Annotated in this window: 44 protein-coding genes, 2 tRNA genes and 1 pseudogene (2 of these 47 cut by a window edge); 41 read left to right on the forward strand and 6 right to left on the reverse strand. The window is 72.0% G+C overall.

All coding sequences use genetic code 11. The features are described 5' to 3' along the window. Positions 1–2,403 carry the 3' portion of a valine--tRNA ligase gene (locus ACIQWR_RS05995; protein ID WP_404005410.1) on the forward strand. It extends 219 nt beyond the left edge of the window, so the window shows 2,403 of its 2,622 coding nt (coding positions 220–2,622); the start codon falls outside the window, past its left edge; its stop codon occupies positions 2,401–2,403. A gap of 77 nt (positions 2,404–2,480) precedes the next feature. Here the strand turns inward: ACIQWR_RS05995 and ACIQWR_RS06000 are convergent, their stop codons facing one another. Both ACIQWR_RS06000 and ACIQWR_RS06005 read right to left on the reverse strand, forming a co-directional pair. Beyond that, a complete protein-coding gene (locus tag ACIQWR_RS06000) occupies positions 2,481–5,096 on the reverse strand; it encodes a YfhO family protein (protein ID WP_404005411.1) in 2,616 nt (871 codons plus the stop codon). Between the two features lie 76 nt (positions 5,097–5,172). Then, entirely contained in the window at positions 5,173–5,739 is a 567-nt protein-coding gene (locus tag ACIQWR_RS06005; protein WP_404005412.1) for a vitamin K epoxide reductase family protein, read from the reverse strand. Positions 5,740–5,879: 140 nt separating this feature from the next. Here ACIQWR_RS06005 and ACIQWR_RS06010 point away from each other — a divergent pair, with 140 nt between their 5' ends. Next, entirely contained in the window at positions 5,880–7,028 is a 1,149-nt protein-coding gene (locus ACIQWR_RS06010) for a sensor histidine kinase (RefSeq protein ID WP_404005413.1), read from the forward strand. A 34-nt stretch (positions 7,029–7,062) separates the two neighbouring features. Here ACIQWR_RS06010 and ACIQWR_RS06015 read toward each other — a convergent pair whose 3' ends face one another. Next, positions 7,063–8,109 carry a rod shape-determining protein gene (locus ACIQWR_RS06015; RefSeq protein WP_404005414.1) on the reverse strand — a complete coding sequence of 349 codons (1,047 nt, stop codon included), beginning with the start codon at positions 8,107–8,109 and terminating at the stop codon, positions 7,063–7,065. Between the two features lie 117 nt (positions 8,110–8,226). On the opposite strand from ACIQWR_RS06015, the gene ACIQWR_RS06020 reads away from it, so the two are divergent. From ACIQWR_RS06020 to galE, 19 genes are all read left to right on the forward strand, one after another. Beyond that, entirely contained in the window at positions 8,227–9,738 is a 1,512-nt protein-coding gene (locus ACIQWR_RS06020) for a bifunctional folylpolyglutamate synthase/dihydrofolate synthase (RefSeq protein WP_404005415.1), read from the forward strand. A 4-nt stretch (positions 9,739–9,742) separates the two neighbouring features. After that, positions 9,743–10,099, forward strand: a complete 357-nt coding sequence (locus tag ACIQWR_RS06025) for a DUF4233 domain-containing protein (RefSeq protein WP_399267101.1) — start codon at positions 9,743–9,745, stop codon at positions 10,097–10,099. A gap of 64 nt (positions 10,100–10,163) precedes the next feature. Then, complete coding sequence (gene ndk / locus ACIQWR_RS06030) at positions 10,164–10,574, forward strand: nucleoside-diphosphate kinase (protein ID WP_404005417.1); 411 nt, start codon at positions 10,164–10,166, stop codon at positions 10,572–10,574. A 295-nt stretch (positions 10,575–10,869) separates the two neighbouring features. Further along, complete coding sequence (locus tag ACIQWR_RS06035) at positions 10,870–11,889, forward strand: rod shape-determining protein (RefSeq protein WP_008738981.1); 1,020 nt, start codon at positions 10,870–10,872, stop codon at positions 11,887–11,889. A 156-nt stretch (positions 11,890–12,045) separates the two neighbouring features. Next, the gene (gene mreC, locus ACIQWR_RS06040) at positions 12,046–12,987 is read left to right on the forward strand and encodes a rod shape-determining protein MreC (RefSeq protein ID WP_399267102.1); all 942 of its coding nucleotides are present in this window, start codon (positions 12,046–12,048) and stop codon (positions 12,985–12,987) included. A 12-nt stretch (positions 12,988–12,999) separates the two neighbouring features. Beyond that, entirely contained in the window at positions 13,000–13,713 is a 714-nt protein-coding gene (gene mreD, locus ACIQWR_RS06045) for a rod shape-determining protein MreD (RefSeq protein ID WP_404005418.1), read from the forward strand. A 13-nt stretch (positions 13,714–13,726) separates the two neighbouring features. Beyond that, positions 13,727–15,904: a penicillin-binding protein 2 gene (mrdA, locus tag ACIQWR_RS06050; RefSeq protein ID WP_404005419.1), complete on the forward strand. Its 2,178-nt coding sequence runs from the start codon at positions 13,727–13,729 to the stop codon at positions 15,902–15,904. Then, on the forward strand, positions 15,904–17,103 hold the full coding sequence (gene rodA / locus ACIQWR_RS06055) for a rod shape-determining protein RodA (protein WP_404005420.1): 1,200 nt from the start codon (positions 15,904–15,906) through the stop codon (positions 17,101–17,103). Before mrdA ends, rodA begins: the two co-directional genes overlap by 1 nt. Before the next feature lie 124 nt (positions 17,104–17,227). Then, complete coding sequence (locus ACIQWR_RS06060) at positions 17,228–18,751, forward strand: CHAD domain-containing protein (protein WP_404005421.1); 1,524 nt, start codon at positions 17,228–17,230, stop codon at positions 18,749–18,751. Between the two features lie 80 nt (positions 18,752–18,831). Then, positions 18,832–20,757 (forward strand): TIGR03960 family B12-binding radical SAM protein, encoded by a 1,926-nt coding sequence (locus ACIQWR_RS06065; RefSeq protein WP_404005423.1) that lies wholly within the window; start codon positions 18,832–18,834, stop codon positions 20,755–20,757. Positions 20,758–20,906: 149 nt separating this feature from the next. Then, a complete protein-coding gene (locus ACIQWR_RS06070; RefSeq protein WP_404005424.1) occupies positions 20,907–21,170 on the forward strand; it encodes a hypothetical protein in 264 nt (87 codons plus the stop codon). Further along, positions 21,146–21,571: a PIN domain-containing protein gene (locus tag ACIQWR_RS06075; RefSeq protein WP_404005425.1), complete on the forward strand. Its 426-nt coding sequence runs from the start codon at positions 21,146–21,148 to the stop codon at positions 21,569–21,571. The genes ACIQWR_RS06070 and ACIQWR_RS06075 overlap by 25 nt, the downstream gene beginning before the upstream one ends. A 192-nt stretch (positions 21,572–21,763) precedes the next feature. Continuing rightward, complete coding sequence (locus ACIQWR_RS06080) at positions 21,764–22,594, forward strand: TIGR03936 family radical SAM-associated protein (protein ID WP_404005774.1); 831 nt, start codon at positions 21,764–21,766, stop codon at positions 22,592–22,594. Positions 22,595–22,829: 235 nt separating this feature from the next. Beyond that, a complete protein-coding gene (locus ACIQWR_RS06085) occupies positions 22,830–26,990 on the forward strand; it encodes a ribonuclease E/G (RefSeq protein WP_404005427.1) in 4,161 nt (1,386 codons plus the stop codon). A gap of 261 nt (positions 26,991–27,251) precedes the next feature. Next, positions 27,252–27,572 carry a 50S ribosomal protein L21 gene (rplU, locus tag ACIQWR_RS06090; protein ID WP_404005428.1) on the forward strand — a complete coding sequence of 107 codons (321 nt, stop codon included), beginning with the start codon at positions 27,252–27,254 and terminating at the stop codon, positions 27,570–27,572. A gap of 13 nt (positions 27,573–27,585) precedes the next feature. Continuing rightward, positions 27,586–27,840 (forward strand): 50S ribosomal protein L27, encoded by a 255-nt coding sequence (gene rpmA, locus ACIQWR_RS06095; protein ID WP_283458361.1) that lies wholly within the window; start codon positions 27,586–27,588, stop codon positions 27,838–27,840. A gap of 168 nt (positions 27,841–28,008) precedes the next feature. Then, positions 28,009–29,466 carry a GTPase ObgE gene (gene obgE, locus ACIQWR_RS06100; RefSeq protein WP_404005429.1) on the forward strand — a complete coding sequence of 486 codons (1,458 nt, stop codon included), beginning with the start codon at positions 28,009–28,011 and terminating at the stop codon, positions 29,464–29,466. A 121-nt stretch (positions 29,467–29,587) separates the two neighbouring features. Beyond that, positions 29,588–31,207 (forward strand): glycosyltransferase family 2 protein, encoded by a 1,620-nt coding sequence (locus ACIQWR_RS06105; RefSeq protein ID WP_404005430.1) that lies wholly within the window; start codon positions 29,588–29,590, stop codon positions 31,205–31,207. Positions 31,208–31,223: 16 nt separating this feature from the next. Next, entirely contained in the window at positions 31,224–32,204 is a 981-nt protein-coding gene (gene galE / locus ACIQWR_RS06110; RefSeq protein WP_404005431.1) for a UDP-glucose 4-epimerase GalE, read from the forward strand. Between the two features lie 82 nt (positions 32,205–32,286). On the opposite strand, the gene ACIQWR_RS06115 is transcribed toward galE, so the two are convergent. Both ACIQWR_RS06115 and ACIQWR_RS06120 read right to left on the reverse strand, forming a co-directional pair. Beyond that, on the reverse strand, positions 32,287–33,468 hold the full coding sequence (locus ACIQWR_RS06115) for a glycosyltransferase (protein ID WP_404005433.1): 1,182 nt from the start codon (positions 33,466–33,468) through the stop codon (positions 32,287–32,289). Then, on the reverse strand, positions 33,465–36,335 hold the full coding sequence (locus tag ACIQWR_RS06120) for a CDP-glycerol glycerophosphotransferase family protein (RefSeq protein WP_404005434.1): 2,871 nt from the start codon (positions 36,333–36,335) through the stop codon (positions 33,465–33,467). Before ACIQWR_RS06120 ends, ACIQWR_RS06115 begins: the two co-directional genes overlap by 4 nt. Positions 36,336–36,517: 182 nt before the next feature. On the opposite strand from ACIQWR_RS06120, the gene ACIQWR_RS06125 reads away from it, so the two are divergent. The 7 genes from ACIQWR_RS06125 to ACIQWR_RS06155 all read left to right on the forward strand — a co-directional run bounded on the left by ACIQWR_RS06125 (position 36,518) and on the right by ACIQWR_RS06155 (position 43,227). Beyond that, entirely contained in the window at positions 36,518–37,564 is a 1,047-nt protein-coding gene (locus ACIQWR_RS06125) for a glycosyltransferase family 2 protein (protein ID WP_404005436.1), read from the forward strand. Continuing rightward, entirely contained in the window at positions 37,561–38,007 is a 447-nt protein-coding gene (locus ACIQWR_RS06130; protein ID WP_404005437.1) for a GtrA family protein, read from the forward strand. Before ACIQWR_RS06125 ends, ACIQWR_RS06130 begins: the two co-directional genes overlap by 4 nt. Positions 38,008–38,081: 74 nt before the next feature. Continuing rightward, a complete protein-coding gene (proB, locus tag ACIQWR_RS06135) occupies positions 38,082–39,209 on the forward strand; it encodes a glutamate 5-kinase (RefSeq protein WP_404005438.1) in 1,128 nt (375 codons plus the stop codon). A gap of 13 nt (positions 39,210–39,222) precedes the next feature. After that, a complete protein-coding gene (locus ACIQWR_RS06140; RefSeq protein ID WP_404005440.1) occupies positions 39,223–39,726 on the forward strand; it encodes a hypothetical protein in 504 nt (167 codons plus the stop codon). A 267-nt stretch (positions 39,727–39,993) separates the two neighbouring features. Continuing rightward, positions 39,994–41,286: a glutamate-5-semialdehyde dehydrogenase gene (locus ACIQWR_RS06145; protein ID WP_404005442.1), complete on the forward strand. Its 1,293-nt coding sequence runs from the start codon at positions 39,994–39,996 to the stop codon at positions 41,284–41,286. Positions 41,287–41,363: 77 nt separating this feature from the next. Beyond that, the gene (locus ACIQWR_RS06150) at positions 41,364–41,942 is read left to right on the forward strand and encodes a hypothetical protein (protein ID WP_399267120.1); all 579 of its coding nucleotides are present in this window, start codon (positions 41,364–41,366) and stop codon (positions 41,940–41,942) included. An 85-nt stretch (positions 41,943–42,027) separates the two neighbouring features. Then, the gene (locus tag ACIQWR_RS06155) at positions 42,028–43,227 is read left to right on the forward strand and encodes a hypothetical protein (RefSeq protein ID WP_404005443.1); all 1,200 of its coding nucleotides are present in this window, start codon (positions 42,028–42,030) and stop codon (positions 43,225–43,227) included. On the opposite strand, the gene ACIQWR_RS06160 is transcribed toward ACIQWR_RS06155, so the two are convergent. Further along, on the reverse strand, positions 43,211–44,344 hold the full coding sequence (locus tag ACIQWR_RS06160) for a M48 family metallopeptidase (protein WP_404005444.1): 1,134 nt from the start codon (positions 44,342–44,344) through the stop codon (positions 43,211–43,213). The genes ACIQWR_RS06155 and ACIQWR_RS06160 overlap by 17 nt on opposite strands. A gap of 140 nt (positions 44,345–44,484) precedes the next feature. Here ACIQWR_RS06160 and ACIQWR_RS06165 point away from each other — a divergent pair, with 140 nt between their 5' ends. The 13 genes and pseudogenes from ACIQWR_RS06165 to ACIQWR_RS06225 form a co-directional block, all read left to right on the forward strand. Then, positions 44,485–44,652 (forward strand): hypothetical protein, encoded by a 168-nt coding sequence (locus ACIQWR_RS06165; protein WP_354380222.1) that lies wholly within the window; start codon positions 44,485–44,487, stop codon positions 44,650–44,652. 85 nt (positions 44,653–44,737) lie between these two features. Next, on the forward strand, positions 44,738–45,355 hold the full coding sequence (gene nadD / locus ACIQWR_RS06170) for a nicotinate-nucleotide adenylyltransferase (RefSeq protein WP_404005445.1): 618 nt from the start codon (positions 44,738–44,740) through the stop codon (positions 45,353–45,355). Positions 45,356–45,385: 30 nt separating this feature from the next. Next, the gene (locus ACIQWR_RS06175) at positions 45,386–47,071 is read left to right on the forward strand and encodes an LCP family protein (RefSeq protein ID WP_404005447.1); all 1,686 of its coding nucleotides are present in this window, start codon (positions 45,386–45,388) and stop codon (positions 47,069–47,071) included. A gap of 131 nt (positions 47,072–47,202) precedes the next feature. Then, positions 47,203–47,649, forward strand: coding sequence for a ribosome silencing factor (gene rsfS / locus ACIQWR_RS06180; protein ID WP_404005449.1), 447 nt, complete (start codon positions 47,203–47,205; stop codon positions 47,647–47,649). Between the two features lie 95 nt (positions 47,650–47,744). Further along, entirely contained in the window at positions 47,745–48,365 is a 621-nt protein-coding gene (locus ACIQWR_RS06185) for a histidine phosphatase family protein (RefSeq protein WP_399267165.1), read from the forward strand. A gap of 122 nt (positions 48,366–48,487) precedes the next feature. Continuing rightward, positions 48,488–48,560, forward strand: a tRNA-Ala gene (locus ACIQWR_RS06190). Positions 48,561–48,693: 133 nt separating this feature from the next. Next, entirely contained in the window at positions 48,694–48,927 is a 234-nt protein-coding gene (locus ACIQWR_RS06195; RefSeq protein ID WP_008738908.1) for a hypothetical protein, read from the forward strand. Between the two features lie 200 nt (positions 48,928–49,127). Then, a tRNA-Ala gene (locus tag ACIQWR_RS06200) sits at positions 49,128–49,200 on the forward strand. A 257-nt stretch (positions 49,201–49,457) separates the two neighbouring features. Beyond that, positions 49,458–52,328, forward strand: coding sequence for a leucine--tRNA ligase (gene leuS / locus ACIQWR_RS06205; protein ID WP_404005451.1), 2,871 nt, complete (start codon positions 49,458–49,460; stop codon positions 52,326–52,328). Between the two features lie 134 nt (positions 52,329–52,462). Continuing rightward, on the forward strand, positions 52,463–53,179 hold the full coding sequence (locus ACIQWR_RS06210) for a hypothetical protein (protein ID WP_404005453.1): 717 nt from the start codon (positions 52,463–52,465) through the stop codon (positions 53,177–53,179). A 688-nt stretch (positions 53,180–53,867) separates the two neighbouring features. Further along, positions 53,868–54,713, forward strand: coding sequence for a DegV family protein (locus ACIQWR_RS06215; protein ID WP_404005455.1), 846 nt, complete (start codon positions 53,868–53,870; stop codon positions 54,711–54,713). A 101-nt stretch (positions 54,714–54,814) separates the two neighbouring features. Continuing rightward, the gene (locus ACIQWR_RS06220; RefSeq protein ID WP_404005457.1) at positions 54,815–55,819 is read left to right on the forward strand and encodes a helix-hairpin-helix domain-containing protein; all 1,005 of its coding nucleotides are present in this window, start codon (positions 54,815–54,817) and stop codon (positions 55,817–55,819) included. Continuing rightward, a pseudogene (locus ACIQWR_RS06225) lies at positions 55,816–57,671 on the forward strand (ComEC/Rec2 family competence protein); its annotated part runs 529 nt beyond the window's last position; the annotation flags it as partial. The gene ACIQWR_RS06220 and the pseudogene ACIQWR_RS06225, both read left to right, overlap by 4 nt.

Below are 57,671 nucleotides of genomic sequence, written 5' to 3' on the forward strand. Positions count from 1 at the left end.
GACGCCCTCACCCGCCGCAAGCGGATGCAGGGCTACGAGTCGCTGTGGCTGCCCGGCATGGACCACGCCGGCATCGCGACCCAGAACAAGGTCGAGCAGCAGCTCGCCGAGGAGGGCAAGTCCCGCCACGACCTGGGCCGCGAGGACTTCGTCGAGCGCGTCTGGCAGTGGAAGGAAGAGTACGGCGGCAAGATCCTCGGCCAGATGCGCCGGCTCGGCGACGGCGTCGACTGGAGCCGTGAGCGCTTCACCATGGACGAGGGCCTCTCCAAGGCCGTCCAGACGATCTTCAAGAAGCTCTACGACGACGAGCTGATCTACCGCGCCGAGCGCATCATCAACTGGTGCCCCCGCTGCCTCACCGCGATCTCCGACATCGAGGTGGAGTACCAGGACGACGCGGGCGAGCTCGTCTCGATCATGTACGGCGAGGGCGAGAACACCCTCGTCGTCGCGACCACGCGCGCCGAGACGATGCTCGGTGACACCGCCGTCGCCGTCCACCCCGACGACGAGCGCTACCAGCACCTGATCGGCACCCGGATCAAGCTGCCGCTGACGGACCGGACCATCCCGATCGTCGCCGACACCCACGTCGACCCCGAGTTCGGCACCGGCTGCGTCAAGGTGACCCCCGCGCACGACCCGAACGACTTCGCCATCGGCCAGCGGCACGGCCTGGAGTCCATGACGATCATGGACGAGCGCGGCATCATCACGGTCCACGGCCCCTTCCTGGGCCTGGACCGCTTCGAGGCCCGCTCCGCGGTCGTCGGCGCCCTGCGCGAGCAGGGTCGGATCGTCGCCGAGAAGCGTCCGTACCAGCACTCCGTGGGCCACTGCTCGCGCTGCCGCACCACGATCGAGCCGCGCCTGTCGCTCCAGTGGTGGGTCAAGGTCGAGACGCTGGCCAAGGCCGCCGGTGACGCGGTCCGCGACGGCCGGGTCGCGATCCACCCCGAGGAGATGTCGAAGCGCTACTTCGACTGGGTCGACAACCTCAACGACTGGTGCATCTCGCGCCAGCTGTGGTGGGGCCACCGCATCCCGGTCTGGTACGGCCCCGAGGGCGAGGTCGTCTGCGTCGGACCGGACGACGAGGCGCCCACCGGCGAGGGGTGGACGCAGGACACCGACGTCCTCGACACCTGGTTCTCGTCCGGCCTGTGGCCGTTCTCCACGCTCGGCTGGCCGGAGCAGACCCCGGACCTGAAGAAGTTCTACTCGACCGACGTGCTGCTCACGGGCCACGACATCATCTTCTTCTGGGTCGCCCGGATGATGATGTTCGGCCTGTACGCCATGGACGGCGTGGCCCCCTTCAAGACGATCGCGCTGACCGGCCTGGTCCGCGACGAGCGCGGCAAGAAGATGTCGAAGTCCTTCGGCAACGTCGTCGACCCGCTGGACTGGATGGACAAGTACGGCTCCGACGCCGTCCGCTTCACCCTGGCCAAGGGGGCCAACCCCGGCACGGACGTCCCGATCGGCGAGGACTGGGTCCAGGCGTCCAGCAAGTTCGCCAACAAGATCTGGAACGCCACGCGCTTCGCGCTGATGAACGGCGCGACGATCGAGGGCGAGCTGCCGCCGGTCGAGCAGATGTCGGCGACCGACCGCTGGATCCTGTCCCGCCTCAACAAGACGGTCGCGCAGGTCGACGCGTACTACGACGACTTCCAGTTCGCGAAGCTCAGCGAGGCCCTCTACCACTTCGCGTGGGACGAGGTCTTCGACTGGTACGTCGAGCTGTCGAAGACCACGTTCTTCGCGGGCGGCGAGCAGGCCAAGGTCTCCAGCCGGGTGCTGGGCGAGGTCATCGACGTCATGCTGCGGCTGCTGCACCCGGTGGTCCCCTTCGTCACCGAGACGCTGTGGACCACGCTGACCGGGCGCGAGTCCCTGGTCATCGCGGAGTGGCCGAACGACAGCGGCTTCCGCGACGAGGCCGCCGAGGCCGAGATCGGCAGCGTCCAGGCCGTGGTCACCGAGGTCCGCCGCTTCCGCAAGGAGCAGGGTCTGCAGGACGGCCAGAAGGTCCCGGCCCGCCTGGACCTGGCCGGTACGCCGCTGGCCGCGCACGAGGCCGCCATCCGGCAGCTGCTGCGCCTCCAGCCGGAGGGCGACGCCTTCAGCGCCACCGCCACCCTCCCGGTCGCGGGCGCCAGCGTCTCCCTCGACCTGTCGGGCACCATCGACGTGGCCGCCGAGCGCAAGCGCCTGACCAAGGACCTCGGCGCCGCCGAGAAGGAGAAGCAGCAGGCGGAGGCGAAGCTCGGGAACGAGGCGTTCATCGCCAAGGCCCCCGACAACGTCGTGGACAAGATCAAGGGCCGCCTCGCCAAGGCCGGGGCGGACATCGCCCGGATCCAGGCGCAGCTGGACTCGCTCCCGCAGGGCTAGCGGCCAGCAGCTCGATACGACGAAGGCCCCGCACCGTGGATCGTTCACGGTGCGGGGCCTTCGTCGTATGGCGGTGGTCACCCGCTCCGGCGTCCGCTGCTCCGGCGTCCGCGCAGCCGCGCCGCGACGGCCATGCCGAGGAGCGCCAGCGCGCCGGCGCCGGTCCCGGCGAGGCCGGCGGACAGGCCCGGTGGCGTGTAGGCGCACTCGATCCGGTCCGCGCCGCCCTTCCCGAGCGGTACGCCGAGCAGCCCCTGGTAGGACACCGGTGGCCGGGCCGGGCCCCCGTCGACCGAGCAGGTCCAGCCCGGGGGAGCGGTGGTGGCGACCACGGCGGTGCCGGTGGAGCCCTTCGGGAGGCGGGCGGTCAGGGAGTGCCCGCCGGCCTCGACGGCCGCGCCGCCGGTCTCCCGCAGGGTCCGCACCGCCTGCTCGAAGGCCGGGACGTCCAGACAGCCGAGCGCGTCGGCCGGGAGCGACTGGCCGTCCTCGCCGGTGCGGACGGTGAAGACGAAGCGGCCGTCGGCCGGGACGGTGCCCAGCTCCTTCAGCGGCGCCAGCCGCTGCGGCGGGTCGCCGTAGAAGCCCTCGGAGGCGCCGCCGGCCGCCGCGACGTCGGCGCGCAGCGCGGGCGCGTGGAGGAAGGCGCGCGCCCCGGGCGTGCACTGGGCGGTGAAGGTGTTCCCTGCGGGAACGGCCCGGGCGTCCGCCGGGTCCGCCGTGTCGGGGCTCAGCCGCAGGCCGCGCCGCGGGTCCTGGGCGGTGAGCGCGGGCACCTCGTACACCCGCGCGCCCAGCGCGGCCTGGCGCCGGGCCCACACCGAGTCCGCGGGGGCGCCGTACGCGCGGTCGCTGCCCGGCGGCCGGACGGCGACCAGCGGCAGCGCGGTCGTGTCGCGGGCCCGGGCCCCGTCGGTGTCGATGACGTCGACGGTGGCGCCGATGCCGAGCAGGGCCTGGAGGACGGGGTCCCGGACGGGCCACAGGTGGCGGCCGCCCATGGCCTCGCCGAGGCCGAGCCCGGCCAGCGCGTCGGCGGTCTCCTTGGTGATGTAACTGCTGTAGTACGAGCCGCCCCCGGTGCCGAGCAGCATGGCGTCGTTGTTGGTGACGAAGACCCCGGGCCCGGGGTCCGTGCGCGTGGCGGGCCAGTCCTCGTGCGGGGCGAGCACCCGACGGACGTTCAGCCCGAGCTCCGTCATGGTCTGGGCGCGGGCGGGGCCGCGCTTGGCGGGGTCGAGGAGGTCGGTGAGCCCGTAGACGGAGTACGTGGCCCCCGCGAGGACGGTGACGGCGAGCAGGGCGACGACGGCGCCGCGGGCCCGGCGCCGGCGCCCGCGCGCGTAGAGCAGCAGCAGGCCGGTTACGGCGGCGCCGCCCACGAGGCTGCCGGTCAGCGCGTGGCCGCCGACGGGCTGGGCGTCGTAGGTCAGGGCGAGCAGGAGGGAGAGCAGCGCGGCCCCGCCGAGCAGGGCCCGCGGCCGGGGCATCCGGGCCAGGCAGACCCAGGCGGCCATGGCCAGGAAGCCGCTGAGGACGAAGGACTCGCGGAAGGGGGCGCCGTGCGGGAGGGCGAGGCCCTGCCAGAGCTTCGCGGTGGGCGTGTACACGAAGGAGAGCGCGGTGAGGACGATCAGCGCCGCCCAGGCGATCCGCTCGCGGACCGGGACCCGGGACTGGAAGGGCAGTGCGAGGACCAGCAGGAGGACGAGGGAGCCGGTGAACACGTTGGGCGCCGAGGGGCTCGCGATGCTGCCGGGCAGGAACATCGCCAGGTAGCCGAGGGCGGGGGTGGCCACGCTGACGACGTACTTGTCGGTGGGCTGGGCCTGGGCGTTGGCGAGGGCGCACACCACGATGGCGGGGGCGGCGAGCAGCATGCCGGTGGCGGTCATGGTGGCGGCCCGCCACAGGACCCGCAGCCGGGTGGGCCGGTCGGTGTCGGCGGTCGCCAGCCGCAGCAGCAGGACGAGCGCGGCGGCCAGGGTGGCCATGGCGGCGGTGTAGAAGTTCGCGTACCAGCACAGGGCGACGAGGAGGCTGCCGAGGACCCGGCGGCGGCCGGTCAGGCACCAGTCGGCGGCTATCGCGAGCAGCGGGAGCGCGACCAGGCCCCACATCCACATGGGGACGATGGCGCCCTCGGCCAGGTTCCAGCCGCACAGGGCGTAGCCGACGGATATCAGGGCGCGCAGCCAGGGCGAGCCGGGGCGCAGCCGGCCGAGGAAGACGGTCATGGCGGCGGCGGCCAGGCCCATGCTGAACAGGCTGACCAGGAAGACGGGGAATTCGCTCTGGTCGCGGGGGAAGAGCCCGACGAGCCAGGAGAAGGGGTTGGCCAGGTAGGTGAAGAAGTCGCCGAGGAAGCCGACGCCGTAGCCGCTCTGCCAGTTGTAGAGGAGGTCGCCGTGCGCCGCGCCGTGCTGGAGGTCCCACAGCTGGGTGTGGAAGGGCACGTACTGGTGGCGCAGGTCGTTGTCGGCGCGCGGGGACGGGCCGAAGGGGTAGGTGCCGTGGGCGGCGAGGCCCGCGCAGTACGCCGTCATGGACATGAGCGCGGAGACCAGGGCGGCGAGGGCGCCGGGGCGGCGCCGGCGCGCGGGCGTGCCGGGTGCACCGGGTGCGCCGGGTCTGTATCGGCCGTCCGTGGTGCGGGGCAGGACGGGGGCAGAGCTGGTCGGGACGTGACTCATCGGAAAGCGGGCCTCGGGTCGGGTCGGGCGTGCTGCCGGGCCGGAGGGCCGCAGGGAACCGATCCTAGGTAAATAGTCAGAAAATTCGAACACCGAATACGGACAGGATGAGCGCCAGCACCAGGACGTAGAGGAACGTCGGGACGAGCCAGTGCGGCAGGGCCCGCAGCGGGGACCCGGGCCGGGCCAGGTGTCGGGTGACGTACCAGAAGAGCGGGATCATGACCGCCCACACGACCATGCACCAGGGGCAGAGCGCGCCGATCACGAACAGGCACTGGCCGATCAGCCACACCGTGAAGACGAAGCCCGCCGCGACCCCGGCCCACACCCCCCGCCACAGCCAGCGCGGGAAGACCGCCCCGGCGACCAGCGCCAGGCCCAGCGCGGCCAGCGCCGCGAAGCCCGCGATGCCCAGGATCATGTTGGGGAAGCCCAGCAGGTTGCCCTGCCAGGTGGTCATCACGTCGCCGCAGCTCAGGACGGCGTTCATGTTGCAGCCGGGGCTGAAGAGCGGGTCTTCCAGGGTGCGGATGCGGTCGTAGGTCAGCACGCAGGAGGAGAGCGTGCCGATCACGCCGCCGAGCAGCATCAGGAGGGGGAGGCCGCGCCGCCGGGCGCCGACCGAGTACTCGGGGGTCATCTTTTCGAGGTTACGAAGGCGGGCCGGGCGGGGGCAGGGCCGTCCGGCCCTGATCCACATCCAGACGGAGTGTGGCATATCACCTTTTCCGGACGCCCGGAAGATTCGATCGTCCTCGCCGAGCACGGATGATGGAGGGCATGCACGTCAAGCCCGTCGCCTCGGCGCTCCAGTGGGTCCTGGCCACGGGCCGGCGACTCCCCGAGAGCTGGGCCGGGTCGCCCCGCGCGCTCGACGTCCTCACCTCCCTCGGCTGCCTCGCCCTGATGGCGCTCGACCTGCCGGGACTGGCCTCCGAGGACAACTCGCTCAACGCCCCGCAGGCCGCCGTGGTGCTCACCCTGGGGGCCGCCACCCTGCTGGTGCGGCGCCGGGCGCCGTGGCTCGCGTACCTCACCGCGCTGCTCTTCATCGGCTGGCTGCACGAACTGACCCTGATCCAGTTCGCGCTCTACTCGGTCGGTCGCTACCGCGGGCGGCGGTCCGGGATCCTCGCCACCGCCGGGTACGTCCTCTTCGCCTTCGCCCTCTTCAACCTGCCCGGGTGGCCCGAGGAGCGGGCGGACACCCTGAGCGGCTTCCTCAGTCTGGTCATCCCCATCGGCGTGCTGGCCGCCGCCGTCGGCATCGCCGCCTACCGCCACGACCTGGTCAGCGAGCTGGCCGTCCGGCGCGGCGAGGCGGCCGTCTACCAGGCCGTGGAGCAGGAGCGCCGCTCGGTCGCGCGGGACGTGCACGACTTCGTCGGGCGCGAGCTGACCCTGCTGACGGTGCGCTCCGAGGTGCTCTCGATGCGCACGCGCGAGTCGGCGTACGCCAAGGACTTCGAGGAGCTGGCCGACACCGCGCGCCGGGCCCACCTCGTGCTCAACGAGATCATCGTGCAGCGCGGCGAGCGGGCCTCCACCCCGGGCGTGGACGGGCTGCCCGAGCTCGCCGACGAGAGCGGCCGGGCCGGATCGCCCGTCCGGCTCGTCATGGACCCGCAGGCGCGCTCCCTCTCGCCGCTGCGCCAGGCCGCCGTGTACCGGGTGGTCCAGGAGTGCCTGACGAACGCCGCCAAGCACGCGCGCGGCGAGACGATCGAGGTGTCCATCGGGGTCGACGGCCCGCAGCTGCGGATCGCGGTCGGCAACGGCCTGCCGGTGCGCGGCCCGGTGCGCGCCCCCGTCTCGGCCGGCTCGGGCACGGCGAGCATGGCCGAGCGCGTCCGCAGCCTGGGCGGCACCCTGACCACGACGCGCACGGACGACACCTACCTCGTCGTGGCCACCCTGCCGCGCGGCTGACCGCACCCGCGCGGGTGCGGTCGAGCCCGCGCCGCTAATTCGCCGGGGACAGCAGTGAGTTGAGCGTGTCCATGTCCTCCACGCACTTGCCGGAGCCCAGGGCCACGCAGTCCAGCGGGTTCTCCGCGACGAAGACCGGGATGCCGGTCGCCGCGGCGAGGCGCAGCTCCAGTCCCGGCAGCAGGGCGCCGCCGCCGGTGAGCACGATCCCGTACTCCATCACGTCGCCGGACAGCTCCGGCGGGCACTCCTCCAGGGTGGTGCGCACGGCCGCGATGATCGCCTCGACCGGCTCGTCGAGGGCCGAGCGGACGTCGTAGGCCGTCAGCTCCAGGGTCTTGGGCATTCCCGCGACCTTCTCGCGGCCGCGCACGGTGAAGGTGCGCTCCTCCAGCTCCGGGCAGCCGGGGACGGGCCAGGCCGAGCCGATGGCGCACTTGACGTCCTCGGCGGTCCGCTCGCCGATGAGCAGCGAGTGCTCCTTGCGCACGTAGTCGATGATCGCCGCGTCGAGCCGGTCCCCGCCGACCCGCAGCGACTGCGAGGTGACGATCCCGCCGAGCGAGATCACGGCGACCTCGGTGGTGCCCCCGCCGATGTCCACCACCATCGAGCCGCGCGGCTCCGAGACCGGTAGCCCGGCGCCGATCGCCGCCGCCATCGGTTCCTCGATCAGGTGGACGGTCTTGGCCCCCGCCCGGGTCGAGGCGTGGACGATGGCCCGCCGCTCGACCGGGGTGACCCCGGACGGCACGCAGACCACCATGCGGGTGCGCGGCCTGCGGCCCGGCACGGCCTTGCGCACGAAATGCCGGATCATCTCCTCCGCGGCCTCGTAGTCGCAGATCACGCCCCCCTGGAGCGGGCGGATCGCGGTGATGGAGCCGGGGGTGCGGCCGATGGTCTCCTTGGCTTCCGTACCCACGGCCACAGCCGCCGTGGTCCCCGCCCGGACCGCCACCACGGACGGCTCATTGAGCACGATGCCGTGCCCCCGTGCGTAGACGAGGGTGTTCGCGGTCCCCAGGTCTATTCCTATGTCGCGGCTGGATCCTGTCTTATTGCTGCTGGCCTGCGGCATTTGTTCCCCAATCTCCTGCCGCAAGACTCGCATAACGATCTGGTCGCCCTTTGCGCCCAAGGTCCCGAAACGCCCGGGCCGAAAGTCCTTCCGCTCCCCGTCCGTAGACTGGGGCCCGTGAGTGAGCAGCAGCCTGAGAGCGACGACCGGCCCGACGAGTTCGACCAGATCGTGGCCGAAGAGACCGACCGCGACCCCGACCTGGCGGTGATCGAGGCCGGCAGCCGCACCCTGCGCGCCCATGGCGGGGCGCCGCAGGGCGACCAGGCCCCCTCCCGCCCCGAGGACCCGGAGGTGGAGCGGGCCCTGCGCGAGGTGGAGCAGGAGCTCGCCGGCCGCTGGGGGGAGACCAAGCTGGAGCCGTCCGTCACGCGCATCGAGGCGCTGATGGACGTCCTGGGGTCGCCGCAGCGCGCGTACCCCTCCATCCATGTCACCGGCACCAACGGCAAGACCAGCACCGCCCGCATGGTCGAGGCCCTGCTGGTGGCCTTCGAGCTGCGCACCGGGCGCTACACCAGCCCGCACGTGCAGTCGATCACCGAGCGGATCAGCCTCGACGGGCTGCCGATCAGCCACGAGCGGTTCGTGGAGACCTACCACGACGTCAAGCCGTACGTGGAGATGGTCGACGCGGCCGAGGAGTACCGGCTGTCCTTCTTCGAGGTGCTCACCGGGATGGCCTACGCGGCCTTCGCGGACGCCCCCGTCGACGCGGCCGTGATCGAGGTCGGCATGGGCGGCAGCTGGGACGCCACCAACGTGATCGACGGCTCGGTCGCGGTGATCACCCCGATCAGCCTGGACCACACGGACCGGCTCGGCTCCACTCCCGGCGAGATCGCGCAGGAGAAGGGCGGGATCATCAAGCAGGGCGCCGCCGTGATCCTCGCGCAGCAGCCGGTGGACGCGGCGCAGGTGCTGCTGAAGAAGGCCGTGGAGGTGGACGCGACCGTGGCCCGCGAGGGCATGGAGTTCGGCGTGGTCGCCCGCGAGGTCGCGGTCGGCGGCCAGCACCTGACCCTGCGCGGGCTGGGCGGCGAGTACGAGGGCATCTTCCTGCCGCTGTACGGCGCCCACATGGCCCACAACGCGGCGGTGGCCCTGGCGGCCGTCGAGGCGTTCTTCGGGATCGGCGCCGAGCACGCGCGTCCGCTGGACGTGGACACCGTGCGCAAGGCCTTCGCCTCCGTGTCCTCCCCGGGCCGGATGGAGGTCGTCCGGCGCAGCCCCACGGTGGTGCTGGACGCCGCGCACAACCCGGCGGGCGCCCTGGCCACGGCCGCGGCGGTCACCGAGTCCTTCGGCTTCAGCCGGCTCATCGGCGTGGTCGCCGCGAGCGAGGGCAAGGACGTCAGGGGCGTCCTGGAGGCCTTCGAGCCGATCTTCGCCGAGGTCGTGATCACCGAGAACAGCAGCCACCGGGCGATGGGCGCGGACGAGCTGGCCACCGTCGCCGTGGAGGTCTTCGGCGCCGAGCGGGTGCAGGTGGAGCCCCGTTTGGACGATGCGCTGGAGGCGGCCATCACCCTGGCGGAGGAAGAGGCCGAATTCGGAGGGGCCGGGGTCCTGGTGACCGGCTCCGTCATCACGGTGGGCGAGGCACGCCTGCTGTTCAAGAGGGGCTGAGGACATGCGCACGCTCTGTGCCAGCACGCTGATCGGCGAGTTCTTCGTGATCGGCTTCGCCGGTCTGGTCGCGATGAAGAACCCGGACCTGACGCAGGCCGCGGTCTGGACGGTCTGCGGGGTCACCATGCTGCTGTCGGTGCTGCTGTGCGGGATGCTCTCGCGCCCCGGTGCCGTCCAGATCGGGTGGGCGCTGCAGATCGGGCTGGTCCTGAGCGGGTTCGTCGTTCCGACGATGTTCATCCTCGGTGCGGTGTTCGCGGGCCTGTGGTGGTGTTCCGTGCACTACGGGCGGAAGATCGACGTCATCAAGGCCCGCTGGGCCGCGCAGGCGGAGGCGGCCGCTCCTGACGCTGCGTGACGGGGCCCCGTACGGCCCCTGTAGCCTCGACGCACCGCACCCGTATGCCGCAAGGAGTTAGAACATGACCCAGCGCACTCTCGTCCTGCTCAAGCCCGACGCCGTCCGTCGTGGTCTGATCGGCGAGGTCATCGGCCGGATCGAGCGCAAGGCCGGCTGGACCATCCCCGCGCTGGAGCTGCGGACGCTGGACCAGGAGACCCTGGAGGCGCACTACGGGGAGCACAAGGGCAAGCCGTTCTACGAGCCCCTCATGGGCTTCATGTCCTCCGGCCCGATCGTCGCCCTGGTGGTCGAAGGGGAACGCGTGATCGAGGGTGTCCGCCAGCTGGCCGGACCCACTGACCCGATCGCCGCGGCGCCGGGGTCCATCCGGGGTGACTTCGGCACCGTCACCCGGGAGAACCTGATCCACGCGTCGGATTCCGAGGAGTCCGCCGAGCGCGAGCTGAAGCTGTTCTTCCCGGCTCTCTGATGACTCTTTCCTGACGGAACATCAGCCGAATAGCGCTCATGACCTGGGGCGACCGAATTAATTTCGGTCGCCCTTCGGTATTAACGGGTGATCACGGGAACGTATGCGCAGGACGCGACGTCACCACTAGGGGGCGGGTTTCCGTTCCGGCGGGATTGCCGGAGTCCCGTCGCGCGGTGCCCGTACTTGCGGCATTACGATGGGGCCTCCACCCACACACCCACCTCGCCGACCTGACAGCAGCCGCTATCAACTGGAAGGCCAGACGCTCCTCATGGGGAACAAGGGGAACACTATGTCGTTCATCGGCCGTGACATGGCGATCGACCTCGGGACCGCCAACACGCTGGTGTACGTGAGGGGCCGGGGTATCGTCCTGAACGAGCCGTCCGTGGTCGCCATCAACACGAACACCGGTGGCATTCTGGCGGTCGGTTCCGAAGCGAAGAAGATGATCGGGCGCACGCCCGGCAACATCGTCGCCGTACGCCCGCTCAAGGACGGCGTCATCGCCGACTTCGAGATCACCGAGCGCATGCTCCGGTACTTCATCCTCAAGATCCACAAGCGCCGCTACCTGGCCCGTCCGCGCGTCGTGGTCTGCGTACCCTCCGGCATCACGGGAGTGGAGCGACGCGCCGTCATCGAGGCGTCCACGCAGGCCGGCGCCCGCCAGGTGCACATCATCGAAGAGCCCATGGCCGCCGCCATCGGCTCGGGCCTGCCCGTCCACGAGGCCACCGGCAACATGGTCGTGGACATCGGCGGCGGCACCACCGAGGTCGCCGTCATCTCGCTCGGCGGAATCGTCACGGCGCAGTCCATCCGGGTGGCCGGTGACGAGCTGGACAACGCGATCATCCAGCACATCAAGAAGGAGTACTCGCTCCTCCTCGGCGAGCGCACCGCCGAGCAGATCAAGATCACCATCGGGTCGGCCTACGACCTCGACAAGGACGAGCACACCGAGATCCGCGGCCGCGACCTCGTCTCGGGCCTGCCCAAGACCGTGGTCATCTCCGCGGCCGAGGTGCGCAAGGCCATCGAGGAGCCCGTCAACGCCATCGTCGACGCGGTCAAGACGACCCTGGACAAGTGCCCGCCGGAGCTGTCCGGCGACATCATGGACCGCGGCATCGTCCTCACCGGCGGCGGCGCCCTGCTGCGCGGCCTCGACGAGCGGCTGCGCCGCGAGACCGGCATGCCGATCCACATCGCCGAGGACCCCCTCGACTCGGTCGCGCTCGGCTCCGGCAAGTGCGTGGAGGAGTTCGAGGCGCTCCAGCAGGTCCTGGACGCGCAGCCCCGCCGCTGACCCGCCCCGCCGCGCGCCCCCCTGCCAGGGGGCCCACGGGGCGGACGGCCTTGCGGAACACAAGGATCCGCCGTACGGGTGCTGTCGCTCCCGTACGGCGGATCGTTGATATACAGGCAGGGAAATATTCCGACGAGGAAGGCACGGCCGCCGCACGTGAGGGACACACGAGAGAGCCGGCTGCTCCTGGTACTGCTGATCGCCATCGCGTTCGCATTGATCACGGTGGACATCAGAGCGGGCGAGGAGTCACCGGTCGACGGTGCCCGGCAGGCCGCCGCAGCGGTCTTCGGCCCGGTCGAGAAGGGCGTGGCGACCGCGGTGGACCCGGTCGCCAACGCCATAGGGGCGGTGCGCGACTCCGGTGAGCGCCACAACCGCATCACCGTGCTCGAAGGCGAGAACGCCGCGCTCAAGGCCAAGCTGGGCAGCGACGACCGCAACAAGAGCCGGATCCACGAGCTGGACGAGATGCTCAAGCGCGCCGGTTCCGGTCAGTACGGCATCAAGGGCGCCGAGGTCATCGCCATAGGAGCGGCCCAGGGCTTCTCCTGGACGGTGACCATCGACGCCGGCAGCAAGGACGGCATCGAACGCGACATGACCGTCCTCAACGGCGACGGACTCGTCGGCCGGGTCACCACCGTCGGCCCCGACACCGCCACCGTCGTCCTGGCCAACGACCCGGACTTCACGGTGGGCACCCGCCTGGAGAAGACCGGCGAGCTCGGCTTCGCCACCGGCCAGGGCGACCGCGCCCTGTCCGTCCAGATGCTCAACGGCAAGGCCAAGGTCAGCCCCGGCGACCGCCTCGTCACCTTCGGCTCGCGGGGCAACAAGCCCTTCGTGCCCGGCGTCCCGATCGGCGAGGTGGTCAAGGTCGACCCCTCCCGCGGCGACCTCACCCGCACGATCTGGGTCCGCCCCTACGTCGGCTTCTCCCGCCTCGACATCGTCGGCGTCGTGGTCATGCCGCCCCGGCAGGACCCGCGCGACGCCGTCCTGCCGCCCAAGCCCGAGGGACCCAAGCCGACGCCGACCGTCACCGTCACCGTCGCGCCGTCCCCCAGCGGGTCCGCCAAGCCGGCCGACGAGTAGGAGCCGACCGCCATGCGCTTCAACCGCATCCTGCTCTCCACGACCCTGGTCGTGGTCGCCCTCGTCGTCCAGGTCAGCGTGCTGGGGCGGCTCCAGCTGCCCGGCGCCGTCCCCGACCTGGTCCTGCTCACCGTCGTCGCCCTCGCCCTGGTCTACGGACCGGTCAGCGGAGCCCTGATCGGCTTCAGCGCCGGACTGCTGACCGACCTGGCCCCGCCGGCCGACCACGCCGCCGGCCGCTACGCCCTGGTGCTCTGCCTCACCGGGTACGTCTGCGGGCTGGTGCGGCCCGACACCGGGCGCTTCCGCTCCGCCTGGGGGCCGATGCTCACCGTGGTGGCCGCCGCCGTCGGCTCCACGCTGCTCTACGCGGGCGTGGGCGCCCTCGTCGGCGACACCGCCGCCCGCCACGTCGGGCTGACCGGACTGCTGTTCACCGCGGTCCTCTACGACCTGTTGCTCGCACCCTTCACGGTGCCGTTCCTGATGGCGCTGGCCCGGCGCGCGGAGAACGACCCGATGGCCGTCGAGGCCAACGGCGGCCCGGCGCAGGGCGCCGACGTGGCCTCCGGCTGGCTCTCGGGCGGCACGGGCCTGCGCATCGGCAGCCAGCGCGGCGGCCTGCGGATGAAGACCGCGCGCAGCCGCGCGAACAAGGCCGTGCGCATAAAGGGCGTCAAGGGGGTCAAGGGCGTGAAGAGCGTCAAGGGCGTCAAGAAGCTGTGACGGGGGACCGCGCGTGACCAACATTCCCGAGACCGGCCGCACCCCCCGGGTGCAGATCCGGCTCGTCATCCTCCAGGTGCTCGTCTTCTCGCTGCTGCTCACCCTCGGCGGGCGGCTGTGGTACCTCCAGATCCGCAACGGCACGGAGTACGCGGACGAGGCCAAGAACAACCACGTCCAGCAGGTCGTCCAGCCCGCCGTGCGCGGCTCGCTCCTCGACGCCCGCGGGGTGGCGCTCGCCGACAACGAGACCCGCCTGGTCGTCTCCGCCAGCCGCACCGAGCTGATGAAGATAAAGGACAAGGGCAAGGACGTCCTGACCCGGCTGGCCGGGGTCCTGGACATGAAGCCGCAGGAGGTCATGGACAAGGTCCGCCTCTGCGACTCCAAGACCCCCCAGCCCTGCTGGAACGGTTCCCCGTACCAGCCGATCCCGGTCACCCTCGAAGCCACCACCCAGCAGGCCCTGCAGATCCGCGAGCGCCCCGAGGACTTCCCCGGCATCACCGCCGAGCCCACCGCCGTACGCCGCTACCCGGCCCCCGGCGGCGCCAACACCGGCCAGGTCCTCGGCTACCTCTCGCCCGTCACCGACAGCGAGATCCAGAGCGCCAAGACCACCAACTCGCCGTTCCTGCGCTCCGACCAGGTCGGCCGCTTCGGCCTGGAACGCACCTACGACAAGGCGCTGCGCGGCAAGTCCGGCGTCACCCGCTACGAGGTCGACAACCTCGGCCGCGTCATCGGCGAGGCCAAGAACGACCCCGCGGTCCCCGGCGCCAACGTGGTCACCAGCATCGACTCCCGGGTCCAGGCCGTCACCGAGTACGAGCTGAACGCGGCCATGGTCGAGGCCCGCAAGCAGAACGACCGCAACACCGGCGTCAACTACAAGGCCGACGCGGGCGCCGTCGTCGTCCTGGAGTCCAAGACCGGCCGCGTCGTGGCCATGGCCTCCAACCCGACCTACGACCCCAACGTCTGGGTCGGCGGGATCTCCGGCAAGGACTACGCCAAGCTCACCGCCAAGGAGTCCAACGTCCCGCTGATGAACCGGGCGATCCAGGGCCAGGCCGCCCCCGGCTCCATCTTCAAGGTCATCCCGACCGCCGCCGCCGTGAACGCCGGGTACGCCTTCGACGGCAACTACCCCTGCCCCAGCTCGTACTCCATCGGCGGCCAGGTCTTCAAGAACTTCGAGTCCCAGGGCCACGGTTCGATCACCCTCGGCCAGGCCCTGGAGGTCTCCTGCGACACCGTCTTCTACGCCCTCGCCCACCAGCAGTGGCAGAAGGACGGCGCGCTCAAGCCGCTGAAGAACCCGGCGGACATCTTCTACAAGACCGCCCACGAGTTCGGTCTCGGCGCCGAGACCCACGTCGACCTGCCGGGCGAGGAGAAGGGCCGGGTCCCCGACCGCCAGTGGAAGCAGCGGTTCTGGGAGGCCAACAAGGACCAGTGGTGCAAGGTCGGCAAGAAGGGCGGCACCTACATCGAGCTGCTCTCCTACGAGAACTGCCTCGAAGGCAACATGATGCGCGCCGGTGACTCCGTCAACTACTCGATCGGCCAGGGCGACACCCTCGTCACCCCGATCCAGATGGCGACCATCTACGCCGCCATCGCCAACGGCGGCACCATGTGGAACCCCACCATCGGCAAGGCGGTCGTCAGCGCCGACGGCAAGAACGTCCAGGAGATCAAGCCCCAGGCCCACGGCAAGCTGCCGATGGACGAGAAGACCCGGTCGCAGATAAACGATGCGCTGGAGGGCGTCGCCACGCGCGGCACCGCCGCCTGGCGCTTCGGCGGCTGGCCGCAGAAGCAGATCCCGATGCACGCCAAGACCGGCACCGCCGAGGTCTACGGCAAGCAGACGACGTCCTGGTTCGCCACGTACACCGAGGACTACACGATCGTGATGACGATCTCCCAGGGCGGCACCGGTTCCGGCGCCTCCGGTCCCGCCGTGCGCAACATCTACAACGCGATCTACGGTCTGGACATGGCCGGCAAGCAGGACCTCTCCAAGGCCCTGCTGCCGCACCCCGAGACGGCGCTCCCCACGATCCAGCCCGACGGCTCGATCGACGCGCCCGAGGTCAAGCCCTACGTGCCGCCGAGCCCGACGGACGCGCCGGCGCCCGCCGCCGGCCCGCCGCGCAGCCCGGGAACCGGGAGGCAGGACTGATGCCCGGACCGAACACCTTCTCCGTCTCCCGCTACGCCCCCGACCGGGGCGCGATCGGCAAGCTCACCGCCCGGGACTCGGTGCTGCGGCGCCTGGACTGGCCGATACTGCTCAGCGCGCTGGCGCTGTCCTTCATCGGCTCGCTGCTGGTGTGGTCGGCCACCCGCAACCGCACCACGCTGAACAACGGGGACCCGTACTACTTCCTCTTCCGGCACGCCATGAACACCGGCATCGGCCTGGTGCTGATGATCGGCACGGTCTGGCTCGGCCACCGCACCCTGCGCGGCGCGGTGCCGATCCTCTACGGGCTCTCGCTGGTCCTGGTCCTGGCCGTGCTCACCCCGCTCGGCGCGACCATCAACGGCGCGCACGCCTGGATCGTCATCGGCGGCGGCTTCTCGCTCCAGCCCTCCGAGTTCTGCAAGATCACCATCATCCTCATCATGGCGATGCTGCTCTCGGCCCGGGTGGACGCGGGGGACCTCGACCACCCCGACCACCGCACCGTGATCAAGGCGCTCTGCCTGGCCGCCGCGCCCATGGGCATCGTCATGCTGATGCCCGACCTCGGCTCGGTCATGGTCATGCTGGTCATCGTGCTCGGGGTGCTGCTGGCCTCCGGGGCCTCCAACCGGTGGGTGCTCGGGCTGCTCGGATCCGGCGCGCTGGGCGCCGTACTCATCTGGCAGCTCGGCATCCTCGACGAGTACCAGATCAACCGCTTCGCGGCCTTCGCGAACCCGGCCCTGGACCCGGCCGGCGTCGGCTACAACACCAACCAGGCGCGGATCGCGATCGGCTCCGGCGGGCTGATGGGCGAGGGGCTCTTCCAGGGCTCCCAGACCACCGGCCAGTTCGTGCCGGAGCAGCAGACCGACTTCGTCTTCACCGTGGCGGGGGAGGAGCTGGGCTTCGTCGGGGCCGGGCTGATCCTGGTCCTGCTCGGGGTGGTGCTCTGGCGCGCCTGCATGATCGCCCGTGAGACCACCGAGCTGTACGGGACGATCGTGGCCGCCGGGATCATCGCCTGGTTCGCCTTCCAGGCCTTCGAGAACATCGGCATGACGCTCGGCATCATGCCGGTGGCCGGGCTGCCGCTGCCCTTCGTCTCCTACGGAGGATCGTCGATGTTCGCCGTGTGGGTGGCCATCGGACTGTTGCAGTCGATCAGGGTGCAACGGCCGATGTCGGCCTGAGGCGGGCCTGGGGCGGGCCTGGGGCCGGCCCTAGGGGCCGGTCTCGGCCGGATGTGTGGCCGATGCCCGGCCGTCCCCGCCGTTCGCCTTCACTTCGCCTTCCGTTCAGGACTACGTTCGTTGCATGGCGGAGACCAAGCGCGAGGTCGAGCGGAAATTCGAGTTCACGAGCGTCAAGGCGGGTCGGCGCGGAGTGCCCGACCTGACGGGCACGGCCGGCATCGCCACGGCCCTGGACCGCGGCACCGTCGACCTCGACGCGGTCTACTACGACACCCCCGACCAGCGGCTCGCCGCCGACGGCCTGACCCTGCGGCGCAGGACCGGCGGCGAGGACGCCGGCTGGCACCTCAAGCTCCCCGTCTCGCCCGGGGTGCGCGACGAGGTCCGCGCGGAACTCACCGACGGCGTGCCGCGCGCCCTCACCGCCCTGCTGCGCTCCCGGGTCCGCGACGCGGCGCTCGTCCCGCAGATGCGGCTGCTGTCCTCGCGCAAGGTGCTCCACCTCCTGGACGCCGGCGGAGCCCTGCTCGCGGAGCTGAGCACCGATGCCGTGCGCGCCGAGGGCCACGACACCACCGCCGCCTGGACCGAGGTGGAGGTCGAACTCGCCGACGACGTCGACCCCGCCCTGCTCGACGCCGTCGAGAAGCGCTTCCGCAAGGCCGGACTCACCCCCTCCGCCGCCCCCTCCAAACTCGCCCGCGCCCTCGCCGAGACCGGATCCGCGCCCGCCCCCCGGCCCGGCGCCGACCCGGTCGACGAGACCGCGGGCGCCCACGTCCTCGCGTACCTGCGCGCCCAGCGCGACGCCCTCGTCGCCCAGGACCCGGCCGTCCGGCGCGGCCTGCCCGACTCCGTGCACCAGATGCGCGTCGCCACCCGCCGCCTGCGCAGCGCGCTGCGCACCTCCCGCCGCGTCCTGGACCGCGAGCGCACCGACCCGCTCGGCCAGGAGCTGCGCTGGCTCGCCGGCGAGCTCGGCGTCGACCGCGACCAGGAGGTCCTCCTGGAACGCCTGCGCACCCGCCTCGGCGAACTCCCGCAGACCCTGGTGCTCGGCCCCGTCCGCGCCCGCCTGCGGATCTGGAACACCTCCCGCCGCTCCGGCTCCCGGCGCCGCGCCCTCGCCACCCTCGACGGCAAGCGCCACCTCGCCCTGCTCGACGCCCTGGACGCGCTGCTCCAGGACCCGCCGCTGCTCCCGGCCGCCGCGAAGCCGGCCCTGCGCGTCCTGCCCAAGGCGGTGCTCGCCGACTACGAACGCCTCTCCGGCCGGATCGGCACGGCGCTCGCCCTCACCCCGGGCGAGGACCGCGACCTGGCCCTGCACGACGCGCGCAAGGCCGCCAAGCGCGCCCGCTACGCGGCGGAAATCCTCGTACCGGCCCTCGGCGACCCGGCGAAACGGCTGGCCAAGGCCATGAAGTCGGTCCAGACCCTGCTCGGCGACCACCAGGACAGCGTGGTCGCCCGCGACGCCCTGCGCGCCCTGGCCGTCCAGGCGAACGGCGCGGGGGAGTCCTCCTTCACCTGGGGTCTGCTGCACGGCCGCGAGGAGGCCCTGGCCGAGCGCCGCGAACGCGAACTCCCCGGAGTCTGGGCCGAGGCCTCGGACCCGAGGCTCCGGGCCCCGCTGGGCGGTTAGCCGTTGATCGAGGCGGCCGGGGGCGCCCGTGCCCCGGGGTACGCTTGAGAGTCGCCCCCTGCCCGCTTCACGAAAGTCGCGTGATGACCGAGTCGGTCTTCCCTCAGCTCGAGGCCCTGCTTCCGCACGTCCAGAAGCCGATCCAGTACGTCGGCGGGGAGCTGAACTCCACCGTCAAGAACTGGGACGAATGTGACGTCCGCTGGGCGCTCATGTACCCGGACGCCTACGAGGTCGGACTGCCCAACCAGGGCGTCATGATCCTCTACGAGGTGCTCAACGAGCGCGAGGGCGTCCTCGCCGAGCGCACCTACAGCGTGTGGCCCGACCTCGAAGAGCTGATGCGCGAGCACAAGGTGCCGCAGTTCACCGTCGACTCCCACCGTCCCGTGGGCGCCTTCGACGTGTTCGGCCTGTCCTTCTCCACGGAGCTGGGCTACACCAACATGCTCACGGCGCTGGAACTGGCGGGCATCCCGCTGGAGGCCAAGAACCGTACGATCGACGACCCGATCGTCCTCGCGGGCGGCCACGCGGCCTTCAACCCCGAGCCCATCGCGGACTTCATCGACTGCGCGGTCATCGGCGACGGCGAGCAGGCCGTCCTCGACATGACCGACATCATCCGCGCCTGGAAGGCCGAGGGCCGTCCGGGCGGGCGCGAAGAGGTCCTGCTGCGCCTGGCGAAGACCGGCGGGGTGTACGTGCCGGGCTTCTACGACGTCGAATACCTCCCGGACGGCCGCATCGCGCGTGTCCTTCCGAACCGCTCCGGCGTTCCGTACCGGGTGTCCAAGCACACGGTCATGGACCTCGACGAGTGGCCCTACCCGAAGCAGCCCCTGGTCCCGCTCGCCGAGACCGTCCACGAGCGCATGTCCGTGGAGATCTTCCGCGGCTGCACCCGCGGCTGCCGTTTCTGCCAGGCCGGCATGATCACGCGTCCCGTACGGGAGCGAAGCATCACCGGCATCGGCGAAATGGTGGAGCGGGGCCTGAAGGCGACCGGCTTCGAAGAGGTCGGCCTGCTCTCGCTGTCGTCCGCGGACCACACCGAGATCGCGGACATCGCCAAGGGCCTGGCGGACCGCTACACGGAGGACAAGGTGGGCCTGTCCCTCCCGTCCACCCGCGTGGACGCGTTCAACGTGGACCTGGCCAACGAGCTGACCCGCAACGGTCGCCGCTCGGGCCTCACCTTCGCCCCCGAGGGCGGCTCCGAGCGCATGCGCAAGGTCATCAACAAGATGGTCTCGGAAGAGGACCTGATCCGCACGGTCGCCACCGCCTACGGCAACGGCTGGCGCCAGGTGAAGCTGTACTTCATGGTCGGCCTGCCGACCGAGACCGACGAGGACGTCCTGCAGATCGGCGACATGGCGGTCAACGTCATCGCCAAGGGCCGCGAGGTCTCCGGGCAGAACGACATCCGCTGCACGGTCTCCATCGGCGGGTTCGTGCCGAAGCCGCACACCCCCTTCCAGTGGGCCCCGCAGCTGTCGGCCGAAGAGACGGACGCGCGCCTGACCAAGCTCCGCGACAAGCTCCGCGGCGACAAGAAGTACGGCCGCTCCATCGGCTTCCGCTACCACGACGGCAAGCCGGGCGTGGTCGAGGGCCTGCTGTCCCGCGGTGACCGCCGCATCGGCGACGTCATCCGCGCCGTCTACGAATCGGGCGGCCGCTTCGACGGCTGGCGCGAGCACTTCTCCTACGACCGCTGGATGCAGGCGGCCGAGAAGGCGCTGCCCGCGTACGGCGTGGACGTGGCCTGGTACACGACCCGCGAGCGCACCTACGAGGAGGTCCTGCCCTGGGACCACCTGGACTCCGGTCTCGACAAGGACTGGCTCTGGGAGGACTGGCAGGACGCCCTCGACGAGACCGAGGTCGAGGACTGCCGCTGGACCCCGTGCTTCGACTGCGGCGTCTGCCCGCAGATGGACACCCAGATCCAGATCGGCCCCACGGGGCAGAAGCTGCTGCCGCTGTCGGTCGTGAAGTAGCCGCCCGCCACGGCAGCCCTTCTCTCGCGTCTCAGATATGCCCCTCGCCGGGATCCGGCGGGGGGCATATTCATTCGAATGACGCCTTAAGGTTTCTGCACTCCGCGCCCTGGGATATCTTTTTGGGAGAGGTTCTTTATATATCGCGTGTGAGTCCGGAGGCGGTGGCCATGGCCAAGACCCTGATCGACATCGACGAGGAAGCCCTCGCGCTGGCCGCCGAGGCGCTGGGCACGAAGACCAAGAAGGACACGGTCAACGCGGCCCTCACCGAGATAGGAGCGAGGCTGCGGCGCGAACGGGCGCTGGCGCAGCTGATCGCGCTCGATGAGGAAGGCGCGTTCGACAAGGGCCGGGAGCCCGGATTCAAGGAGGAGGTGCGCGGACCGTGGGGGAGTCGGAACGCTTCTTGATCGACACGTCGGCGGCCCACCGCATCACGCTGCCCGGGCCGCTGGCGGCCTGGGAGCCGGTGCTCGCGTCCGGGCGCATCGCCATGTGCCCCGCCACGGAGGCCGAAGCGCTGTACTCGGCACGGTCGCCCGCGCAGTACGAGGCGATGCGCGGCGCGTTCGCCGATCTGTACGTCTGGCAGGGCGTCCCGGACGACGTCTGGGCCCGGCTCTTCGCGGCCCAAGGGGCACTGGCCGCGGCCGGGTGCGTCCGCTCGGCGGGTGTGGTCGACCTGATCGTGGCCGTGACCGCGGCCCGGAACCGCCTGACCGTGCTGCACTACGACCGGGACTTCGAGACCCTGGCGAAGCACATCGGGCTCAGTACCCGCTGGCTCGCCGAGCCCGGTTCCATCGACTGAGGCTCCTCCTCCTGTGCAACCGGCGAGGTCACGGGCGCGTACTGTGGGTAGTACGACAGCTGACGGCGACGCGCACGCACCCGAGATCTCCCCGCACCAGCGGGGGTGAGCCGGAGTAGCGGGCACGGCCGGACGGCTCCACAGACTCGGGCGGTGCGCGAGAGCGCCCGCCCCGCACAAGGAGAAGAACCACTGGGCAAGCGACAGCCCGAAGGCCCCCCTCCCGCACCGGTGGTACAGCGCATCCGACTGCGCTACACCAAGCGCGGCCGCCTCCGGTTCACCAGCCACCGCGACTTCCAGCGAGCCTTCGAGCGGGCCCTGCGCCGCGCCGAGGTTCCGATGGCCTACTCGGCGGGCTTCACCCCGCACCCCAGGGTCTCGTACGCGAACGCGGCCCCCACCGGGACCGGCAGCGAAGCCGAGTACCTGGAGATCGCCCTGGCCGCCCCCCGCGACCCGCAGACGCTGCGCGCCCTGCTCGACGAGTCGATGCCGGCCGGCCTCGACATCGTCGATGCCGTCGAAGCCCGCACCTCGGGCCTCGCGGACCGGCTCACGGCCTCGATCTGGGAACTGCGCCTGGACGGCACGGACCCCGCCGAGGCCGAGCGGGCCGTGGCGCTCTTCCTCGCCGCCGAGACCGTCGAGGTCCAGCGGCGTACGAAGAACGGCATGCGGACCTTCGACACGCGCGGCGCCGTCGTCAGCCTCGACCTGGCCACGACCTCGGTCGTTCCGGCTGATAGGCCGCTGGACAGTGCTTGTGCGATACTGCGGCTGGTTGTTCGGCATCTGACACCTGCCGTTCGACCCGACGACGTCCTGTCCGGTCTCCGAGCTGTGGCCGACCTGGCGCCGCCGGTCCCCGCAGCGGTGACCAGGCTGGCGCAGGGGCTCTTCGACGAGGAGTCCGGCACGGTGACCGACCCGCTCGCGCCCGACCGCGAGGCCATCACGGCCGCCCCACCCACGGCTGCCGTAGCGGCCGACGCGAAGGCGCCGGAAGGTCCCGCCGCGTAGGGACTGTCGTTGCCGCGCCACCCTGGCATCCGGGATTTCCCTGGGTCGGGCAGCGCAAAGACCTGAAGACTTCCGCCAGGCCGTACGGACAACCACGTACGGAACCGGCGGCCATGGACTACAGCTCCCGTGTGGCGCACGCGCCCCGGAGGCCGGTTCCGCGCTCATCGTGCGGAGCCGTGCCGGACCGGATGTCAGCCGCGGCGCCCGGGAGCGCGACGGGAGAACCCCGCACATGCTCAACAACGAGAACACCACCAACGACAACACCGCCGAGGGCAACAGCCCCAGCGACAACCTGCCGCCGCGCAGGCGGCGCCGCGCCGCATCGCGGCCGGCCGGTCCGCCCGGCGCCGTCGTGACCGCCGAGACGTCCGAGGCCGCTCCGGCCCCGGCCGCCGAGCCGGTCGCCGCGCCGGTCGAGGACGCCGCTCCGGCGCCGCGTGCTCGTCGTCGTGCCACCCGCGCCGTCGCCGCCCCGGTCGCCGAGGCCGCTCCGGCCGCCGAAGCCGCTGCCGAGGCGCCCGCCGCCGAGCCGGCCGTCGCGCCGGTCGAGGACGCCGCTCCCGCGCCGCGTGCTCGTCGTCGTGCCACCCGCGCCGTCGCCGCCCCGGTCGCCGAGGCCGCTCCGGCCGCCGAAGCCGCTGCCGAGGCCCCCGCCGCCGAGCCGGCCGCCGCGCCCGTCGAGGACGCCGCTCCCGCCCCCCGTGCCCGTCGTCGCGCCACCCGCGCGGCCACGGCCCCGGTCGCCGAGCCCGCTGCCGCGGTGGTCGCGCAGACCCCGGCCGCCGAGCCGGTCGCCGCGCCGGTCGAGGACGCCGCTCCCGCGCCGCGTGCTCGTCGTCGTGCCACCCGCGCCGTCGCCGCCCCGGTCGCCGAGGCCGCTCCGGCCGTCGAGCCCGCTGCCGCGGTCGTCGTGGAGACCCCGGTCGCCGAGCCGGTCGCCGCGCCGGTCGAGGACGCCGCTCCCGCGCCGCGTGCTCGTCGTCGTGCCACCCGCGCCGTCACCGCCCCGGCCGAGGCCCCGCAGGCCGCCGAGCCGGTCGAGGAGCCCAAGGAGCCCGCGGCCAAGGCCGCCGTGACGGTCGCCGACGCCGTGGACTCTCCGAAGGGCCGCGCGCCGCGCCGCCGCGCCACCCGCGCCGCCGCACCGGCCGCCGCTCCGCAGCCCGCTGCCGCACCGGCCGCCGAACCGCGCGGCCGTCGCGCCGCGCGTCCGGCCGTCGCCGTCTTCCAGGCGCCGGTCTTCGCCGAGCCGATGTTCCAGACCCCCGAGACCGCCGCGATGGCGGCCGCCGCCGCGCGCGTCGACGAGGTCGAGGACGAAGAAGAAGAGTTCGAGTTCGAGGCCGAGGTCGTCGCCCCCGCGCCGGCCCCCGCCGCCGCGCCCGCCGCGGGCCGTCGCCGTCGCCGCCGTGGTGGCGCCGTGGCCCCCGAGCAGGCCGTCGAGCCCGCCCAGGTGCCCGCGACGCGGGCCGACGCCCCGCTCTCCGTCGAGTCCGTGCTGGACGAGGAGCCCGAGGCCGAGGCCGCGGAGCTGGAGGTCGACGAGGACGACGAGTCGGGCGACCGTCCGTCGCGCCGCCGTCGCCGGGGTGGCCGTCGCCGCCGCCGCGGCGAGTCCGCCGACCTCGACGAGTCCGCCGAGGATGAGTCCGAGGAGGGCGAGGAGGCCGCTGCCGAGCAGGAGGCCGACGAGGACGCCGGGTCCGAGGAGGACGACGACGAGGAGAACGGGCCGGCCGGCTCCAGCTCCAGCCGTCGCCGCCGTCGCCGTCGCCGTCGCAGCGGTGACTCCGGTGCCGAGGGCGAAGCCGCCGACGAAGAGGGCGTCCGCACGGTCGTCAAGGTCCGCGAGCCCCGTCCGGCCCGCGAGCGCAGCGAGTCCACCTCTTCCGACGAGGTCCAGTCCATCAAGGGCTCGACCCGCCTGGAGGCCAAGAAGCAGCGCCGCCGCGAAGGCCGCGAGCAGGGCCGCCGCCGCGTCCCGATCATCACCGAGGCCGAGTTCCTGGCCCGCCGCGAGGCCGTCGAGCGCGTGATGGTCGTCCGCCAGAGCGGCGAGCGCACCCAGATCGGCGTCCTCGAGGACAACGTGCTCGTCGAGCACTACGTCAACAAGGAAGAAGCCACCTCGTACGTCGGCAACGTCTACCTGGGCAAGGTCCAGAACGTGCTGCCGTCGATGGAGGCCGCCTTCATCGACATCGGCAAGGGCCGCAACGCGGTCCTGTACGCCGGCGAGGTCAACTTCGAAGCGCTGGGCATGGCCAACGGCCCGCGCCGCATCGAGGCCGCCCTCAAGTCCGGCCAGTCGGTCCTGGTGCAGGTCACCAAGGACCCGATCGGCCACAAGGGCGCCCGCCTGACCAGCCAGGTCTCGCTGCCCGGCCGCTACCTCGTCTACGTGCCCGAGGGCTCGATGACCGGGATCAGCCGCAAGCTGCCCGACACCGAGCGCGCGCGCCTGAAGACGATCCTCAAGAAGATCGTCCCCGAGGACGCGGGCGTCATCGTGCGCACGGCGGCCGAAGGCGCGAGCGAGGACGAGCTGCGTCGCGACGTCGAGCGCCTGCAGGCCCAGTGGGAGGACATCCAGAAGAAGTCGAAGCAGATCTCGACCTCTTCGCCGAGCCTCCTGTACGGCGAGCCGGACATGACCGTCCGCGTCGTCCGCGACATCTTCAACGAGGACTTCTCGAAGGTCATCGTCAGCGGTGACAGCGCCTGGGAGACCATCCACGGCTACGTGCACCACGTGGCCCCCGACCTGGCGGGCCGGCTCTCGCGCTGGACCTCCGAGGTCGACGTCTTCGCGACGTACCGGATCGACGAGCAGCTCGCCAAGGCGCTCGACCGCAAGGTGTGGCTGCCCTCCGGCGGCTCCCTGGTGATCGACAAGACCGAAGCGATGATCGTCATCGACGTCAACACCGGCAAGTTCACCGGTCAGGGCGGCAACCTCGAAGAGACCGTCACCAGGAACAACCTGGAGGCGGCCGAGGAGATCGTGCGCCAGCTGCGGCTGCGCGACCTCGGCGGCATCGTCGTCATCGACTTCATCGACATGGTCCTGGAGTCCAACCGCGACCTGGTCCTGCGGCGCATGCTGGAGTGCCTGGGCCGTGACCGCACGAAGCACCAGGTCGCCGAGGTCACCTCGCTCGGCCTCGTGCAGATGACCCGCAAGCGGGTCGGCCAGGGCCTGCTGGAGTCCTTCTCCGAGACCTGCGTCCACTGCAACGGTCGCGGCGTGATCGTGCACATGGAGCAGCCGACCGTCATCGGCGGCGGCGGCAACGGCAAGCGCGCCAAGAAGCGTGCGGGCCGCACCGGCGAGCACGAGCACGACCACGAGCAGTACGGCGACGCGCACGCCGACGTCGACACCGACGTCGACGCCGAGGAGCAGGTGGAGACCGAGGCGGAGCTGGCGGCCGAGGTCGCCGCCCCGCGCGCCCTGCCGGAGCCCGCCTTCGTCCCGGACGAGGAGCTGTACAGCAGCCCCGGCGAGGCCGAGGCCGCGGCGGGCATCAGCGGCCGCCGCAACCGCCGCCGTGCCACCCGCAAGGCGACCGCTCCGGCGGGCGCCCCGCGCGGCGCGGACCGGTCCGACCGGGCTCCGGTCCAGGCCGCTGCGGCCCCGGCACCGGCCCCCGTGGCCGAGGTCGTCGCCGAGCCGGTCGCCCCGGCGGTCGTCGAGCCGGTCGTGATCGAGCCGGTCGTCGTCGAGGCGGAGCCGGTGGTCGAGGCCGCTCCGGTCGCCGAGGTCGCCGCGCCGGTCGAGGAGGCCGCTCCGCAGGGCCGTACCCGCCGCCGCGCCACCCGCAAGGCCACTGCCCCGGTGGGTGCCCCCAAGACGGCCGAGGCCGTCCAGGAGGCCCCCGCGCCGGAGCCGGTCGTCGAGCAGGTCGCCCCGGAGCCCGTCGTGGAGCCGGAGCCGGTCGTGGAGCCGGTCGCGGAGCCCGTGGCGGACGCCGCCCCGGCGCGCCCGCGCCGTCGGGCGACCCGCAAGGCCACCGCGCCCGCCGGTTCTCCGGCCGGTTCGGCGGACGCCGCGATCGTCGTGGTCGCCACCGCGGCTGAGGAGGCCCCGGCCGCCGAAGCCGCGGTCGCCGAGCCCGTCGTGGAGGCCGAGGCCGAGGTCGTGGCCGAGGTCGACGCCGAGGTCGAGGCGCCCGCTCCGGCCAAGAAGGCGGTCCGCAAGACGGCCGCCAAGAAGGCCCCGGCCAAGAAGGCGACCGCCGCCAAGAAGACCACGGCGACGGCTGCCAAGAAGACGGTCGCGAAGAAGGCGACCGCGAAGAAGACCGTGAAGAAGGCGGCGACGAAGAAGACCGCGGCGGCGGAGCAGCAGACGCTCCCGTCCGTCTCGGCTCCGGCGACCGAAGCCTGATCCACACCGGTCCGTGGGCCCCGCCGGACGGCGGGGCCCACGGCCGTGCGGGGCCCGGTTTGACCCTCGAACGAGGGCCCCGTAACCTAGACCGTCGGCGTGTCTCAGGACACGCCGCGCTCCTGAGCACCTCCCTCCCGCCGCGTACGCGCATGCGTCGCACTGGGAGAGGCCGCTCGTCCAATCCGGATCCGTGCGGGCCTCGGCCCGTCTGAACGGCTGGCTTCAGGAGCACCCGCCCCGAGTGAGAGAGAGATCCGCGTGTACGCCATCGTGCGCAGCGGTGGTCGCCAGCACAAGGTTGCTGTCGGCGACATCGTTGAAGTTGACAAGATTCCCACCGCCAATGTTGGCGACACGGTCGAGCTCTCGACCCTGCTCGTCGTCGACGGCGAAGCCGTCACCAGCGACCCGTGGGTCCTGGCCGGCATCAAGGTCACGGCCGAGATTGTGGATCACCACAAGGGCGCCAAGATCGACATCCTGCGGTACAAGAACAAGACCGGCTACCGCCGTCGCCAGGGTCACCGCCAGCAGTACACGGCGATCAAGGTCACCGGTATCCCCGCGGCTGCGAAGTAAGAGGGACTGAGACATGGCACACAAGAAGGGCGCATCTTCCACCCGGAACGGGCGCGACTCCAATGCTCAGCGGCTCGGCGTGAAGCGCTTCGGCGGTCAGGTCGTTTCCGCTGGTGAGATCCTCGTCCGCCAGCGCGGCACGCACTTCCACCCCGGCGCCGGCGTCGGCCGTGGCGGCGACGACACGCTGTTCGCGCTGCTGGCCGGTGCCGTCGAGTTCGGCACCCACCGCGGCCGCAAGGTCGTCAACATCGTTCCGGCCGCCTGATCCAGCTCTGCTGATCTGAAGCGTTCGTAACACCCCGAGGGCGGATCTCAGCTCTTTCCGGCGAAAGCCGGGAAGAGAGGTCCGCCCTCGGCGCGTTGTCACATAGACACGTTTAATGGGCAGCAAGGCCTGCCCGGGACATTCCCGTATGTATCTGGAGGAACACCCATGACCACCTTCGTGGACCGCGTCGAGCTGCACGTCGCCGCGGGTAACGGGGGCCACGGCTGCGCCTCCGTTCACCGGGAGAAGTTCAAGCCGCTCGGCGGCCCCGATGGCGGCAACGGCGGCCGTGGCGGTGACGTGATCCTGGTGGTGGAGCAGGCGATCACCACCCTGCTGGACTACCACCACAGCCCCCACCGCAAGGCCACCAACGGACAGCCCGGCGCCGGTGACAACCGCTCCGGCAAGGACGGCCAGGACATGATCCTGCCGGTCCCGGACGGCACCGTCGTCCTCGACAAGGAGGGCAACGTCCTCGCCGACCTCGTCGGCCAGGGCACCACCTACGTCGCGGCCGAAGGCGGTCGCGGCGGCCTCGGCAACGCCGCGCTGTCCTCCGCCCGGCGCAAGGCCCCCGGCTTCGCCCTGCTCGGCGTGCCCGGCACCGGTGGCGACGTCGTCCTGGAGCTGAAGACCGTCGCCGACGTGGCGCTCGTCGGCTTCCCGAGCGCGGGCAAGTCCTCGCTCATCTCGGTGCTCTCCGCCGCCAAGCCGAAGATCGCCGACTACCCCTTCACCACCCTGGTCCCCAACCTCGGCGTGGTCACCGCGGGCTCGACGGTCTACACGATCGCCGACGTCCCGGGCCTGATCCCGGGCGCCAGCCAGGGCCGCGGCCTCGGCCTGGAGTTCCTGCGCCACGTCGAGCGCTGCTCGATCCTCGTGCACGTGCTGGACACCGCCACGCTGGAGGTCGACCGCGACCCGCTCGCCGACCTCGACGCCATCGAGAACGAGCTCAAGCTCTACGGCGGCGGCCTGGAGAAGCGCCCGCGCCTCGTCGTCCTGAACAAGGTCGACATTCCGGACGGCCAGGAACTCGCCGACATGGTCCGCCCGGACCTGGAGGCCCGCGGCTACAAGGTCTTCGAGGTCTCCGCGGTCGCCCGTACGGGCCTCAAGGAGCTGTCGTACTTCCTGGCCGAGGTCATCGCCAAGGCCCGCGCCCGCAAGCCGAAGGAAGAGGCGACCCGCGTCGTCATCCGCCCGAAGGCCGTGGACGACTCCGGCTTCACGATCACCTACGACGAGGTCGAGGACGTCTACAACGTCCGCGGCGAGAAGCCCGAGCGCTGGGTCCGCCAGACCGACTTCAACAACGACGAGGCCGTCGGCTACCTCGCCGACCGCCTCAACCGCCTCGGCGTCGAGGTCGCGCTGCGCAAGGCCGGCGCCCGCGCCGGTGACGGCGTCGCGATCGGTTCCGACGCGAACTCGGTCGTCTTCGACTGGGAGCCGACCATGATGGCCGGCGCCGAGATGCTGGGCCGTCGTGGCGAGGACCACCGCCTGGAGGCCCCGCGCCCGGCGACGACCCGCCGCCGCGACCGCGAGGCCGAGCGCGGCGACACGGCGCAGCAGGAGTACGACGAGTTCCGTCAGAACCAGACCGGCGGCTGACACCCGGCCCGCCTCTGACGGCAGCCCCCGCGAAGATCCCCTCCGGGACCTTTGCGGGGGCTTTCGCACGGAGTGGACCGGTACCTGTCACCCCTCCCCGCACGTCCCATAGGATCCTGGGGTGAGCAGCAGCAACACTCCCCGCGTCAGCGTCGTGGTGATCGCCTACAACGACGCCGCGCTCGTGGGCGAGGCCGTGGCCTCGGCCCTGGCCCAAGGGCCCGTCGTGGGCGAGGTCATCGCGGTCGACGACGCGTCCGGCGACGGCACCGCCAAGGTGCTGGACGAGCTGGCCGCCGTACACCCGCGGCTGAAGGTCGTGCACCGCACGGAGAACAGCGGGGGCTGCGGGACGCCCCGCAACGACGGGATCGCGCTGGCGTCCCAGCCGTACGTCCTTTTCCTCGACAGCGACGACGTACTGCCCCCGGGGGCCGCCGAGGCGCTGGTGCGGGGCGCCGAGGAGCACCGCGCGCCCGTCACCGTCGGCGCGTGCGTGCGGCGCGAGCTGCCGCAGGGCCACGACGTGCCCTGGATGCCCGGGCTGCACAACCCCGGCGAGGTCATCGAGCGCCCCGCGGACCGGCCCGACCTGGTCCGCGACACCCTGTGCGTCAACAAGCTCTACGAGCGGTCCTTCCTCGACGAGCACGGGATCCGCTTCCCCGACGGCCGCTTCGTCTACGAGGACTTCGTCTTCACCGCCCGCGTGCTGGCCGCCGCCCCCCGCATCGCGGTCGTCCCCGAGCTCGTCTACGTCTGGCACGTGCGCCGGGCCGCCGCGCGGGTGTCCATCTCGCTGGACCGCAAGGACGTGGGGAACTGGGCGTCCCGCGTCGAGGCCCACCGCGCCGCCGCCGCGGTCCTGACCGCAGCGGACCCCGCCCTCGGCCTCGCCTGCCAGGTCAAGTTCCTGGAGTACGACCTGCGGATGTACCTGCGGGAGCTGGGCGCCGACCCCGACTACCAGGCCGCCTGGTGGACCCTGACCCGGGACTACGTCGCCGGCTTCGACGGAGCCGCGATCGAGGCGGCCGCGGCCCGGGCCCGCTGGATCGTGCGCGTCCTGCGGGCCGCCCCGGCGCCGCCCCCCGACGTGCGGCGCCTGACCCGCTTCGCCGCCGAGCCGCCCCGGCTGCTGCCGCCGTACGCCCGCGACGGCGACGGCGCCCCGGTGTGGAGCGAGGAGACCCCCGCGGTCCTCGACGGGCTGGCCGAGCTGCCCGTCGCCGAACTCCCCGTGACCGTGGACGCGGAACCGGCCGCCGGCGGCGCACGTCTTTCCCTCCGTGTCCACGACCTGTACGGGCGCCTCGCCGAGGCCTCGCCCCGCACCGCGCAGCTGCGGTTCGTCCCGCGCGCGGGCGGCGAACCGGTCGTGGTCCCGGCCGTCGAACTGCGCCCCGACGGCGCGGATGGCTGGAGCGCGGAGCTGCCCTTCCGGCTCGCCGCCCTGGCCGCGACCGGCCGCCGCCGCGGCCTGCGCGGGATCCAGGCGTGGGACGTCCGGGTGAGCGTGGAGTGCGCGGACGGCAGCTCCCTGCTCACCTCCCTGCGCCCCCTGGGCGACCTGCTGCGGCGCCGCGCGCTGCTCAGCGGCCGGTACGGTGTTCTGCTGACGCAGCCCTACCGCACGGCCGCCGGATCGCTCGCGCTGCGGCTCGCACCCGGCGCGGAGGGCGCCGCCACCTTCGTACGCAACCGCCTCGACCGCGCCCGTCCGGGCCGCCGGTCACGCTAGAGCTCGGGAGACACGCATGACGTTTCTGATCACCGGAGGCGCCGGTTACATCGGCGCACACGTCGTCCGCGCGATGCTGCTCGCCGGTGAGCGGGTCGTCGTCCTCGACGACCTGTCCACGGGCAACGCCGACCGCGTCCCGGAGGGCGTTCCACTGGTGATCGGCTCCGTCCTGGACCGGCTCGTCCTCGACGAGACCTTCCAGCAGTACGACATCACCGGCGTGGTGCACCTGGCGGGCAAGAAGCAGGTCGGCGAGTCCGTCGAGAAGCCGCTGTACTACTACCACGAGAACGTCCAGGGCCTCACGGTCCTGTTGGAGGCCGTCGCCGCGGCCGGGGTCCGTAACGTCCTCTTCTCCTCCTCCGCCTCCGTGTACGGCATGCCGGACGTGGACCTGGTCACCGAGGAGACCCCGTGCGCGCCGCTGAGCCCGTACGGCGAGACCAAGCTGGCCGGAGAGTGGCTGGTCCGCGCGGCCGGCAGGGCCCACGGCATCTCCACCGCCTGCCTGCGCTACTTCAACGTGGCGGGCGCGGCCACCCCCGAGCTCGCCGACACCGGCGTCTTCAACCTGGTCCCGATGGTCTTCGAGCGCTACGACGCCGGTGAGGGCGCCCGGATCTTCGGCGACGACTACGCGACCCCGGACGGCACCTGCATCCGCGACTACATCCACGTCGAGGACCTGGCCGAGGCCCACCTCGCCGCCGCGCGCAAGCTCGCCGAGTGGGCCGCGCGGGGCGAGTACCAGGACCTCACCGTCAACATCGGGCGCGGCGAGGGCGTCTCCGTACGGGAGATGGTCGAGCTGCTGAACGAGAACACCGGGCACGACATCGCGCCCGTCGTCACCCCGCGCCGGCCCGGCGACCCGGCGAAGGTCGTGGCCTCGGCCGAGCGGATCGCGGCGGAGCTGGGCTGGAAGGCCCGGCACGACGTGCGCGAGATGATCACCTCGGCGTGGGCGGGCTGGGAAGCCAACCGCAAGGGCTGAACGGGCCCGCCGTACGAAGGAGTCGCCCGCCCCGGTATGCACCGGGGCGGGCGGCTCCTTCGTACGGCGTACAGCCGACCGGTCAGCGTTCCAGGAACGCGAACAGCTTCTCCCACCGGTCGGTGATCTCGGCGCTGGAGAAGCGGCGCACGCTCTGGAAGGCGGCGTCGCCCATCCGGTCGCGCAGCTCCTTGTCCGCCATCAACAACCGCAGGTGGCCGGCCAGTTCCATGGTGTTGCCGAGCCGCGCGAGCAGCCCGTCCTCCCCGTGGGTGACGATCGCCCGGACGCCCGGCGCGCAGTCGAAGGCCGCGCAGGGCACGCCCGCCGCCATCGCCTCCAGCAGGGTGATCGGGAACCCCTCGGCCCGGGAGGCCTGGGCGAAGACCGAGGCCCCGCGCAGGGCGCCCAGCACGTCGTTCGTGCTGCCCATCCACTCGACCGAATCGTCCAGGCCGAGCGAGGTGCAGCGCTCGCGCAGCATGTCCGCGTCGACGCCCGCGCCGTAGATCCGCAGGGTCCAGTCGGGATGCTGGGGCACGGCGTCCGCCCAGGCGTCCAGCAGCAGGTCGACGCCCTTCTCGTCGGCGAGGCGACCCACGCAGGCGACGACCTTCTCGGTGCGCGGGGCGGGGGAGTCCGGCATGAAGGGCAGCGGGTTCGGCATGCTGGAGACGTTCTGCATGCCGGAGCGGATCCAGAGGTCCGCGTCCTCCGGGGTCAGCACCAGCAGCCGGTCCACGTCCCGGTAGTGGCGCCGGACCCGGGCCGCGCGGGTGGACTTGTGGCTGGCCTCGTAGGACTCGTGGCTCATCCCGATGAGGCTGAGCCCCTTGGTGTCGCTGAGCGCCACCCACTCCATCGCCCAGACCTGGGTGACGATCACGACCGCGCCGGGGCGGGCCGCCCGGAACAGAGCGCTCAGCCGCTCGGCCTTGGCCCGCATCCCGGCCCGGCGGACCGCCTGGCGGCGCCGCTCGGGGGCGTTGAGGCGCCCCTTGATGCCGTGCAGCCGACGGGCCGCGGGCGGGTGGGCGTCGTACAGCGTGGTCGTGGCGTACGGCAGGTCCGCCGGGAACTCCTGGCGGATCTCCTCGGCGACGGGGGCGATGCCGACGACGTGCACCCGGTGGCCGCGGTCGGTGAGGAGCCGGGCCATCTGGTGCGACCAGGTGGTCACCCCGCCCAGCTCGTCCACGCTGTTGGAGACGATGAAGACGTCCCGTCCGTCGGTCGGCAGTGACTCGACGCTCTGCTCGCTCACTTGCCACCCCTGGTGAAGAACTTCTCGACGATCTGGCGGGCCGCGTCCCCGCGGTCGTACTCGCCGAACTCGGCGAGGAAACGGGCGCGGGACTCCGCGTACTTGGCGTCCGCCTCCTCGAAGGCGCCCAGCGCCTGCAGGAGTTCGTCCGCCGTGGCCACGACCGGGCCCGGGGCCTTCTCCTTCAGGTCGAAGTACGTGCCGCGGATGTCCGTCGTGTACTTCTCGTAGTCGTAGGCGAAGAAGACCATCGGCCGGTCGAGGACGGCGTAGTCGAACATCACGGACGAGTAGTCCGTGATCAGCCCGTCGGCGAGCTCCAGCAGCGGGGTGATGTCGTGCCTGCGGGACACGTCGATCACCCGGCCCGCCACCGAGGGCGGCAGGGAGACGCTGTTGAGGTAGTGCGTGCGCACCAGCAGCGTGAAGCGGTCACCGAGCCGCTCCGCGAACTCCTCGACGTCGAACGGGAAGGTGAAGCCCTCCACCGCGCCGTCCGCGTTCGCCCGGAAGGTCGGCGCGTACAGCAGCACCTTCGTGTCCGGGGCGATGCCCAGCTCAGCGGCGAGCGGACCGCGCACCCGCTCGCCGCTGTCCGCCTCGGCGCGGTGCGCCGCGACCAGGGCGTCGTTGCGCGGGTAGCCGGTGCGCATCAGGACCTCGTCGCGCAGCCGGAAGCCCTTGGCGAGGGTGCGGGCGTCGTGCTCGGAGCGGATCAGGAAGTGGTCGAAACGGTCCACGGCCTTCTGGAACTTGGCCTGCCCCGCGCGTCCCTGCGCCTTGGTGCGCGGCTCGTGGAAGCCCATGCGCTTGAGGGCGGATCCGTGCCAGGTCTGGATGTACGTCGTCCCGGGGCGCTTGGCGAGCGCGAGCGGGAAGCCCTGGTTGTCGATCCAGTACTCGGCCTGGGCCAGCGCCCGCAGGTAGGGCCAGCTCCAGCGCTTGACCAGGGTGGCCTCCTTGGGGAAGCCCGTGGGGCGGGCGCCCGCGTAGGACCACACCGCGTCGAAGGCGACGCCCTGGCGGACCATCTCCTCGTAGATCGCCTTGGGGCTGTCGCTGTACTGCTTGCCCATGTGGCTCTCGAAGACGACCGTGCCCTTCTTGATCGGCAGCTTCGAGAAGACCTCGTGGTAGAGCTTCACCTTCTGCTCGCCGGAACCGATGTTCCGGCGGGCCCGCAGGGCCTTGCGCAGTCCGCGCTTGACCACTCCGGCCGCCTTGCCGTGCATGGCGTTGTTGATCAGGTTCTGGGTGCGGACGGCGGCGGCGCCCTCCGCGGTCAGGACGTAGGAGAGGTTGCCCTTCTTGGTGATCTCCGGCTCGAAGCGGTCGGAGACCAGCCGGGTCAGCCGGGGGCGCACGCGCAGCTTGGTCGCCTTCTCCAGGTCGACGTCGCCGACCGAGACCCGGGTGGAGAGGCGGTCGCCGCCGGCCTTCAGCTTGAGCCGGACGTCCCAGACGGCGTCGATGATGCCGAGCGGGCGCACGGTCGAGCCGATGTCGGCCGTCGCGGTCCACTCGATCGTGTCACCGGCGTGGCGCACGGTTGCCACGGGGAAGCGGAAGGACCGCACCCCGATCTGTCGCCGGGCGCGGAACTCCAGCTCCGCGCTCAGCTCCGCGTCGGGCCGGATCCGGCCGAGCGGGTTCACGACGGCGCCCGACACGGTGACCGTGCCGCGGCCGTCGTCCTCGTAGGAGGTGAGTCGGTTGCCCAGGGCCAGCGAGGTCAGCGCGGTGGTGTGGAAGCCCTGGTCGGTGACGTCCAGTATCCGGCGGGCCTCGGCGTCGTCGAGGTGCTCGGCGCACCAGTAGACGCGCCCGTCGCGCTCCGCGAGCGGGGAGGACAGCCGCCCCTTGTTGGTCATGGAGTCGGCGGCCGAGAGCAGGTTGTCCCAGTCCTCCTGGCCGAGCAGGTACGCGCAGATCGCCTGGAGCGCGGTGACGTGCTCGTAGGCGTCCGGGTCGATGCCCGCCAGGTAGCCGTTGGCCAGGCGGGCGAACTCCTGGCGGTAGTCGTCGTCCAGCAGCCGCAGGTCACGCAGGTGCAGCACGAGGTCGTGCTTGAGGAACTTGGCGTCCTTGGCGGACTTGATCTGGTCGTGGCCCTTGCTGGCGAGCAGCTCGTCGACCCGGCGGTGGATCTCCATCCGGTGGACGAAGTTCGCGATCTCGTGGCGCCGGTTGCTGATCGACTTGTCGGCGGCCTTCTCGACCACGTTCCAGAAGTAGACCTGGTTGGGGATCAGCGTGATCCGGCTGGCCGCGACGTAGGCCTGGGCCGAGAAGAGCAGGTCCTCGTAGTGGATCCCGACCGGGAACTCCAGCCCCTGCTCCAGCAGGAACGCGCGGCGGTAGCACTTGTTCGTCGAGAGGGTGTCGTAGACCAGCAGGTCCGGGTACTCGGTGATCGACTCCAGCGTCCGCGTGCGGGAGTAGATCCAGGGGTACCACTCGGTCGTCTTGCCGAACCGGTTGTCCAGGTGGACCCGGACGCACATGCCGGCGACCAGGTCGGAACCGGTCCGCTCGGCGGCGTCGAGCATGTTGCGGCAGGCGTTGCGCTCCAGCACGTCGTCGCTGTCCAGGAACATGACGTAGGTGCCGGTCGCCCGCTGGATGCCGTGGTTGCGCGGTGCGCCGCAGCCGCCGCTGTTCTCGGGCAGCCGGAAGGCGCGGACCCGGCCCGGATGGGCCGCTTCCAGCTCCTGGGCGATCGCGAAGGACCGGTCCTCGCTGCAGTCGTCGACGATCACGACTTCGACTCCGGCTAGGGTCTGGTCCAGAACCGACCGCACCGCTGTCGGCAGACGCTCTGCGTCGTTGTAGACGATGACGACCACGGAGACGTCAGGCACGTGCACCTCGATCTTGTTGTTCCTTCCGCCCCCGGACTCCGTCCGGAGGGACCCCCACCAGTTCAAAGCTACCGTGTACCGCACTCACCTCAGGCAGGCCGCCCGGCGGCGTGCATACTTCTAAGGAAGAGGTGAGCGTCGGGTCCGGCCGCTGACAATCACCCGTTCGGACCCAGCAGGAAGTGTTCATGACGAAGCTGTCCGTAGTAGTCCCCTGCTACAACGAAGAAGCGGTCATCGACAGCTTCGACACCGAGATCCGCAGGGTCCTGGACGCCCTCCCCGTCGACTACGAGGTCTGCTACGTCGACGACGGCAGCCGCGACGGCACGCTGGAGAAGCTCCGCAAGATCGCCGCCGAGTACGGCGACCAGACCCGGTACGTCTCCTTCAGCCGCAACTTCGGCAAGGAGGCCGGCATGCTCGCCGGCCTGCGCGAGACCACCGGCGACGCCGTCGTGATCATGGACGCGGACCTCCAGCACCCGCCGGACCTGATCGCGACCATGCTCGACTACTACCGGCAGGGCCACGACCAGATCATCGCCCGGCGCACCCGCGAGGGCGACAAGAAGCTGCGCAGCGCCCTGAGCCGGCTCTACTACCGCGGGATCAACCGCTGGGTCGACGTGGAGCTGGCCGACGGGGTCGGCGACTTCCGGCTGCTGTCCCGCCCGGCCGTGGACGCGCTGCTCTCGCTGCCCGAGTACAACCGCTTCTCCAAGGGCCTCTTCTCCTGGATCGGCTTCGACACCGTCCACTTCGACTACCGCAACGCGCAGCGCGAGGCGGGGGAGACGAAGTGGAAGCTCGGGTCCCTGCTGAACTACGGCATGGACGGCCTGATCTCCTTCAACAACCGGCCGCTGCGGATCGGGATCTGGGCGGGCGTGTCCCTGGTCGCGCTCACCGCCGTGTACGCCCTGTGGATCATCGTCATGGCGTTGACGGACGGTATCGATTCACCCGGTTACGTCACGCTCGTCGCCCTCATCGTCGGCATCGGCGGCGTCCAGATGATCATGCTGGGCCTGATCGGCGAGTACATCGGGCGCATCTACTACGAGACCAAGCGCCGCCCGCACTTCCTGGTCAAGGAATCGCACGGCGTCACCATCGAACCGCCCCGCTCGTCCCTCACCCCCACGCCCACGCCGCAGGCGACGGGCCCCACCGCCACGGCCACCGCTGCCGCGACCCCGGCCGCGACCGCCACGGAGCAGGACGCCCGATGAAGAGCCAGCTCGGCCAGATACTCCGCTTCGGCCTCGTCGGCGGGGTGAACACCGGCACCTTCTTCGTGCTGTACCTGCTGCTGCACCCGCACATGCCGTACTTCGCCGCCTACACGCTGGCCTTCGTGCTGGCGATGGTCGGCTCGTTCTTCATGAACACCTACTTCACCTACCGGACCAAGCCCACCTGGAAGAAGTTCCTGCTCTTCCCGCTGACCAACATCACCAACTACGTGATCCAGTCGGTCGGCCTGCTCCTCCTGGTGGACTGGGCGGGCATGAACGAGAAGATCGCGCCGCTGGTCGCCGCCGTCATCGCGATCCCCTTCACCTACGTGATCTCGCGGCGCATCCTGATCCCCGGAACGGACGCGGCCGAGGCCGCCGACCCCGCCGGGTCCGAGCCCCAGCGGTCCTCGACCTCCTCCGCGTCCACGGTCTGAAACCCGCGGGCACGGCCGGGAGGCCACCCCGTAGATTGAGGCCCGTACATCGGGCGAGGGGCAAGGGGACAAGCGTGTCAGCGGCAAGGCAGGGCGTGGCCGACGCCCGCAGGATCGTCGTCAAGGTCGGCTCCTCCTCGCTCACCACCGCGGCGGGCGGGCTGGACGCCGACCGGGTGGACGCCCTGGTCGACGTACTGGCCAAGGCCCGCAGCGGTGGCGAGAAGGAGATCGTGCTGGTCTCCAGCGGCGCCATCGCCGCCGGCCTCTCCCCGCTCGGACTGCGCCGCCGCCCCAAGGACCTGGCCCGCCAGCAGGCCGCCGCCAGCGTCGGCCAGGGCCTGCTCGTCGCCCGCTACACCGCCTCCTTCGCGCGCTACGGCGTGCGCGTCGGCCAGGTGCTGCTGACCACCGACGACACCAGCCGCCGCGCGCACTACCGCAACGCCTACCGCACCCTGGACCAGCTGCTCGCGATGGGCGCCCTGCCCGTCGTCAACGAGAACGACACGGTCGCCACCGACGAGATCCGCTTCGGCGACAACGACCGGCTGGCCGCCCTCGTCGCGCACCTGGTCCGCGCCGACCTCCTGATCCTCCTCTCCGACGTCGACGGGCTCTACGACGGCGACCCCGCCCTCCCCGGCACCACCCGCATCGACCAGGTGCGCGGCCCCGAGGACATCGCCCACGTCACCATCGGCAGCGCCGGCAAGGCGGGCGTGGGCACGGGCGGCATGGTCACCAAGGTCGAGGCCGCGCGGATCGCAGCCGCCGCCGGCATCCCGGTGGTCCTGACCTCCGCCAGCCAGGCCGCCGACGCCCTCGCGGGCGGCGCGACCGGCACCCACTTCCACGCCACGGGCCGCCGCTCCACCGACCGGCTCCTGTGGCTCCAGCACGCCTCCGCCCCCCAGGGCCACCTGCTCCTGGACGACGGAGCGGTCCGCGCGGTGACCGAACGCGGCAGCTCGCTGCTGCCCGCGGGCATCGCGTCGGTCGGCGGCGACTTCATCGCGGGGGACCCGGTCGAGCTGCGGGACGCGCGGGGGCACGCCTTCGCCCGCGGGCTGGTGAATTTCGACGCGAAGGAACTGCCGCAGCTGCTGGGCCGCTCCACGAAGGAACTGGCGCGCGAGCTGGGCCCGGAGTACGAGCGCGAGGTCGTACACAGGGACGACCTGGTACTGCTCCAGGACTGAGCCCGCAGGGCCGATGTTGGGCAAAACCGCCGCGCGGTCGGTCGGGGACTGGTCAACTGTGAGGGGCGGACACGAGGAGCGCGCAGACAGGAGGCGGCTGGTGAGACGAGCGCTGACCAGCGTCGGCTCGGGAGACTACGACGCGGCGGGTTCCGGTCACGGTGACGACCGGGACGACTCCCGGCTGTGGCACATCACCCTCAGCGTCTCCGGCAAGCCGGTCCCGCTGTCCGAGGTCCGGCGCGGGCTGGAACAGCTGGCCCACGACCACCCCTTCCTGCTGACCAGCCGGTACGCCGACGACCACGCGGAGATCCGGTACTGGGAAGAGGCCCGCGACCTGCACGACGCGGCCGCCGTCGCCCTGCGGCTGTGGGGCGAGCACCGCTCCTCCGCCAGGCTCCCGGCCTGGGAGATCGTCGGCCTTGAGGTTATCGACCGCGCGACCTACCACCAACGCGTGGCCGAAGGCTACGGCCCCCCACCGGCCCACCCGGTCGGCGTCCACCCGTACTGACCGTCCCGCATGTGCCCTCAATCGCCGGGCGGGCTTTCTCAGCCCCGCCGGCGTTCGGGCTTTCAGCCCGTCCGGGGGCACCTCCCAGCGGTAGCCGGGGGAGTTTGAGGACCGGGTCCGGGCGGAGCCCGGTTTCGGGAAGGGGCGGGTAGGGGACCGGCCCCGCGCAGCGGCCCGGCACCCCTCCCACCGGCACCCCCGCGGAGCAACCGTCTCGCGGGATGGAACCCCGGCCGACCCCCACCCCCCGGGGACTACCCTGCACGCATGACCTCGCAGAACGACGCCCCCCGCCCCGGCGCAGCCGAAACCGTCACCGCCACCGCCACCCGCGCGAAGACGGCCGCCGCCACCCTCGCCCCCCTCCCGCGGTCCGCCAAGGACACCGCGCTGCTGGCGATCGCGGACGCGCTGGAGGCCCGTACGGCCGAGATCATCGAGGCCAACGCCGTCGACACCGCCAAGGCCGCCGCCGCCGGCACCAGCGAGACCGTCATCGACCGCCTCACCCTCACGGCGGAGCGGATCCGCGCCATCGCCGCCGACGTCCGGGACGTCGCGGCACTGCCCGACCCGGTCGGCGAGGTCGTCCGCGGCTCGACCCTCCCCAACGGCATCGACCTGCGCCAGGTCCGCGTCCCGCTCGGCGTCGTCGGCATCATCTACGAGGCCCGCCCCAACGTCACCGTCGACGCCGCCGCCCTCTGCCTGAAGTCCGGCAACGCGGTGCTCCTGCGCGGCAGCTCCTCCGCCTACGCCTCCAACACCGCCCTCGTCGGCATCCTCCGGGACGCGGTCGAGAGCGCGGGGCTGCCCGCCGACGCGGTCCAGCTGGTGCCCGGCGAGAGCCGCGACTCCGTCCGCGAGCTGATGCGCGCCCGCGGCCTCGTCGACGTCCTCATCCCGCGCGGCGGCGCCTCCCTCATCAAGACGGTCGTCGAGGAATCCATCGTTCCCGTCATCGAGACCGGCACCGGCAACTGCCACGTCTACGTCGACGCACAGGCCGACCTGGCCATGGCGGTGAACATCCTCGTCAACTCCAAGGCGCAGCGGCCCTCCGTCTGCAACTCCGCCGAGACCCTGCTGGTCCACCGCGACATCGCCCACGCCTTCCTCCCGCTGGCGCTGGACGCCCTCGCGGACGCCGGGGTGACCGTGCACGGCGACGCCGAGGTGCTCTCGTACGCCGAGGAGTCCAAGGTGACCGCGCTGGCCGCCACCGACGAGGACTGGGCCGCCGAGTACCTGTCCTACGACATCGCCGCCGGCGTCGTGGACTCCCTGGACGACGCCGTCGCCCACATCCGGCGCTGGACCTCCGGGCACACCGAGGCCATCGTCACCACCTCGCAGGCCGCCGCACGCCGCTTCACCCAGCTGGTCGAGTCGACCACGGTCGCCGTGAACGCCTCCACCAGGTTCACCGATGGTGGTCAGTTCGGCTTCGGCGCGGAGATCGGGATCTCCACCCAGAAGCTGCACGCCCGGGGCCCGATGGGGCTCCCGGAGCTGACGTCGACCAAGTACATCGTCACCGGTGACGGTCACGTTCGGTAGTCGACCGCCGTACCCCGCGTGGCCGGAATTCGGTAGATGCCCTGCCCAAAGCCGCCCCCCAGGTCTAGGCTGGCGATGTGCCGGACGACGTGGGGGGCCAACCGTTCCCGGACGACGGGGAGCCCGACGACGACCGCGGAGGCGCGGAGTACGACTTCGCCTCCGTGGTGTTCGACGAGGACTTCGTCCGGAACGCCGAGATCCATGAACCGAGCGCCCTGGAGCGCCAGCGGGCGGCCGACCGCGCCCGCGCCGACGCGGAGGCCCGCGCCGCCGCCGTCGCGGGCGGCTGGGCCACCGACGACGACTCCTTCGAGGGCCACGAGGGCCATCCGTACGGCTACGGACCCGAGGGCTACGGCCTCGACGAGTCCGGGCGCGACTACGGCTACGGGTACGGCTACGGCCCGTACGGAGCCTACGGAGGCTCCCTGCGCCCCTACCGCGGCCGCTCCCGGTGGCTGCGGCCCGTCGCCTGGGTGCTCGCCGTCGTGATGGGCGTCGGCATGGTCACGCTCGCCTTCAGCGCCGTCTACCGCGGCGCGGCGGGCGACCCCGACCCGGCCCCGCGCCCCGCTCCGGCGCCCGCAAGCACTCCATTGGCGGAAGTCACCGGGTCCGGCGAGTTTACGCGCCCCGTCGTTCGCCAACCCTGAAGGTAGACCCCTCTCACGTGCGTCCGGAATCCGGCGCGCTTGTGGGTAGGGGGCTTCTCTGAAGCGGGGACAGCGGGGAGAAGCGATGGCCGTGCCAGGAGATCCACCCGACGGCACCCCCGAGGGCATCGGCGGGGGCGAGGACGAATTCCGGCCGGACGAGTACCGGTCGCTGGTGTTCGACGAGGACTTCGTCCGGGCTGCCCGGCTCCAGGAGTTCTCCGCGGAAGAGCGCATGGGCGAGCACGCCAGGGCCGTGCGCAGCCGCTCCATGTGGTCCTCCGGCGCGCCCCGACCGGTCAACGGGGCTCCGGGCCGCGCCGCCCGCCAGGGGCTGCTGCTGGTGCTGCTGATCGCCATGGCCTTCGGCGTCGCCGTCTACCTCGGCCTGAGCAATCCCTACGTGCCCCCGCCCCCGGGACGCGCCCAGCCGCTCACCGCCACGGTCGTCCCGCTGGCCCCCACCACCCCCGTGCCCGGCGGCAAGCCGGCCGACCTGTACGCGAAGAGCCCGGCCGCCGAATACCGGGTGGGAGCGGCCGGCATCACCCTGCCCGCGGTGCGCCGCACCCAGCACTTCAGCGAGGCCCAGGTGCTGACCGCGGTGGCCACGGCCAAGGACTACCTCGTCCAGTCCTCGCTCGACCCGGACGTGCTCGGCGGCACCGCCTCCCGGCCGGTGCGGGTGCTGTTGGACCCGGACCTGTTGGCCCAGTTCGACCGCAGCATGACCAATCCCACCGGGGACGGGCAGCACGCGGCCACCGGCTGGCTCGTCCGCTTCGACGCGGGCACCGCCGTACTGGCCGACTCCCGGGTGCGCGTGAGCGGCACGCTGGGCTTCGAGGAGGTCGCTCCGGACGTCCTGGAGGTCACCTCCGACCACACCTTCGTCTACACCGTCCGCGGGGCCGTCGCCGGACCCGGGCTCGACAACGCCTCGCTCTTCACCGTCCGCCGCGAGCTGCGCATGCGCTTCGACCGCGAGGACCTGGTGGCCCACCGGGTGGAGCTGCTGTCGGCCTACGTGAGCGCCGGGCCGCAGGACTGCGCCGTCGACCCGGCCACGGGCTTCCGGCCGCTGCTCGCCGGGGCCGCCGCGACCACGGTGGGCCCGGCCGCGACCGACCCCTACGCCAGCGGCCGCCCGCGCCGGACCTCGGGCCTGTGCGGGGTGCTGGCCCCGCCGCCGACGGACGCCCCCACGCCGGCCCAGGCCGATCCGGGACCCGCGCCGGAGCCCGCCACGGTCGACCCGGTGGCTCCGGTCAGCCCGCTTCCGTAGCGCCGCCCTTGCCGTCCTTGCCGTCGGCGGTCGGTTCGTCCGAAGAGCCGGGGGCAGCCGGGGCGCCCGGGGCATCAGGGGCGCTCGGGGCCGCGCTGCCGGTGAACTTGTCGCGCAGCTTGCCGCCGAGGTCGCCCGCACCGCCCGCGATGTCGCCGACCAGCTTCATCAGCGGGTCCTTGCTGGTGCGCACCGCATCGGCGTAGTGCGCGGCGGACTGGCGGAAGGAGTCGGTCACCGAGGTGTCCTTGTCCTCCTCGCGGCGCGGGTAGTGACCGGCCATGATCCGCTGGAAGTCGCGGCTCTCGGCCCACTTCTTCAGCTCCGCGGCCCGCACGGTGGTGAAGGGGTGCGTGCGCGGCAGCACGTTGAGGATCTTCAGGACCGAGTCGCGCAGGTCGCCGGCGGCGTCGTACTCCTCGGCCTGGGCGAGGAAGGCGTCCACGTTCATCTCGTGCAGGTGGTTGCCGCCCGCGATCTTCATGAGACCGCGCATCGAGGCCTGGACGTCCTGTCCGACCAGCAGGCCGGCCCGGTCCGCCGACAGCTCGGACTTGCGGAACCACTCCCGCAGCGCCGTGACGATCGCCATGATCGCGACATTGCCCAGCGGGATCCACGCCACCTTCAGCGCCAGGTTCGTCAGGAAGAGCAGGATCGTGCGGTACACGGAGTGCCCCGACAGCGCGTGGCCCACCTCGTGGCCCACGACCGCCCGCATCTCCTCCTCGTCCAGCAGCTCCACCAGGCCCGTGGTGACCACGATGATCGGCTCGTCCAGCCCGATGCACATGGCATTGGGCTTCGGGTCCTGCTGGACGTACATCTGCGGGACCTTCTCCAGGTCCAGGATGTAACAGGCGTCCAGCAACATCGCGTGCAGGTGCGGGAACTGGGTCTCGCCCACCCGTACCGAGTCGGACAGGAACAGCAGCCGCAGGCTCCGCTCCGGAAGCAGCCCGCTGAGGGCCTTGAAGACGGTGTCGAAACCGCTCAGCTTGCGCAGGGCCACGAGGGCCGAGCGGTCCGCCGGGTGCTCGTACGTCCGTGACGAGATGCCGGGGAACCTCCTGCGGTCCCGGGCCGGTGCCTTCTCGAATGTCGTGCCGTCCGTCATCGCGCTCCCCCTCGATCCACCTGCCGCACCGTGCGTCCATCCTCTCCAACGCCTGAGTCGGCGTGAGCGTGCCCCGGACCCCCGCATACGATGTGAGGGAAGTCTCCGCCCGCTCCCCGACTCGATAGGTAACCTGCCTGATGAGCCTCCAGTCCACCGCCCACGACCTGGTCCTCCTCGCCTCCGAGGGCGCCGGTGAGCACGCGGGCAACCACGAAAGCCTCAACCCCTACCTGACCGGTGGCGGCGCCTTCGTCCTGCTGCTGCTCATGCTCTGGGTGACCACCCGCCTGAACCGCGACCGCTAGGGGTGGCAGGGTCCGCGCGGGCCCGTCGCTCAGGTGCTCGAATGCGGGTCATGGTCGCGGCACCGGGCCAGTAGGCTCTGCGCTCATGGGAGAGCAGGAAATGCCTACCGGCCCGGTCAAGCGCCGGCTCGGGGTGATGGGCGGGACATTCGACCCGATCCACCACGGACACCTGGTGGCCGCCAGCGAGGTGGCCGCCCTTTTCCACCTCGACGAGGTGATCTTCGTACCGACGGGTGAACCGTGGCAGAAGTCGCACGGGGCGGTCTCGGCGGCCGAGGACCGTTATCTGATGACGGTCATCGCCACGGCGTCGAACCCGCAGTTCTCGGTGAGCCGCATCGACATCGACCGCGGCGGCCCGACCTACACCATCGACACCCTGCGGGACCTGCGCTCGCGCAATGACGACGCGGACCTGTTCTTCATCACGGGCGCCGACGCCCTCGGGCAGATCCTCACCTGGCGCGACGCCGAGGAGCTGTTCGCCCTCGCCCACTTCATCGGCGTGACCCGTCCGGGGCACGTGCTCACCGACGACGGCCTGCCCAAGGGCGGGGTCTCGCTGGTCGAGGTCCCCGCGCTGGCCATCTCGTCCACGGACTGCCGTGCGAGGGTGGTCCAGGGCGATCCCGTCTGGTACTTGGTACCGGACGGTGTCGTGCGCTATATCGACAAGCGTGAGCTGTACCGGGGAGCCTGAGCTTCCGCTTCCGCAGAGAGGGGCCCCGCGGTGAACGACCGACAGGAGCCGTACGACCGGGCCGATTCGTACGCAGCCCAGGAGCAGCAACTCCTCGGCTATGACGCGTACGGGCAGCCGGTGTACGGCCCGGTGCCCGCTCAGCAGCCCGCGTACGACCAGCAGCAGTACCAGCAGCCGGTCCAGCAGTACGACTACCAGGGCTACGACCAGCAGCAACAGGCACAGCAACAGCAGCAGCAGCAGTACTACTACCCGCAGCAGCAACCGCCACAGCAGCAGGCGCAGCAGCAACAGCAGCCCCAGGCGCAACCGCAGGCGCAGCAGACCCAGCGCTGGATCCCGCAGCAGGGCTCCCCGGAGCAGCCTCAGGCCCCCGAGCCGGCGGCCGCGCCCGCGCCGGTGTCCGCGCAGGTCCCCGAGCCGCGGCGGGCCGAGGTCGACGCCGACGGCTACCAGACGGCGCAGTTCGCCTTCATCGACCAGCCGGACGAGGAGTCCGAGGACGTCATCGACTGGCTCAAGTTCACCGAGAGCCGGACCGAACGCCGCGAGGAGGCCCGCCGCCGGGGCAAGAACCGGGTGGTCGCGCTGATCGTCGTACTCGCCCTGTTCGTCGTCGGCGGCCTCGGCTACCTCTGGTACGCGGACAAGCTGCCCTTCCTCGACGGGCCGCAGAAGGCGAAGGGCGCCGCTGCCGACGCCACCGGGCCGCAGAAGCGCGACATGATCGTCGTCCACCTGCACAACACCAAGCGGGGCGGCACCTCCACGGCCCTGCTCGTCGACAACGTCACCACCAAGCAGGGCGCCACCGTCCTGCTCCCCAACACCCTCACCGTGCCCAAGGAGGACGGCACCTCCACGGCCCTGTCCAAGTCCGTGGAGGAGGACGGTCTCGGCGGCACCCGCGACGCCCTCGACACCATGCTCGGCACCCGCATCGGCGGCACCTGGCGCCTCGACACCCCGTTCCTGGAACGGCTCGTCGAGCTGGTCAGCGGCATCGAGGTGGACACCGACGTCGCCGTCCCCGCCGACGACAAGGCCAAGACCCCCGCCGTCGCCCAGGGCCAGAAGCAGAGCCTGAGCGGCCCCATGGCCGTCGCCTACGCCACCTACCAGGCACAGGGCGAACCGGAGGCCAAGCAGCTGGAGCGCTTCGGCAGGGTCCTCTACGGCGTGCTGCGCAAGATGCCCGGCGACCCCGCGGCGGCCACGGTGACGGTGGAGACGCTCGCCCAGATCCTGGACCCCTCGCTGAACGAGAAGGCCCTCGGCAGCTCGCTGGCCAAGCTCGCCGAGCACGCCAAGGTCGGGGCCTACCGCACCGACGTGCTCCCGGTGAAGGCCGACGGGGCCCTGACCGAGGACGCCAACAAGAAGGTCATCAAGGAGGTCCTCGGCGGCACCCTGACGGCCCCGAAGCCCGGCGCGGCCCTGCGGGTGGGCCTGCGGGACGCCACCGGCACCGAGAAGACCCAGCTCGCGGCCAAGGCGGCGCTGCTCAACGGCGGCTACGGCTTCGTGGACGGCGGGAAGGCCCCGGCGACCCAGAGCACCTCGCAGATCACCTACCAGGACGACGCGCAGCGGGCGAAGGCGGTCGACGTGGCCAAGACGCTGGGACTGCCGGAAACGGTGGTCAAGAAGGCCGAGAACGCGGTGAACGCGGACGTCGTCGTCACCCTGGGCAAGGACTACAAGGCGCCCTGAGCGTCCTTGATCACCTCGGGGGCACCCCCTCTGACCAGCATTTCCGCCCGCGCCACGGCTTTGGCGCGGGCGGTGTCGGCGGTACATGAGACCCTTGTAAGGATCTGCCCGCCGACCCGAAAGCATGGCCAGTGACCGCCACGGACCGCTCCATCGAGCTCATCACCGCCGCCGCCCAGGCCGCGGCCGACCGGCTCGCGCACGACATCATCGCGTACGACGTCAGCGATGTGCTGTCGATCACCGACGCCTTCCTCCTCGCTTCGGCGCCCAACGACCGCCAGGTCAAGTCGATCGTCGACGAGATCGAGGAGAAGCTCCAGAAGGAGCTGGGCGCCAAGCCGGTGCGCCGCGAGGGCGACCGCGACGCCCGCTGGATCCTGCTCGACTACATCGACATCGTCGTCCACGTGCAGCACAGCGAGGAGCGAGTCTTCTACGCGCTGGAGCGCCTGTGGAAGGACTGCCCCGAGATCGACCTGCCCGAGGACGCCAAGCTCACCAAGGGCAAGGCCGAGGAGCACGCCGCTCTGCGCGCGAACATGAGCGACGACGAACTGGACGGTGATCTGTTCTGAGCGCGATCGACACTGGCGCGGGCGCCAGCACCAGCACCAGCGCCAGTAGTGGCAGTGGCAGTGGCGGCGGCAGCGAGAAGAGCGCGGGCCGCAAGATCGTCCTGTGGCGTCACGGCCAGACCGCCTGGAACCTGGAGCGCCGCTTCCAGGGCTCCACGGACATCGAGCTGACCGAGGCCGGGGTGGCGCAGGCGCGCCGCGCCGCCCGGCTGCTCGCCTCGCTGAAGCCGGAGGCCATCGTCGCCTCCGACCTCAAGCGGGCCGCCGCGACCGCCGCCGAGCTGGCCGCGATCACGGGCCTGTCCGTCGAGCACGACGAAGCGCTGCGCGAGACGTACGCGGGCGAATGGCAGGGCCTGACCCACGAGGAGATCCTCGGGAAGTACGGCGAGCAGTACGCGGCGTGGAAGCGCGGCGAGCCCGTCCGACGGGGCGGTGGCGAGCTGGAGACCGAGGTAGCGGACCGTTCGGCTCCGGTGGTGCTGGGGCACGTGGACCGGCTCTCCGAGGGCGGCACGCTGGTCGTGGTCAGCCACGGCGGAACCATCCGCACCACCATCGGCCGCCTCCTCGGTCTGGAGTCGCACTACTGGGAGGGCCTCGGCGGGCTCTCCAACTGCTGCTGGTCCGTGCTCGGTGAGGGCGCTCGGGGCTGGCGGCTGCTGGAGCACAACGCCGGCACGCTGCCGGAACCGGTGCTCGGCGACGACGTCTGACGCCGTCCGACGGTGTCCCGACGGCCCTCCGGCCCGGATTTCACTTTCCGGCGGGTCGCAGGCTAGAGTTCTTCTTGTTCGCAGCGCAGAACACCGGAGACGGGGGGAGCGCGGCGGAGAGCGGGGCTATAGCTCAGTTGGTAGAGCGCCTGCATGGCATGCAGGAGGTCTGGAGTTCAATTCTCCATAGCTCCACAATCAGGATCCCGTCCCCAACAGGGGGCGGGATCCTTGCTTTTGTCCAGGCTGCCCCGCCCGTCACCGGCATGACAGAATCGGACGGCCGGAGGGGAGATGGCGGCCCCTGGCGGGAGGGAGTCGCTGACGGATGGGTGCACACCGGCGCCGGTGCGACTGGTGCAACAACGGCACGCCGATCGTGCGGGACATGGACCCGGTCAATCCCGACTACCAGTACTGGTGCGAGGAATGCGCGCGGGCGCTGATCATAAAAGGCGACCCGATCGAGACGTACCGGGAACTCGAGGGAGAGCCGATCTACGGCCGACTGCTCGACGAGCACTGCACGCTCAAGCGGTTCTACCAGTTCGCCAGGGCGTGACCCGGGGCCCGATCGCGGTCCCCGGAAACGGCCCCGGAAACGGCCCCGGGAGGTGCCCCGGACCCGGCCCCGGCCGGGCGGACCGGGCGGCTCCGAGGCCTGGTGGAAACCGATTTTTGGACCAGGGCCATCACCGTGTAATGTTTGGGACGTCGCCAAGGGAAACCGCGAGGAACACCGAGGCGGCGGGCAGTACGCAAGGGGCTATAGCTCAGTTGGTAGAGCGCCTGCATGGCATGCAGGAGGTCTGGAGTTCAATTCTCCATAGCTCCACAGTGAAGAAGAGCGGGCCACCCGGATCGGGTGGCCCGCTCTTCGTCGTGTCCGCGCCGCGGTACGGCCGAGCGGGCGTCGGGGCCCCTGCGGTACCCTGGCGCCATGCGTGCCGTACGCCTCCTGCTTACCGAGCCGCGCTGAACAGCGCCGACCGCGAGACGGTCGGCATCGGCGCGGCGCCCCCTCCTGTGCGAGGGGTTTTTTCGTTTGGTCAGGCAGAGACGGCAGAGACGATCGATGGAGCTTCAGGAATCATGAGCGAGACGAACACCACGGCCCCCGAGGCGGTCGAGACGCACCGCTACACGGCTGCCATGGCCGCCGACATCGAGGCACGCTGGCAGGACGTATGGGACGCGGAGGGGACCTACGAGGCCCCCAACCCGACGGGTGACCTGGCCGGGGACGCGGCCGTGGTCGCACGCCCCAAGAAGTTCATCATGGACATGTTCCCGTACCCCTCCGGCGCGGGCCTGCACGTCGGCCACCCGCTGGGGTACATCGCGACCGACGTCTTCGCCCGCCACCAGCGGATGACCGGCCACAACGTCCTGCACACCCTGGGCTTCGACGCCTTCGGCCTGCCGGCCGAGCAGTACGCCGTGCAGACCGGCACGCACCCGCGCGTGTCCACCGAGGCGAACATCGAGAACATGAAGGTCCAGCTGCGCCGGCTGGGCCTGGGCCACGACAAGCGCCGGTCCTTCGCGACGATCGACCCGGACTACTACAAGTGGACCCAGTGGATCTTCCTGCAGATCTACAACTCCTGGTACGACACCGAGGCGAACAAGGCCCGCCCGGTCGCCGAGCTGATCGCCGCCTTCGAGGACGGCTCCCGTGAGGTCCCGGGAGGCCGCCCCTGGGCCGCGCTGACCGCCGGCGAGCGCGCCGACGTACTGAACGAGTACCGGCTGGCGTACGCCTCGGACGCGCCCGTGAACTGGTGCCCGGGCCTGGGCACCGTGCTGGCCAACGAGGAGGTCACCGCCGACGGCCGCTCCGAGCGCGGCAACTTCCCCGTCTTCAAGGCCCGGCTGAGCCAGTGGAACATGCGGATCACCGCCTACGCGGACCGCCTGCTGGACGACCTGGACGCGCTGGACTGGCCCGAGGCCATCAAGCTGCAGCAGCGCAACTGGATCGGGCGCAGCGAAGGCGCGCGGGTCGACTTCGCCGTCGGCGACGCCGCGATCACCGTCTTCACCACCCGTCCGGACACCCTGTTCGGCGCCACGTACATGGTGCTGGCGCCCGAGCACGAGCTGGTCGAGAAGATCACCCCGGCCGCCTGGCCCGAGGGCACGCACGAGGTCTGGACCGGCGGGCACGCCACTCCGGCCGACGCCGTCGCCGCCTACCGCAAGCAGGCCGCGTCCAAGTCGGACGTCGAGCGCCAGGCCGACGCCAAGGTGAAGACCGGCGTCTTCACCGGTGCGTACGCGGTCAACCCGGTCAGCGGCGAGCAGGTCCCGGTCTTCATCGCCGACTACGTCCTGATGGGCTACGGCACCGGCGCGATCATGGCAGTCCCGGCGCACGACACCCGTGACTTCGCCTTCGCGCGCGCCTTCGAGCTGCCGATGCGCTGCGTGGTGCAGCCTTCGGACGGCCGTGGCACCGACCCGGCCGAGTGGGACGACGCGTTCGCCTCCTACGACGCCGCCCTGGTGAACTCGACGGGCGAGGGCCTGTCCCTGGACGGCCTGGGCGTCGTCGACGCCAAGGCGAAGATCACCGACTGGCTGGCCGAGCGCGGCATCGGCGAGGGCACGATCAACTTCCGGCTGCGCGACTGGCTGTTCAGCCGCCAGCGCTACTGGGGCGAGCCCTTCCCGATCGTCTACGACGAGGACGGCGTCGCGCACGCGCTGCCCGAGTCGATGCTGCCGCTGGAACTGCCCGAGGTCGAGGACTACTCCCCGCGCACCTTCGAGGCGGACGACGCCACCAGCAAGCCGGAGACCCCGCTGTCGCGCAAGGCGGACTGGGTCCATGTCGAGCTGGACCTGGGCCGGGGCGAGGGCGTCCGGCGCTACCGCCGCGAGACCAACACCATGCCGAACTGGGCCGGTTCCTGCTGGTACGAGCTGCGCTACCTGGACCCGAACAACTCCGAGGCGCTGGTCGACCCGACCGTCGAGCAGTACTGGATGGGTCCGCGCGAGGGTCAGCCGCACGGCGGCGTCGACCTGTACGTGGGCGGCGCCGAGCACGCGGTGCTGCACCTGCTGTACGCGCGCTTCTGGTCGAAGGTGCTGTTCGACCTGGGCCACGTGTCCTCGGTCGAGCCCTTCCACAAGCTGTACAACCAGGGCATGATCCAGGCGTTCGTCTACCGTGACGCGCGCGGTTTCCCGGTCTCGGCCACCGACGTCGAGGAGCGCGACGGCAAGTTCTTCTTCGAGGGCGAGCCGGTCAAGCGCGAGCTGGGCAAGATGGGCAAGTCCCTGAAGAACGCCGTCACCCCGGACGAGATCTGCGAGGAGTACGGCGCGGACACGCTGCGCCTGTACGAGATGGCGATGGGCCCGCTGGACGTCTCGCGCCCGTGGGACACGCGCGCCGTCGTCGGCCAGTACCGGCTGCTGCAGCGCCTGTGGCGCAACATCGTGGACGAGGACTCGGGCGCGGTGACCGTGGTCGACGCCGAGCCGGCCGAGGACACGCTGCGCGTGCTGCACAAGGCGATCGACGGCGCGGGCGCCGACCTGGCCGCGCTGCGGTTCAACACGGCGATCGCGAAGATCACCGAGCTGAACAACGCCCTGACCAAGGCCGGCCGGCCGCTGGAGCGCTCGGTGGCCGAGCGGCTGGTGCTGCTGGTCGCGCCGCTGGCCCCGCACATCGCGGAGGAGCTGTGGAACCGGCTGGGCCACGCAGACTCGGTGGTCCACCAGGACTTCCCCGTCGCGGACCCGGCGTACGTCGTCGACGAGAGCGTGACCTGCGTGGTCCAGGTCAAGGGCAAGGTCAAGGCCCGTCTGGAGGTGCCGCCGACGATCTCGGACGCGGACCTGGAGCAGCTGGCGGTGACCGACCCGGGCGTGGTCGAGGCGCTGGGCGGGGCCGAGATCCGCAAGGTCATCGTGCGCGCGCCGAAGCTGGTGAACATCGTCATCTGATCGCTCTGGGCGCACGCGGTCTAGGGGTCATCCCGTACGGGCAGGTTGGGGGTTCGATTGGAACCCCTGGCCTGCCCGCGGCGTTTACGGTGGGAGGGCGAGGAAAGCCATTCGGTCCAGGGAAAGGGAGCCTCATGGAGGCCGCGTTGATCATCATGGCCCTGATGGTGCTGTTCACCTTCTTGGGACTGGGCGTGTGGGTCACCGTGAAGGTCGTCGGGGCGGCGAAGCGCGGCGTCGACCGCACGATCACGCAGGCGCGCCGGACCGTCGAGGACACCAGCTTGAAGGCGCGGAGCTTCGGCCAGGTCGGCGTGGTCGGGGCGCTCGCCCAGATACGGCTGGACCTGCGGATGTCGATGAGGTCCACGCAGCAGGCGCTGTACCAGGGCGTGCAGACGGACGCCTCGCTGAGGGAATCGATCGGCCTCTTCGAGCGGCTGAGCGCCCACGGACACGAGCTGGACGACGAGCTGAAGCACCTGGAGCAGGAGCCGGACAAGAAGCGGATCGCCGACCGCCTGCCGGAGCTGCGGGAGCGCGCCGACCGCGTCGTCCAGGCCTCGGACTCGCTGCGCTGGGCCGCGCGCGACCGGGCCCGCAAGTTCGCCGAGGACGACCTGAGCGTGCTGTCGGCGCAGATCGAGGTCGAGTCGGGGGCGCTGCGGGACTGGTCCCGCGAGTCGGTGGACGACCTGGCGGGATGGCCGGCCGAGCCGACCGCCGCGCCCGCGCCTCCCGGCCCGGAGCGGGGGCAGGCCCCGGCGGCCGCCCTGCCGAAGCCTCCGGAGCGGACCGGCTACCCGTGGGAGAAGACCGCCCGCCCCGTCCGACCCGAAACGACCACCTGAGTGCGGGTCAAGCCGGCCCGCCCGGCGCTCGGGGCCGGCTGGAAGTGCCCCTGCCGCTGTGGACGGCGCCCCGGCCAGAAGTAGCCTGCCCGGTGTTCGAGGGCGCGCCGTAGGCGTTCGTGTCATGGCGGGCGGCGCCCCGGCCAGAGCCAGCCTGCCCGGCGTTCGAGGGCGCGCCGGAGATGCTCGCGCGACGGCCGGGCGGTGCCTGGGCCGAGGTGAGCCTGCCCGGCGTTCGAGGGCCCGCCGGGGGCATCCGTGTCACGGCGGGCGGTGCCTCTCGGTCAGGGTCGGCCTGGCCGGTGCTCGGGGGCGTGCTGGCGGCCTTCCGGTACGGCGGGGGTACTTGCCCGAGCCGGCCTGCCCGGCGATTGAGGGCGCGCCGCAGTGTTCGTACCACGGCGGGCGGCGCCTGGGCCGAAGTCAGCCCGCCCGGCGATTGAGGGCCCGCCGGAGGCTTCAAGCCGCCGCGGGCAGCAACTCGACTCCACACGTCGGGTACGGGCCCGGGGCCCGGCCGCTCGGCCGCGGCCGGTGTTTCGGTGCGGCGCGGGGCGGGCAGGTCCCGCTGGGCGCCCACCGCACGGCCCCGGCCACGGCCCCGGCACCGGCCCCGCAACCCCGACCGGCCAGGTCACCCGCCGGACCGGGCTGCCGGACTCCGCCCGCTGCCGGTACCCTCCGGCTCATGTCCCGCCATGTCGCGATCATCACCGATTCCACGGCCTACCTGCCCCAACAGGCGATGGCGCGGCACGGAATCACCGCCGTGCCACTGACCGTGGTCCTCGGTGACGAGGCCCTCGAAGAGGGCACGGAAATCTCCGCCCGCAGCCTCGCCGCGGCCCTCCAGAAGCGCCGCCCGGTCACCACCTCCCGGCCCAGCCCGGAGGAGTTCGTCAGGGCCTACCAGGCGGCGGCCGACGCCGGTGCGAGCGGCATCGTCAGCCTGCACCTCTCCGCCGAGTTCTCCGGGACCTACGACGCCGCCGTGGTGGCGGCGCGGACCGCCCCCGTGCCCGTCCGCGTGGTCGACACCGGCATGGTCGCCATGGCCCTCGGCTTCTGCGCCCTTGCCGCCGCCGAGGTCGCCGACGCCTCCGGCTCCCTCGACGAGATGGTGGCCGCGGCCGAGAAGCGGGCGGCGGGCATGTCCGCGTACTTCTACGTCGACACCCTCGACTACCTGCGTCGCGGCGGCCGCATCGGCGCGGCCCAGGCCCTGCTGGGTTCGGCGCTCGCCGTCAAACCGCTGCTCACGCTGGAGGGCGGGCGCATCGAGATGCTGGAGAAGGTGCGCACGGCGTCCAAGGCCATCGCCCGCCTGGAAGAACTGGCGGTGGAACGCGCCGGATCGGGTGCCGTGGACGTGGCCGTGCACCATCTCGCGGCCCCGGAGCGCGCCCAGAAACTGGCGGAACGTCTCCGCGAGCGCATTCCGGGCCTGGTGGAACTGCACGTCAGCGAGGTCGGCGCGGTGATCGGGGCGCACACCGGGCCGGGGCTGCTGGCGGCGGTCGTCTCGCCGCGCTGACGTCCCTCGCAGGAGTGGCGGAGTTATCCACAACGGAGGCTCTGTCCACCGGAATCGGGGCCTCCGAACGCGGCGGTGGATTCGTCCCTACCGTCGTCGGCATGACTCTTCGCACGCGTACGTCACCGTCCTCCGGAGCCACCAGTGGTCCGGGCCGCTCCTACGCCTCCGACGGCCGCACCCGCCGCCGTGTCGGCCGCCGCACACCCGTCCCGCCGTCCCCCGCCCTGCGGCGCCGTGCGCAGGCCCTGCTGGACGCCGGCGCCGCCCGCGGGGCCCCGCCGGACGTCCCGCCGGGTGTCCCGAGGGACGGCCCGCCGGGCGCCCCGGCCGTGTCCGGGGCCGTTCCCGCTCCCGTCGGGAGCGGGTGGGCGCTCGCGGTGCGGGAGCGGATCCCGGTGTGGGTGCAGACGCGCTGCGGGTGGGAACCGAAGACGCTGGGGGCCGTCGCGGTGGTGCTGGTCGTCGCGGTGGGGTTCGCCGGGCAGCATTACTGGTCGGCGCGGCCGCAGTCGGTGACGGCACCCGCCGTCTCGGCTCCACCGCTTGCCCCGGCCGGGGCCGTCGCCGTCCCGTTCGCCGCCGCCTCCACAAGCCCGGCCCGGGCTCCGGCGGTGCCGTTCGTGGTTCCGCCGTCCGCGTCCGCCGCGGCGCCCGCCGCCGGTGCCCGGATCGTCGTCGATGTCAGCGGCAAGGTCCGGGAGCCGGGGATCCGGCGGCTGCCCGCCGGGTCGCGGGTCGAGGACGCACTGGCCGCCGCCGGGGGCGTGCAGCCGGGCACGGACACCTCAGGATTGAACCGGGCCCGGATCCTGCTGGACGGCGAACAGGTGCTCGTCGGCGTCCCGGCGCAGCCCGCGCAGGGCGGTCCCGGTCCGGGTGGTCCCGCGCCGGGCGGTCCCGGTCAGGGTCCCGGCCCGGTGAGCCTCGCCACCGCCACGGTCGAACAGCTGGACGGACTGCCCGGCGTCGGCCCCGTGCTCGCCCGGCACATCGTCGACTACCGCACCGCGCGCGGGGGTTTCCGCTCCGTGGAGGAACTGCGCCAGGTCAACGGCATCGGCGACCGGCGCTTCGCCGACCTGCGCGTCCTGGTCCGGCCGTGAACCGGCCGACCGGACCCCCGGGCCCGGTGGACCTGCGGCTCGCGGTGCCCGCCCTCGCCGCCTGGGCGGCGGCCGCGCTCGCCCTCGACGCGCCGCCCGTGCGGACGGCCGTCGGGGCGGGGCTCGCGGCGGCGGGCGCGGGCGTGCTCGTGCGGGTGGCGCGGCGCCGTCACGAGCGCCGGTGGGCGCTCGGGACCACGGTGGCGGCCGTCCTGCTCTGCGCCGCGGCCGGAGCCGCGGTGGCCGGTCTGGAGCGGGCCGGGGCCCGCTCCGGTCCGGTGGCCGGGCTCGCCCGGCAGCAGGCCGTGGTCACCGCGGAGCTGACGATCGGATCGGACCCTCGGCGGGCCCGGACCGGCGCCGGGCCGCCGGTGCTGCTCATGGACGCCGAGGTGACCCGGGTGACGGGACCGGACGGGAGGCGGGCGCGGGTGACCACTCCCGTGCTGGTGATGGCGGGGCACCCCGAGTGGGCCCGGCTGCTGCCCTCGACCCGGGTGCGGACCACGGCCCGGCTGGCTCCGGCCCGCGCCGGGGAGCGGGCGGTGGCCCTGCTGCGGCCGGCCGGGAACGCCCCGCCCGCGGTCATCGCCGGCCCGGACCTCGCGCAGCGCGTCGCGGGGCGGTTGCGGGCCGGTCTGCGCGCGGCCACCGACGGCCTCGCGCCCGACGCCCGGGCCCTGCTGCCGGGGCTGGTGGTCGGGGACACCGCCCGGGTGCCGGCCGATCTGCACGATGCCTTCCGCGCCACCGACCTGCTGCACCTGCTCGCGGTGTCCGGGTCCAACCTCACCGTGGTCCTGTTCCTGCTGATCGGCCCGGCGGGCAGCGCGCAGTCCGCCGAGCGGCGCGGTCTGGCGCCCCGGCTCGGGCTCTCGCTGCGGGGGGCGGCCCTCGGCGGGGCGGCCCTGACCCTGGCCTTCGTGGTGGTCTGCCGGCCGGAGCCGAGCGTGCTGCGGGCCGCCGCCTGCGGGGCGGTCACCCTGCTGGCCCTCGCCACCGGGCGGCGCCGGTCCCTGATCCCCGCCCTGGCCGCGGCCGTCGTGCTGCTCGTGCTCTACGACCCGTGGCTCGCGCGGAGCTACGGCTTCCTGCTCTCGGTCCTGGCCACCGGGGCCCTGCTGACCCTGGCGCCCCGTTGGAGCGAAGCCCTACGGCGCCGGGGGGTGCCGTTCCGGCTCGCCGAGGCGCTGGGCGCCGCCGCGGCCGCGCAGGCGGTGTGTTCGCCGGTGGTGGCCGTGCTCGCGGCCCGGGTGAGCCTGGTGGCGGTGCCGTGCAACCTGCTCGCCGAGCTCGCGGCCGGCCCCGCCACGGTCCTGGGCTTCGCCGCGCTCGGCGCCGCACCGGTGTGGATGGACGGTGCGCGGGTGATCGCCTGGTGCGCCGGGGTGCCCGCCGGGTGGATCGCCTCCGTGGCCAGGACGGGGGCGGGGCTGCCGGGGGCGGAGCTGTCCTGGCCCGGCGGGATCGGCGGGGGCGTGCTGCTGGCGGTGGTCACCCTGGGCGTCGTGGGGCTGGCGGCACGGCTGGGCCGCTATCGCTGGGCCTGTGCGGCGACGGCCCTGCTCCTGCTCCTCGCCCTGCTGCGGCCCCCACAGCTGACCCGAACCCTGACCGGCTGGCCACCGCCCGGGTGGCGCTACGTGCAGTGCGCGGTGGGCCAGGGGGACGCGGGCGTGCTGTCCGCGGGACCGGGGACGGCCGTGGTCGTGGACACCGGCCCGGAGCCCGGCCCGGTGGACGCGTGTCTGCGGGCCCTGGGGGTGCGGCGGGTGCCGCTGTTGCTCCTGACACATTTCCACGCGGACCACGTGGGCGGGCTGGCCGGAGTGCTGCGCGGACGGGCGGTCGG

The organism is Streptomyces sp. NPDC098789 (assembly GCF_044759975.1).
In the GTDB taxonomy this organism is placed as follows: Bacteria; Actinomycetota; Actinomycetes; order Streptomycetales; family Streptomycetaceae; genus Streptomyces.

Coding starts and splice junctions, on each gene's coding strand:
- ACIQWR_RS06060 (WP_404005421.1), top strand. CDS start 17,228: ATGGCGGAGACCAAGCGCGAGGTCGAGCGGAAATTCGAGTTCACGAGC.
- ACIQWR_RS06160 (WP_404005444.1), bottom strand. CDS start 44,344: ATGACGGACGGCACGACATTCGAGAAGGCACCGGCCCGGGACCGCAGG.
- ACIQWR_RS06005 (WP_404005412.1), bottom strand. CDS start 5,739: ATGACCCCCGAGTACTCGGTCGGCGCCCGGCGGCGCGGCCTCCCCCTC.
- rpmA (WP_283458361.1), top strand. CDS start 27,586: ATGGCACACAAGAAGGGCGCATCTTCCACCCGGAACGGGCGCGACTCC.
- obgE (WP_404005429.1), top strand. CDS start 28,009: ATGACCACCTTCGTGGACCGCGTCGAGCTGCACGTCGCCGCGGGTAAC.
- ACIQWR_RS06140 (WP_404005440.1), top strand. CDS start 39,223: ATGTTGGGCAAAACCGCCGCGCGGTCGGTCGGGGACTGGTCAACTGTG.
- ACIQWR_RS06155 (WP_404005443.1), top strand. CDS start 42,028: ATGGCCGTGCCAGGAGATCCACCCGACGGCACCCCCGAGGGCATCGGC.
- galE (WP_404005431.1), top strand. CDS start 31,224: ATGACGTTTCTGATCACCGGAGGCGCCGGTTACATCGGCGCACACGTC.
- ACIQWR_RS06000 (WP_404005411.1), bottom strand. CDS start 5,096: ATGAGTCACGTCCCGACCAGCTCTGCCCCCGTCCTGCCCCGCACCACG.
- nadD (WP_404005445.1), top strand. CDS start 44,738: ATGGGAGAGCAGGAAATGCCTACCGGCCCGGTCAAGCGCCGGCTCGGG.
- leuS (WP_404005451.1), top strand. CDS start 49,458: ATGAGCGAGACGAACACCACGGCCCCCGAGGCGGTCGAGACGCACCGC.
- mreD (WP_404005418.1), top strand. CDS start 13,000: ATGCGCTTCAACCGCATCCTGCTCTCCACGACCCTGGTCGTGGTCGCC.
- ACIQWR_RS06195 (WP_008738908.1), top strand. CDS start 48,694: ATGGGTGCACACCGGCGCCGGTGCGACTGGTGCAACAACGGCACGCCG.
- ACIQWR_RS06125 (WP_404005436.1), top strand. CDS start 36,518: ATGACGAAGCTGTCCGTAGTAGTCCCCTGCTACAACGAAGAAGCGGTC.
- ACIQWR_RS06165 (WP_354380222.1), top strand. CDS start 44,485: ATGAGCCTCCAGTCCACCGCCCACGACCTGGTCCTCCTCGCCTCCGAG.
- ACIQWR_RS06025 (WP_399267101.1), top strand. CDS start 9,743: ATGCGCACGCTCTGTGCCAGCACGCTGATCGGCGAGTTCTTCGTGATC.
- ACIQWR_RS06210 (WP_404005453.1), top strand. CDS start 52,463: ATGGAGGCCGCGTTGATCATCATGGCCCTGATGGTGCTGTTCACCTTC.
- rodA (WP_404005420.1), top strand. CDS start 15,904: ATGCCCGGACCGAACACCTTCTCCGTCTCCCGCTACGCCCCCGACCGG.
- ndk (WP_404005417.1), top strand. CDS start 10,164: ATGACCCAGCGCACTCTCGTCCTGCTCAAGCCCGACGCCGTCCGTCGT.
- ACIQWR_RS06035 (WP_008738981.1), top strand. CDS start 10,870: ATGTCGTTCATCGGCCGTGACATGGCGATCGACCTCGGGACCGCCAAC.
- ACIQWR_RS06010 (WP_404005413.1), top strand. CDS start 5,880: ATGCACGTCAAGCCCGTCGCCTCGGCGCTCCAGTGGGTCCTGGCCACG.
- ACIQWR_RS06215 (WP_404005455.1), top strand. CDS start 53,868: ATGTCCCGCCATGTCGCGATCATCACCGATTCCACGGCCTACCTGCCC.
- ACIQWR_RS06015 (WP_404005414.1), bottom strand. CDS start 8,109: ATGCCGCAGGCCAGCAGCAATAAGACAGGATCCAGCCGCGACATAGGA.
- ACIQWR_RS06085 (WP_404005427.1), top strand. CDS start 22,830: ATGCTCAACAACGAGAACACCACCAACGACAACACCGCCGAGGGCAAC.
- ACIQWR_RS06145 (WP_404005442.1), top strand. CDS start 39,994: ATGACCTCGCAGAACGACGCCCCCCGCCCCGGCGCAGCCGAAACCGTC.
- ACIQWR_RS06130 (WP_404005437.1), top strand. CDS start 37,561: ATGAAGAGCCAGCTCGGCCAGATACTCCGCTTCGGCCTCGTCGGCGGG.
- ACIQWR_RS06220 (WP_404005457.1), top strand. CDS start 54,815: ATGACTCTTCGCACGCGTACGTCACCGTCCTCCGGAGCCACCAGTGGT.